Annotated in this window: 41 protein-coding genes and 2 tRNA genes (2 of these 43 cut by a window edge); 32 read left to right on the plus strand and 11 right to left on the minus strand. The window is 45.0% G+C overall.

Annotated elements, in window-relative coordinates; all coding sequences use genetic code 11:
• Positions 1–522, minus strand: partial view of a tetratricopeptide repeat protein gene (locus DWX33_RS15125; RefSeq protein ID WP_005861596.1) — the 5' portion only. The gene continues 162 nt to the left of window position 1, outside the view; 522 of the gene's 684 nt are visible here — the first part of the coding sequence; it begins with the start codon at positions 520–522; its stop codon lies off the left edge, out of view.
• Between the two features lie 148 nt (positions 523–670).
• Between DWX33_RS15125 and DWX33_RS15130 the strand changes: the two genes are divergently transcribed.
• Together DWX33_RS15130 and DWX33_RS15135 are read left to right on the plus strand one after the other, a co-directional pair.
• A complete protein-coding gene (locus DWX33_RS15130; protein ID WP_009276542.1) occupies positions 671–1768 on the plus strand; it encodes a DNA replication/repair protein RecF in 1098 nt (365 codons plus the stop codon).
• 2 nt (positions 1769–1770) lie between these two features.
• The gene (locus DWX33_RS15135; RefSeq protein WP_005865842.1) at positions 1771–2064 is read left to right on the plus strand and encodes a DUF721 domain-containing protein; all 294 of its coding nucleotides are present in this window, start codon (positions 1771–1773) and stop codon (positions 2062–2064) included.
• A 109-nt stretch (positions 2065–2173) separates the two neighbouring features.
• Here the strand turns inward: DWX33_RS15135 and DWX33_RS15140 are convergent, their stop codons facing one another.
• The 4 genes from DWX33_RS15140 to DWX33_RS15155 form a co-directional block, all read right to left on the minus strand.
• Entirely contained in the window at positions 2174–2689 is a 516-nt protein-coding gene (locus tag DWX33_RS15140) for a 5-formyltetrahydrofolate cyclo-ligase (RefSeq protein ID WP_034527812.1), read from the minus strand.
• Positions 2634–4367 (minus strand): S41 family peptidase, encoded by a 1734-nt coding sequence (locus tag DWX33_RS15145; protein WP_122380619.1) that lies wholly within the window; start codon positions 4365–4367, stop codon positions 2634–2636. The genes DWX33_RS15140 and DWX33_RS15145 overlap by 56 nt, the downstream gene beginning before the upstream one ends.
• Before the next feature lie 13 nt (positions 4368–4380).
• Complete coding sequence (locus DWX33_RS15150) at positions 4381–4815, minus strand: dCMP deaminase family protein (RefSeq protein ID WP_008778036.1); 435 nt, start codon at positions 4813–4815, stop codon at positions 4381–4383.
• Between the two features lie 80 nt (positions 4816–4895).
• A complete protein-coding gene (locus tag DWX33_RS15155) occupies positions 4896–6995 on the minus strand; it encodes a M3 family metallopeptidase (protein ID WP_199713307.1) in 2100 nt (699 codons plus the stop codon).
• Positions 6996–7401: 406 nt separating this feature from the next.
• Between DWX33_RS15155 and DWX33_RS15160 the strand changes: the two genes are divergently transcribed.
• From DWX33_RS15160 to DWX33_RS15170, 3 genes are read left to right on the plus strand one after another with little or no spacing between them, the layout of a single operon-like run.
• Positions 7402–9336, plus strand: a complete 1935-nt coding sequence (locus tag DWX33_RS15160) for a glycogen debranching enzyme N-terminal domain-containing protein (protein ID WP_005861612.1) — start codon at positions 7402–7404, stop codon at positions 9334–9336.
• Positions 9337–9350: 14 nt separating this feature from the next.
• On the plus strand, positions 9351–10619 hold the full coding sequence (locus DWX33_RS15165) for a glycosyltransferase (protein WP_122380620.1): 1269 nt from the start codon (positions 9351–9353) through the stop codon (positions 10617–10619).
• A gap of 35 nt (positions 10620–10654) precedes the next feature.
• Positions 10655–11947 carry a glycoside hydrolase family 57 protein gene (locus DWX33_RS15170; RefSeq protein ID WP_005861616.1) on the plus strand — a complete coding sequence of 431 codons (1293 nt, stop codon included), beginning with the start codon at positions 10655–10657 and terminating at the stop codon, positions 11945–11947.
• Between the two features lie 136 nt (positions 11948–12083).
• Here DWX33_RS15170 and DWX33_RS15175 read toward each other — a convergent pair whose 3' ends face one another.
• A complete protein-coding gene (locus DWX33_RS15175) occupies positions 12084–13460 on the minus strand; it encodes a DUF4270 domain-containing protein (protein WP_005865853.1) in 1377 nt (458 codons plus the stop codon).
• Between the two features lie 11 nt (positions 13461–13471).
• Positions 13472–14296 (minus strand): glycogen/starch synthase, encoded by an 825-nt coding sequence (locus DWX33_RS15180; protein WP_005865855.1) that lies wholly within the window; start codon positions 14294–14296, stop codon positions 13472–13474.
• 100 nt (positions 14297–14396) lie between these two features.
• Here DWX33_RS15180 and panC point away from each other — a divergent pair, with 100 nt between their 5' ends.
• The 9 genes from panC (at position 14397) to DWX33_RS15225 (ending at position 22289) form a co-directional block, all read left to right on the plus strand.
• A complete protein-coding gene (gene panC / locus DWX33_RS15185; RefSeq protein WP_005861622.1) occupies positions 14397–15236 on the plus strand; it encodes a pantoate--beta-alanine ligase in 840 nt (279 codons plus the stop codon).
• Between the two features lie 13 nt (positions 15237–15249).
• A complete protein-coding gene (gene panD / locus DWX33_RS15190) occupies positions 15250–15600 on the plus strand; it encodes an aspartate 1-decarboxylase (protein WP_005861624.1) in 351 nt (116 codons plus the stop codon).
• A gap of 98 nt (positions 15601–15698) precedes the next feature.
• Positions 15699–17021, plus strand: coding sequence for an MATE family efflux transporter (locus tag DWX33_RS15195; RefSeq protein ID WP_122380621.1), 1323 nt, complete (start codon positions 15699–15701; stop codon positions 17019–17021).
• 143 nt (positions 17022–17164) lie between these two features.
• Positions 17165–17602, plus strand: a complete 438-nt coding sequence (locus DWX33_RS15200) for a Fur family transcriptional regulator (protein WP_005865860.1) — start codon at positions 17165–17167, stop codon at positions 17600–17602.
• Between the two features lie 80 nt (positions 17603–17682).
• Entirely contained in the window at positions 17683–19593 is a 1911-nt protein-coding gene (locus DWX33_RS15205) for a heavy metal translocating P-type ATPase (protein WP_048928018.1), read from the plus strand.
• 101 nt (positions 19594–19694) lie between these two features.
• Positions 19695–21032 (plus strand): signal recognition particle protein, encoded by a 1338-nt coding sequence (ffh, locus tag DWX33_RS15210; RefSeq protein WP_005861632.1) that lies wholly within the window; start codon positions 19695–19697, stop codon positions 21030–21032.
• A gap of 22 nt (positions 21033–21054) precedes the next feature.
• Positions 21055–21951, plus strand: a complete 897-nt coding sequence (folD, locus tag DWX33_RS15215) for a bifunctional methylenetetrahydrofolate dehydrogenase/methenyltetrahydrofolate cyclohydrolase FolD (protein ID WP_122380622.1) — start codon at positions 21055–21057, stop codon at positions 21949–21951.
• Positions 21952–22049: 98 nt separating this feature from the next.
• Positions 22050–22123 (plus strand) — tRNA-His (locus DWX33_RS15220).
• A gap of 92 nt (positions 22124–22215) precedes the next feature.
• A tRNA-His gene (locus tag DWX33_RS15225) sits at positions 22216–22289 on the plus strand.
• A gap of 141 nt (positions 22290–22430) precedes the next feature.
• Here DWX33_RS15225 and DWX33_RS15230 read toward each other — a convergent pair.
• Complete coding sequence (locus tag DWX33_RS15230) at positions 22431–23978, minus strand: M28 family metallopeptidase (RefSeq protein WP_122380623.1); 1548 nt, start codon at positions 23976–23978, stop codon at positions 22431–22433.
• A 128-nt stretch (positions 23979–24106) separates the two neighbouring features.
• On the opposite strand from DWX33_RS15230, the gene DWX33_RS15235 reads away from it, so the two are divergent.
• The 4 genes from DWX33_RS15235 to DWX33_RS15250 are packed head-to-tail and all read left to right on the plus strand — an operon-like array spanning position 24107 to position 30047.
• Entirely contained in the window at positions 24107–24466 is a 360-nt protein-coding gene (locus DWX33_RS15235) for a hypothetical protein (RefSeq protein WP_005861714.1), read from the plus strand.
• Between the two features lie 48 nt (positions 24467–24514).
• Positions 24515–25624 carry an efflux RND transporter periplasmic adaptor subunit gene (locus DWX33_RS15240; protein ID WP_005865868.1) on the plus strand — a complete coding sequence of 370 codons (1110 nt, stop codon included), beginning with the start codon at positions 24515–24517 and terminating at the stop codon, positions 25622–25624.
• A gap of 6 nt (positions 25625–25630) precedes the next feature.
• On the plus strand, positions 25631–28744 hold the full coding sequence (locus DWX33_RS15245) for an efflux RND transporter permease subunit (RefSeq protein WP_122380624.1): 3114 nt from the start codon (positions 25631–25633) through the stop codon (positions 28742–28744).
• Positions 28745–28772: 28 nt separating this feature from the next.
• Positions 28773–30047 carry a TolC family protein gene (locus DWX33_RS15250; protein WP_122380625.1) on the plus strand — a complete coding sequence of 425 codons (1275 nt, stop codon included), beginning with the start codon at positions 28773–28775 and terminating at the stop codon, positions 30045–30047.
• A gap of 172 nt (positions 30048–30219) precedes the next feature.
• Here the strand turns inward: DWX33_RS15250 and DWX33_RS15255 are convergent, their stop codons facing one another.
• Entirely contained in the window at positions 30220–30483 is a 264-nt protein-coding gene (locus DWX33_RS15255) for a hypothetical protein (protein ID WP_122368708.1), read from the minus strand.
• Between the two features lie 87 nt (positions 30484–30570).
• Between DWX33_RS15255 and DWX33_RS15260 the strand changes: the two genes are divergently transcribed.
• Both DWX33_RS15260 and DWX33_RS15265 read left to right on the plus strand, forming a co-directional pair.
• Entirely contained in the window at positions 30571–31347 is a 777-nt protein-coding gene (locus DWX33_RS15260) for an EFR1 family ferrodoxin (protein WP_122380626.1), read from the plus strand.
• A gap of 20 nt (positions 31348–31367) precedes the next feature.
• Positions 31368–32351 carry a TlpA disulfide reductase family protein gene (locus DWX33_RS15265; protein WP_122380627.1) on the plus strand — a complete coding sequence of 328 codons (984 nt, stop codon included), beginning with the start codon at positions 31368–31370 and terminating at the stop codon, positions 32349–32351.
• A gap of 101 nt (positions 32352–32452) precedes the next feature.
• Here DWX33_RS15265 and DWX33_RS15270 read toward each other — a convergent pair whose 3' ends face one another.
• Complete coding sequence (locus DWX33_RS15270) at positions 32453–35791, minus strand: glycoside hydrolase family 2 TIM barrel-domain containing protein (RefSeq protein ID WP_369974667.1); 3339 nt, start codon at positions 35789–35791, stop codon at positions 32453–32455.
• 104 nt (positions 35792–35895) lie between these two features.
• The gene (locus DWX33_RS15275) at positions 35896–36450 is read right to left on the minus strand and encodes a DUF3332 domain-containing protein (RefSeq protein ID WP_005865883.1); all 555 of its coding nucleotides are present in this window, start codon (positions 36448–36450) and stop codon (positions 35896–35898) included.
• Between the two features lie 519 nt (positions 36451–36969).
• Here DWX33_RS15275 and DWX33_RS15280 point away from each other — a divergent pair.
• The 12 genes from DWX33_RS15280 to DWX33_RS15335 form a co-directional block, all read left to right on the plus strand.
• Positions 36970–40059, plus strand: a complete 3090-nt coding sequence (locus DWX33_RS15280) for a TonB-dependent receptor (RefSeq protein ID WP_122380628.1) — start codon at positions 36970–36972, stop codon at positions 40057–40059.
• A gap of 30 nt (positions 40060–40089) precedes the next feature.
• Positions 40090–41697 (plus strand): RagB/SusD family nutrient uptake outer membrane protein, encoded by a 1608-nt coding sequence (locus DWX33_RS15285; protein WP_036617318.1) that lies wholly within the window; start codon positions 40090–40092, stop codon positions 41695–41697.
• Positions 41698–41820: 123 nt separating this feature from the next.
• A complete protein-coding gene (locus DWX33_RS15290) occupies positions 41821–42786 on the plus strand; it encodes an alpha/beta hydrolase (protein WP_122380629.1) in 966 nt (321 codons plus the stop codon).
• Between the two features lie 38 nt (positions 42787–42824).
• Positions 42825–44774 carry an ABC-F family ATP-binding cassette domain-containing protein gene (locus DWX33_RS15295; RefSeq protein ID WP_057326374.1) on the plus strand — a complete coding sequence of 650 codons (1950 nt, stop codon included), beginning with the start codon at positions 42825–42827 and terminating at the stop codon, positions 44772–44774.
• Positions 44775–45358: 584 nt separating this feature from the next.
• Entirely contained in the window at positions 45359–46525 is a 1167-nt protein-coding gene (gene nagA / locus DWX33_RS15300; protein ID WP_036617327.1) for an N-acetylglucosamine-6-phosphate deacetylase, read from the plus strand.
• Between the two features lie 12 nt (positions 46526–46537).
• Entirely contained in the window at positions 46538–47704 is a 1167-nt protein-coding gene (gene nagA / locus DWX33_RS15305) for an N-acetylglucosamine-6-phosphate deacetylase (RefSeq protein WP_005865895.1), read from the plus strand.
• Between the two features lie 183 nt (positions 47705–47887).
• Positions 47888–49873: a glucosamine-6-phosphate deaminase gene (locus tag DWX33_RS15310; RefSeq protein ID WP_005861744.1), complete on the plus strand. Its 1986-nt coding sequence runs from the start codon at positions 47888–47890 to the stop codon at positions 49871–49873.
• 158 nt (positions 49874–50031) lie between these two features.
• Complete coding sequence (locus DWX33_RS15315; RefSeq protein ID WP_008778039.1) at positions 50032–50598, plus strand: RNA polymerase sigma-70 factor; 567 nt, start codon at positions 50032–50034, stop codon at positions 50596–50598.
• A gap of 65 nt (positions 50599–50663) precedes the next feature.
• On the plus strand, positions 50664–51704 hold the full coding sequence (locus tag DWX33_RS15320; RefSeq protein ID WP_199713310.1) for a FecR family protein: 1041 nt from the start codon (positions 50664–50666) through the stop codon (positions 51702–51704).
• 246 nt (positions 51705–51950) lie between these two features.
• Positions 51951–55211 carry a TonB-dependent receptor gene (locus DWX33_RS15325; protein ID WP_233570187.1) on the plus strand — a complete coding sequence of 1087 codons (3261 nt, stop codon included), beginning with the start codon at positions 51951–51953 and terminating at the stop codon, positions 55209–55211.
• 33 nt (positions 55212–55244) lie between these two features.
• A complete protein-coding gene (locus DWX33_RS15330; RefSeq protein WP_087344283.1) occupies positions 55245–56759 on the plus strand; it encodes a RagB/SusD family nutrient uptake outer membrane protein in 1515 nt (504 codons plus the stop codon).
• Between the two features lie 163 nt (positions 56760–56922).
• A protein-coding gene (locus tag DWX33_RS15335) for an SGNH/GDSL hydrolase family protein (protein ID WP_233570188.1) crosses the window boundary here: on the plus strand, positions 56923–57671 show its 5' portion. 637 nt of this gene lie beyond the right edge of the window; 749 of the gene's 1386 nt are visible here — the first part of the coding sequence; the start codon lies at positions 56923–56925; its stop codon lies off the right edge, out of view.

A 57671-nucleotide genomic window follows, 5' to 3' on the forward strand; every position in this document is an offset into this window, starting at 1 on the left:
TACCTCGTTGTCGGCCTCCTTAGCGGCTTTCTCGAAATAGCTGATTCCTTCTTTCGTATTACCCATGTTCACGTAGCAATCACCGATCAAGCCTGTAACCGCCGGAGATACCATTTGGTCCTTTCCGCTGAAAGATTTCAATAAATCGAGCGCCTTCTGTGTATCGCCCATCTTGTAGTAACAGATACCTGCGTAAGCCTTTGCCAAGTTTCCGGCGTCCGTGCTTCCATATTGGTCGATGATAGCCTCGAAACCTTCATAGTCAGCTCCATTGCCGTTTAAAGCCAAGGCGAAAGAATCTCTGGCGAAGTATTGCTCGCCCTTGAACATGGCGGCGGCGGCTTTTTTCTCCTGAGGAACTAAATAACCATGCTTGATTCCCAAAACAGCTCCAACAACGAGTGCGACAGCTATTATACCGTAAATAATCTTCTTTGAATTGTTTTCAATGAATTGCTCCGATTTGGAGACAATCTCTTCTACTTCTAACTCCTTGTTGGTGTCCTTTTCTTTAGTAGCCATAATGTGTTATAGTTATTTATTAATTTTATCGCTGATTTTAAGCCATACCATACGGTTGGCGATTCAAAGCGCAAAAGTAGTTTTTTTTGCTGATATAATCTATACTTAGAAGTATATTTTTTAATTTTGTACGATTAATACGGTTTAGATGATACTAAAGAAGCTTTCTGTTCTCAATTACAAAAATATACTTCAGTCCGAGGTTATTTTCTCGCCCAAGATGAATTGCTTTTTCGGCAATAACGGGATGGGGAAGACGAATCTATTGGATGCCATTCATTATCTCTCGTTTTGCAAGAGTCATGTCAATACGCCTGATAGCCAGATAATAAACAGTGATCAAGATCTTTGCGTGGTGCAGGGTAACTATGATTATGAAGGACGTGAGGAGGAGATTTTCTGTGCCATGCGGCGTAGGCAACGCAAACAGTTCAAACGGAATAAGAAGGAGTACGACAAGCTGTCCGAGCATATCGGCCTATTACCGTTGGTCATGGTCTCTCCGGCTGATGCCGACTTGATCCGGGGGGGGAGCGATGAGCGACGCCGTTTTTTGGACTTAATCATCTCGCAGCAGGACAAGCCTTATCTGCATGCGCTTATCCAATATAATAAAGCGTTGCTCCAACGGAATACGTTGCTGAAAGATCAGAGCATGGATGCCTCTCTTTATGAGGTATTGGAGATGCAGCTGGGTATGTACGGCCAAATCGTTTACGAGAAGCGGAAAAAACTGGTGGAGGATTTTACCCCGATCTTTAATGAGTACTACCAGACGATCTGCGGCTCTGCCGAGGAGGTAGGGCTACATTATATCTCGCAATTGGAGGAAACGGAGCTTGCCGGTAAATTGGCGATGAGCCGGGAACGGGATCGTATATTGGGCTATACCTCTTCCGGTATCCATAAGGATGAGCTGGAAATGACGTTGGGCGGGTACCTGATTCGCCGGGTTGGTTCGCAAGGACAGAATAAGACGTATCTGATCGCCTTGAAACTCGCTCAGTTCGCTTTCCTAAATAAACGGGGACGGACTACACCTATCTTGCTGTTGGATGATATTTTCGATAAGCTGGACGCTAGCCGTGTGGAGCAGATCATCAAACTGGTCAGCGAGAATGGCTTCGGGCAGATTTTTATTACGGATACGAACCGGAAGTATCTGGATGAGATCTTATTGGCTATGAATCATGACTATGCCCTCTTCCGTGTGGAACGTGGCGAGGTACAACCTATGGAGGAATAAGGATGCAGAGAAGAAATACACAGACATTGGGTGAGGTGCTTCGTGACTTTTTCGAGGATAATACCGAGTTGTACGAGAAAATGATGGAGATCCGGGTCCAACGTGCGTGGGGAGAAGTTTTAGGGCCTACGATCATGCAGTACACACGTAATATATATGTACGTGATAAGGTGCTTCATGTCTCATTGACTTCCTCCGTACTTCGTAGCGAGTTGACGCTTTGCCGGGAACGGTTGGTGAAAAGCTTGAATGATTACGCGGGTGCCTCGGTCATTACCAATATCGTTTTTCATTGAGTGTGGCTTTACCATTCGCAATATTACTTACTGGGTCAAGTAACATATACTGCCCAGCCCCGGTAAGTATATATGGCTTGACCCAGTAAGTATATATTCTGCGGAGAGATCAATAGATGGTGTCTTCTGTTATTACGTAATCCATTTTCTTGTCGAGTGGCTCTACCGGGACTTGCGGTATCATCTGGAACCCGAAGCATATGCCAACCTTGGGAGCGTTGAGCGTGGAAAGAAGGCGGTCGTAGAATCCCCTTCCTCGTCCCATGCGGTTCTTGTCTTTATCAAAGGCGACTCCGGGCACGATAATCAAGTCGATCTCATTCTTTGGAACTTCTATGCCGTCCACCTTAGGCTCTAATATCCCGAAAGGTCCGGGTTTTAAGGATTCCGGTCCTTCGTAAAGAAGCAATCTCAAATCATCACCAACGATCAAGGGCAACAGAAGCTTTTTCTTCTGGTACCATTTCTCGATAAAGCCGGCGGTCTGTACTTCTCCCGGTATGGCGTGATAAAGGGCGATGCAAGAAGCCGCTTGGAACAGTTCCGTCTGTTCCAAGCGGTCCATGATCTTATCCGATAGCTCGCACAAGGTAATCCTCGAATATTCTTTTTTTCGAGAGGCCATATCTTTTCGTAGGGCCTGCTTGGCTGTGTAAGTCTCCATTCGCTGATTGTTTTAATAGTTCCGCATTCGGCACAGATTTTCCCTCTTGCAAGATCTTGATCGCACGTAATAAGGTAACGTCATCTTTTAGGAAAATGGGGTAGAAGCCCGCCTCGTCGAAGAAATTCCTTACGATATACGCTTGCAATTGGTTCTCGATTAACTTGCCGGATATATTAATTAATGTAGGACGTCTCTTGATGCCCTTGGTAGCGGCGAAGTTCACGAAGTCGGAAAGGAGCGGTTGTTGCTGCAAGTAATTATATAATTCCTCCCAAGTCTTGAATGAGCCTAGTTTCTCCCGATGGCGGTCTGAGTACTCGAGCGCATACAGGTAAAGCACGCCGCTATTTACCACATTTGAGTAGTAAGAGGTAACGCCGCTCGTGTCACGAGGGATAAAGATATCCGGCATGATACCGCCCCCGCCGTATACGGTACGTCCGCCTACGGTCTGGTATTTTAAGGAATCATCCATCTTGATGCTATCGGCCGAGTCAAACTCGCCATGCATATATCGGTTATAGATATCTTGGTCGTAAGCGTCCGTATTACCCATCTCATATTTCTTCTGGATGCAGCGACCGGACGGCGTGTAGTAACGGGCGATGGTCAATCGCATCTCTGAACCGTCGCTCAATGACATTTGAGTTTGTACCAGACCCTTGCCATACGTTCTTCGTCCGATAATCGTACCACGGTCGTTATCTTGGATCGCTCCGGAGAATATCTCACTGGCGGAAGCCGAGATCTCATCGGTCAATACTACGATCGGGGCGTCTTTACAAGTTCCGGTTCCGTTCGCATATACGTCGGAACGAGGGAATGACTTACCTTCCGTGTAGACGATCAAGCGTCCTTCCGGCATAAACTCGTTAATCATATTGATAGCGGCATCCATATATCCGCCGGTATTACCCCGTAAGTCGATCACGAAAGAGGTACAGCCCGCTTGTTTCAGCTTGGCGATCGCCGTGATGAACTCATTATAAGTATTCCGGGCGAATTTGCTAACCTTGATGTAACCTATACCTTTAGCCGCTTCGAAAGAAACATCGACCGAATTAACAGGGACATCTCCACGGGTTATGTCAAAATAGAGCAACTCAGGAGAATTTCCTCGCTGTACGCCTAGTTTCACCGTACTGTTCTTTGCGCCCCGGAGTGTCTTCATGATCTCTCCTTGGTTCTTTTTCTTACCGGAGAAAATAGAATCATTGATCGAGATGATCCGGTCGAAGGGCAGTAAACCTGCTTTCTCTGCGGGACCACCGCTAATTACGCTGATCACTAGGATCGTATCGGTTTGCATATTAAATGATACGCCAATACCACTGAAAGAACCTTCCAGCTCCTCATTCACCACGGAAGCGTCTTCGGCGGGGATATATACGGAGTGAGGGTCTAATTCACTGAATATTTTCGGGATCGTACTCTCTACCAGCTTAGACATGCTAACCGTGTCAACATATTGCTCGTCGATAATGTCCAAGATGGCATTTATCTTGTTACCGCTGGAGTAGGACCGTTTTTTTCCTTGACTGATAGATAAATAATGGTTCCCAATAAAGATACCTAAAGCGATACTAGCCGCGATGATAACCGGGAGCCATACGGTCAGTCTTTTGTTTTTATCCATAAAAACGTTTTATTTATTCGTTCAAATCTATATAATCTACTATGATACCGGCACGCTTCAATAATTCACAGCCGTCTGCTATTCGATAATTCTCGGAATAGACCACTCGCTTGATCCCGGATTGTATGATTAATTTCGCGCATTCAATGCAAGGGGAGGAGGTAACATAAATGGTCGCTCCTTTACTGCTGTTCGATGAGGCTGCCACTTTTGTGATGGCGTTAGCCTCCGCATGTAGAACATAAGGCTTGGTGACATTATTCTCGTCTTCGCAAACATTTTCAAAACCGGCGGGTGTTCCATTGTATCCGTCGGATATGATCATTTTATCTTTTACTAATAATGCGCCCACTTGGCGTCGTTTACAGTACGAATTCTCGGCCCAGATAGCGGCCATTCGCAGGTAACGTTTATCTAATTCGTGCTGTTTTTCTGTTTTCTCGCACATTTGTTTACTCTTTTGTCTTTTAATCCAGACACAAAGGTAGTGATTATTTAGATTTACCGGGCTTATCGCCCGGTAAATTATTACTTCTTAATACCATTACGGATTAATAAGGCGGCTATCGTAGGCTCTTGTCCACGGAAACGCTTGTATAACACGGCAGGATCTTCTGTTCCACCTTTGGATAAGATATTGTCACGGAAAGATTTCGCGACCTCCTTGTTGAAGATTCCTTTCGATTTGAAAACGGAGAAAGCGTCGGCGTCTAATACCTCGGCCCATTTATATCCGTAATAGCCAGCCGCGTATCCTCCGGAGAAGATATGTCCGAAGCTTGTGCCCATCAAGGCTTCCGGTACTTCCGGCATGATTACGGTCGGAGCCCAAGCTTTTTTCTCGAATGCCGCTACGTCACCGTCGAAAGGTTGCTCCAACGTATGCCATGCCATATCCAGCAAGCCAAAGCTTAATTGGCGGCAGCAAAGGTAGCCAGCGTTGAAGTTTGAGGCGTTTACCAAGCTTTGTATCATCTCTTGCGGGATTTTCTCTCCGGTCTGGTAATGAACGGCGATCTGATCTAAGAACTCTTTTTCAGTCAACCAGTTCTCCATGATCTGGGAAGGTAATTCTACGAAATCACGATAAACGCTGGTTCCCGAAAGGCTGGAATATGTTCCTTGCGCTAGCATGCCGTGCAAGGAGTGCCCGAACTCATGCAAGAGTGTGTTCACCTCGTCGAAACTTAACAAAGAGGGCTTCGTGTCTGTCGGACGGGTAAAGTTCATCACGATAACGATCTGAGGACGGCTATCTTTTCCGTCTTTATCTTTGTATTGAGCCTTGATATTGTTCATCCAAGCGCCGGATTGTTTTCCGTCACGAGGGAAGAAGTCCGTATAAAGGATAGCAAGGAACTTACCATCGGCATCGTATACCTCGTAAGCGTCTACTTCCGGATGATAAACCGGGATTTTCTTGTTTTCCTTAAAGGTGATACCGTAGAGCTGGGTAGCTAATCCGAATACGCCTTTCTTTACGTTGCTTAACTCGAAATAAGGGCGAGTCATCTCGTCGTTTACCTTGAAGCGGATATCCCGTAACTTCTCGGAATAATAACTCCAGTCCCAAGGCATAACGGTGATATTCTCTTTCTCTGTACCTAACGCAAATCCTTCTACCGCATTGTATTCGTTGATCGCTATCGGTTTATAAGCTTCGAGTAACTGATTCAATAATTTGTATACGTTCGCTGAGTTTTTAGCCATTGTGTGTTCCAGCGCATATTCGGCGTAATTCTTGAATCCCATCAACTGGGCGATCTCTAGGCGGATATTAACGATCTTTTTGATAATGTCCTTATTGTCGAACTCATCCCCTTTATTTCCTACGCTCATGTATTCACGATACATTTTCTCTCGCAAATCACGCTTGTCGGAATAACGCATGAATGGAATGTAACTCGGAGCCGAGAGATTGAATAACCATCCGTCTTTATCTTTACTTTTGGCTAACATGGCCGCTGCGTCACGAGCACTTTCGGGTAAACCGGATAGTTCGTTCTCGTCCGTTATTAGTAATTCGAACCGGTTTTTATCTTTCAAGGCGTTTTGATCGAACTGCAAGGTTAACATGCTTAGGTCCATACTTAGCTTGCGGTATTTTTCCTTGTCATCTTTATTTAACGTAGCCCCATTCGCTTTAAACGACTCATAAAGGTCTTCCAGCAATTTAGCATCCTCGGTAGAAAGGTTCAATTGTTCTTTTTTATCATAGATTGATTTGACCCGAGCAAGTAGCTTCTCATTTAAGAAGATGTTATTGGAGGTTTGGGATAACTTCGGGGAGACACGTTGCGAGATTTCCATCATCTCGTCGTTAGCCTCTGCCCCTAATACATTAAAAAAAACAGAAGAGACTGTTTCCAATAATTTGCCGCTACGTTCCAGAGCTACTACCGTATTCTCGAAAGTAGCCGGTTGCGGGTTATTGGCGATCTCTTGCACCTCTTTTTCCATTTGCTTGATTCCTTCGTCGAAAGCGGGCTCATAATGCTCGATCTTGATCTTATCGAAAGGAGGGGTCTCGAACGGTGTTTTAAACTTCCCGAAGAAAGGGTTATTCGCTGCGTGTGTCATTTGAATTGCACTTAATAAAATTACTACATTATATAATAACTTCCTCATATTAAAAATTGTTTGTAAATTTCCGCAAAGGTAGGCATTTTAATCACAGGAACATTATAGGCATCTGTTTTTATATTCAGATTGATTTAAAATGAAAAATAGAACATTTCCTATGACTAAACCGAGGCTTGTTTTCGGGGGGCTGTACCTTGATTTTGAGCTTTGATGAATATGATAATAGGATTGATTTAACAAAAATTTATATGTTTGAAAACACTCCTTTAGAGCACCTTTCTTTTTAAAGTCTTGATCTATAAGTTTATCGTAGAAGAAGGATGCCTTTTTTTCTAAATAAATATAAAAGACAGTTTGTTTTTTTAGTTATTAAATAATACTTTTGATTCTCAGAAACGAAAATAATTTCATTTTGATATTAAAGAAAGTAACTTAAAACCCAAATACACATATGAGTTATCTTAAATTTGACAAAACAGTAATGATAAACCTGGAAGAGTCGCTGACTCGTGAGGTGCTTCGAACCAACCGTTTGGGAGCCTATCACTGCACTACTGTTGTTGATTGTAATACCAGGAAATACCACGGACTACTCGTTATGCCTGTGCCTGCGATTGATGATGACAACCATGTGTTACTGTCTTCTTTTGATGAGACGGTAATTCAACATGGTGCCGAATTTAATCTTGGGTTGCATAAATATGCAGGTGATAATTTCAGTCCCAAGGGACATAAGTACATCCGCGAGTATAGCTCAGAGACAGTACCTCGTACGCTTTACCGTGTAGGAGGTGTGATCTTCTCGAAAGAGAAAGTGTTTTCCATGTACGAGAATCGTATCATGATCAAGTACACGTTGGAAGATGCTCATTCCGCTACGACCTTACGTTTCCGTCCTTTCCTCGCTTTCCGTAGTGTGAAGAACTTAACGCAAGCCAATGGTAACGTGAACCAATCTTACGAGGAAGTCACAAACGGAATCAAGACATGTATGTATCCCGGTTATCCGGAACTGTATATGCAATTTAACAAGAAAGTTAAATTTGTGTATGAGCCGTATTGGTACAATGGCATCGAGTATCCGAAAGAACAAGAGAGGGGATATCCTTATCAGGAGGATTTGTATGTTCCCGGATATTTCGAGGTCCCTATCAAAAAAGGTGAGACTATTATTTTCAGCGCTGGCGATAGTGCAGTGGCAACTACCCGCTTGAAGGCACTGTATGAGAATGAGGTCGTAGCTCGTACGCCTCGTACTAGCTTCTTCAATTGCTTGAAGAATTCCGCTCAGCAATTTTATTTTCGTCCCAAGGAAGACGACGCTTATCTATTAGCGGGCTATCCATGGTTTAAAGTACGTGCGAGAGATTTGTTCGTAGCTCTTCCGGGTAGTACGTTGTCTATCGATGATCCGGTTCGTTTTGAGAAGATCATGCATACGGCGATGCCGGCGATGCGGGCGTATATGGAGAATGGGCGTTTCGATGCGGTGATTCGTGAGATCGAGCATCCGGATGTCTTTTTATGGGCGATCTGGGCGATCCAACAGTATGCTAAACATGAGGGCGTTGAAAAGGCACGTGAGCTATACGGCGATTTCGTGAAAGAGGTTATCGATTATATACGGGACCAGAAACATCCCGATATGAAATTGATGGAGAATGGTTTACTTTTCGCTAATGGAAAAGATAAGGCGATTACTTGGATGAATTCTACCGTAAACGGAAAACCTGTCGTAACTCGTTCCGGTTATATAGTGGAATTTAACGCTCTTTGGTATAATGCTCTTTGTTTCTATACGGAATTGATGGGGGGAGTACCTGTCGAGGGTATTGATCCGATTATCAAGTCGATGGATAAATCGTTCCCGGAAACCTTTGTGAACGGGTATAATTATTTGTTCGATTCCGTGAATGGTTCTACGGTAGATTGGAGCGTACGGCCTAATATGATTTTCGCTGTGGCATTGCCTTATTCCCCATTGACGAGGATGCAGAAACGTGCCGTGGTGGATATCGTGACGAAAGAGTTGCTTACCCCGAAGGGCTTGCGTTCCTTGAGTCCGAAGAGCGAAGGATATCGCCCGTATTATGTGGGGCCGCAATATGAACGAGATTTGGCTTATCACCAAGGTACTGCTTGGCCGTGGTTGTTAGGCGCCTATTTGGAAGCTTATTTGCGTGTATTCGGAAAGAGTGGCGTTGCTTTTGCTGAACGTATGTTGATAAGCTTGGAGGAGGAGATGTCATTACACTGTATCGGGACGATCCCGGAATTGTTTGATGGTAACCCACCGTTTACCGGACGTGGAGCTGTCTCTTTTGCGATGAATGTTGCGGCTATCCTCCGTGTTGTGGATTTGTTGAAGAAGTATAACGCCGAATAAAACTAAGTACCATTATGAAAGCATTAATGTTTGGATGGGAATTTCCTCCTCATATCTTGGGCGGTTTAGGAACGGCCAGTTTCGGTTTGACACGAGGCATGGCAATGCAGCCCGATATGGATATTACTTTTTGTATACCGAAGCCCTGGGGCGATGAAGACCAGAGCTTTCTAAAGATAGTGGGTGTCAACCAAGTTCCGATTGTTTGGAAGGATGTTGACCGTGAATATGTGCAGCAACGGGTTTCCAAAGCAGGAATGAACGCTGACCAGTATTATAAGTACAGGGATCATATTTATGCGGATTTCAGTTATCGTCATGTGACTGATTTAGGGTGCCTTGAGTTTTCCGGACGTTATCCGGATAATCTTCTGGAAGAGATCAATAACTATTCGATCGTTGCGGGAGTAATCGCTCGTACGGAAGAGTATGATATCATCCATGCGCACGACTGGTTGACTTATCCGGCGGGTATTCACGCTAAAAATGTGAGTGGTAAGCCTTTGGTCATCCATGTTCATGCTACGGATTACGATCGTAGTCGCGGTAATGTGAATCCGGATGTCTATGCGATTGAGAAGAATGGTATGGACAATGCAGACCATATCATAACGGTGAGTAATTTGACTCGTCAGACGGTGATTGAGAAATATCATCAAGATCCCTCTAAGGTAACGACCGTACATAACGCCGTAGAGCCTTTAAGTCTTGAGATTTTAGCGATCCCAGATAAAAAGGGTGTAAAGGATAAGGTTATTACATTCTTAGGTCGTATCACGATGCAGAAAGGGCCGGAATATTTCGTTGAGGCTGCCGCAAAGGTTTTGGCTAAGGCTCCTTATGCACGTTTCGTGATGGCTGGTAGTGGTGATATGATGGATCAAATGATTCGTTTGGCTGCGGCACGTAATATTTCAGATCGTTTCCACTTTACTGGATTTATGAAGGGTAAGCAGGTCTATGAGGTGTTGAAAGCCAGTGATGTATATGTGATGCCTTCGGTTTCCGAGCCTTTTGGTATCTCTCCGTTGGAAGCCATGCAATGTGGTGTACCCTCTATCATTTCTAAACAATCCGGTTGCGCCGAGATCTTGGATTATGCGATTAAGGTGGATTATTGGGATATTGAGGCGTTAGCGGATGCCATGTATTCTATTATTACTTATCCTGCCATGCATGAGTTCTTGAAAGTGGAAGGTAAGAAAGAGGTGGATAATATCAAATGGGAGTATGCCGGACAAAAGGTTCGTCGTATTTACGACAATGTGATAGGTAACAAATAAATTAACGACAAGACAAAAATAAAACAAACAATATTATGAAAACGATCTGCTTTTATTTTCAAATACATCAGCCGTTCCGTTTAAAAAGATATCGCTTCTTCGATATAGGTAACGACCATTACTATTACGATGATTTCCAGAATGAGGAGATTATCCATCGTATAGCTGAACAATGTTACTTGCCGGCAAACCGGACTATTTTGGAGATGATTAAGACCAGTGGTGGTAAGTTTAAGGTAGCGTTCTCTATTTCCGGCGTAGCGTTGGAGCAGATGGAGATTTATACTCCGGAAGTGATCGATAGCTTTAAGGAATTGGCGGCTACGGGGAATGTGGAATTCTTGTCTGAGACTTATGCTCATTCTCTTTCTTCCTTGGGAGATCCGGAGGAGTTCAAGCATCAAGTAAAGAAACAAGAAGATAAGATCAAGACTTTATTCGGGGTTAAACCGAAAGTGTTCCGTAATACGGAGTTGATTTACTCGGATGATATTTCCGCTATGGTTTCTGAGATGGGCTATAAGGGGATGTTGACGGAGGGTGCTAAGCATATCTTAGGTTGGAAGAGTCCGAACTATATGTATTCTTCTTGCGTAGCTCCGAAGTTGAGTTTATTATTGAAGAATGACCGTTTCAGCGAGGATTTATCGAACCGTTTCAGTGATTATAGTTGGAATGAGTATCCTTTGACAGCCGATAAGTATATGTCATGGATCGCTGCTACTCCGGATTCAGAGCAAATCATTAATTTGTTTATGAATTATGAGGTGCTGGGATCTTTGCATCCAGCTTCAACCGGTATTTTTGAGTTCTTCAAGGCTTTGCCTCGCTTTGCCGCAGATAAGGGTATTAGTTTCTCTACTCCATCGGAAGTATTTACATTGATCAAGCCGGTAGATTCTATCTCCGTTCCTTATCCGATCTCTTGGGTAGATGAGGAGAGAGATTGTAGTTCTTGGTTAGGAAATGTATTGCAGCAGGAAGCATTCCGTAAGATTAACGAGATCGGTGAGCGTGTTCGTTTGTCTCAGACTCGTCGTATCCGTCAGGACTGGTACTATCTGCAGAGCAGTGACCATTTCTATTATATGAGTACAAAGCATATGGGACAGGGAGGCTTTAGCCCTTACGATAATCCGTATGACGCATTTAATAACTATATGAATGTTCTTTCCGATTTCATTGTTCGTGTGAATGCGGAATTCCCGGAAAACATAGAGAATGAGGAATTGAATTCATTGCTTTCTACGATTAAGAATCAAGGAGAGGAGATCGAGAGTCTACAGAAAGAATTAGATAAATTAAAAAAGAAGGCGGCGAAGAAATAAGTCGTTAATTGATTTGACTAGACTATTTTTGGAGAGTGACGGGTCCTTTAGGGGGCCCGTTATTTTTTGCTTTGGAACAGTGCATAAAAAAAGCGAGATGTTCTTCTTCTCGCTTTTTTTGTATGAATACTTTTTATTATCTGGCATATTTACATGAAGTGATACCGATTTTCATTACTTCTTCATCTTTCCGTATTTTTACTCCTGAAGGGGCCAAATAGTTCGTGATTGCGGTTGTGATTGTTTGTACGCTACCATAATTGTTACTTTGGGTATAAGTCCAATCAACCGGTATGATAAGTAACGCCATATCTTTATCCGGATCTTTCTCTATCTGATATTTCAATAAATTGGCGAGATTCGGGAAAGAGTAAGTGCGAGTCGTCTCATTGTAAGCTTCCGATAAAAACGAGGTTACATTATTGTTTATCTGGTTGCCCTCAAAGAAACTTTTTACCGAATCCTCTGGCAATATTAATAGATAAGGAGGAGGAGCCAATGCATATTGCCAATCTTCTTGCGGCATCGCTTTTAACTCGAGTGGTAAATTATTCACGATACGCTCTTTCATGATCGGAGTGATTTCCTTTGTCGGAAGAACAATGCGTGTACAAACGCCGGCAGGAGTCTTAAAGAATGCATAGCTGTCGTTCGGTTGTAGCAATTGACTCATATCCGTATTTTTGAAACGACTTAGCTGAATAACCTCTTTAGTGACGGAGAAAGCTTCCCACGTGGTTATTAAAGAGTCTTTTCCTGCTGTGCTTTTAACCGCATAATTATAATATATCTTAAGGACAGAGCTAGCCACGGACAATATATTACCACTACCGAAGGTAGTTGTTACATAAAGCCCCGGGAAAAACTCATTGAAAGTTTCTTGATTCTTGAATGTACCCGGATTATTAATCGTTTCATCATAAAATTTTTGTCCGAACTCAGTAGGCATTTTAATGCTTACATGAGGGCTGTAACCATCAGAGTTTCTAAGGGAGTCGGATATACTTGTGTTATAAGCTGTATAAGCTTGAGCACCCATTGACTCTTGCATATTGCAATATTGCTTAGGGTCAATATTTGTATAAAAATTCTTTTGTAATGGACTTGTAATTTTAAAGATCTCCGCACGCATAGGCGCCAAGGAGTCTCCTACCCATACACCGTTTTTATTGGAACCATTATAATATATATTGAATTCCACCGAATCAATTTTTCCCTCATAAGGTGTATGCGCAAATTGAAAATCACTCGGACAATAGAATTGGCACATATAATCCGATACAAGGTTACCATACAGCGGATCGTAGAGTTCACCCAACTGGGCGCTAGTAGACCTTGCGTAAATAGAATCTAATTGCACCGTAGTGGCTTGTATCTGGAACGTGTCCATATATACTGCAATTGTATCGTCGCCTGGCTGAATACTTGTTCCTATCGAACTAAAATCATCATTACACCCGGCCAAAATGCTAGCACCAAGGCCAAGTCCAAGTATTAAAAGCTTGATTTTCATTACTACATTTATTATTTCGTGTTAGAATCCAATACCACGTCGTAGAACTTATTGAACTCGTCCATATAAGTTTCCGGTGACTGATAGGGAAGGAAAGGAGTATCTTTCTTGGCAGAGATATAATCAAGGACTTCTTGATTGATCGTCTCGCTACCTTGGATTACACCATCAGCGAAATCAATCGCTAATTTGGTTAAGGCCACAAAACTTGTATCTGCCTTGATTAACTTCAAGTCAGCTTCTTTGGCTCCGTCCGCCTTCAGTTTTGTCGCGAAATCTTTGTTTAGCGGGTTCTTGAAGTCATCGTTGTAGATCGAATAAACGATTTTCGCGTTACGCAGGCACGGGTCATCGGCATACATTCTCTTGATGTAAAGAGCCGTTAACGCTGACATCCAGCCATGGCAATGGATTACATCAGGAATCCAACGCAATTTTTTTACGGTTTCCAATACTCCGCGTACATAGAAGATCGAACGATCGTCATTATCTTCATACTCATTTCCATTCTCATCGCTGACCGTGGATTTCCGTTGGAAGAAATCCTCGTTGTCAATAAAGTAAACCTGCATCCGGGCCGATTGAATGGATGCTACCTTAATGATCAGAGGATGGTCCGTGTCGTCAATAATAAGATTCATACCAGACAGACGGATAACCTCGTGCAACTGATTGCGGCGCTCGTTGATATTTCCGAATTTTGGCATGAATGTCCTGATTTCGCGACCACGCTCCTGAATTCCTTGCGGCAAATTTCTACATATTGTCGCGATCTCGGATTCGGGAAGGTAGGGAGTGATTTCTTGGGCTATAAACAAGATTTTTTTTGCATCCATTCTGTAAACTAGTTTTATAAAGACGCTACAAAGATACGAAAAATCTTTTATTTACGGTAATTATTTAGTTGCTTTGCACCGTCAATTAAGCATCTATCTGATGAAAATAGTAAATAGTATTAAAGATTTGAAGGCTTATCTTGCTGAGGCAAAGCAGGATAATAAGAAAATTGGCTTTGTTCCTACCATGGGAGCACTGCATAATGGACATCTTAGCTTGGTACAACATTGCGTGAAAAACAATGATGTATGTGTAGTCAGTGTTTTTGTAAATCCAACCCAATTTAATGACAAACACGACTTGGAAACGTATCCCCGTACGTTGGAGGCTGATTGTGTGTTATTAGAATCTGCCGGCTGTGACTATGTATTCGCTCCCTCTGTAGAAGAGATGTATCCGGAGCCAGATACCCGTACGTTTGATTTGGGAACGGTATCTGAGGTAATGGAAGGCGCTAAGCGTCCGGGGCATTTTAACGGTGTAGCGCAGGTGGTAAGTAAATTGTTCTATATCGTGGAGCCGGATAACGCTTATTTCGGAGAAAAGGATTTCCAGCAGATCGCTGTGATCCGGGCGATGGTGAAACAATTGAATATCCCTGTAACGATCAATGCTTGTCCGATCGTTCGTGAGGGCGATGGCTTGGCCTTGAGTAGCCGGAATACCCGTTTGACACCGGAACAACGTCAAAAAGCTCCGTTAATTGCTCGTACGTTAAAAGAAAGTACTACCTTTGTGCCCGGAAAAAGCGTACAAGAAGTGATTGACTATGTTGTCAATACGATTAATAGCGATCCTGTCATGGAAGTTGAGTATTACGAGATCGTAGATGGCAATACGTTAGAGTCTATCAAGAACTGGTCGGATACCGATTATCCGGTAGGTTGCATCACGGTATATTGCGGAGAGGTACGTTTGATCGACAATATCAAATACTAATTATAAGTCATACATGTTTATAGAGGTAGTAAAGTCAAAAATTCACCGGGTAACGGTAACGGAAGCTAACTTAAACTATATCGGTAGCATCACTATCGACGAGGATTTGTTGGACGCCGCTAATTTGATCGCGAACGAGAAGGTCTCGATCGTGAATAATAATAACGGAGAACGTTTTGAGACGTATATTATCAAGGGCGAACGTGGCTCGGGAGTGGTTTGCTTGAACGGAGCGGCTGCCCGTAAGGCTCAACCCGGAGATATTATAATCGTTATGTCGTATGCCATGATGGATTTCGAGGAGGCGAAAACATTCAAGCCTTCCGTGGTATTTCCCGATACGGCGACAAATAAGTTGATATAGCAGACGCTAGGCTTTGTAGAGATCTCTAATCATAAGAAAAGCTCGTCGGGATGCGGCGGGCTTTTTTTATCTTCATAAATTTAAGTAATAAGCGAGTTATGTACACGAACAGGAATATATGGAATGTTAGCTACCCGATCTTTTTGAGCTTGTTGGCGCAAAACGTGATAAACGTGACTGATACGGCTTTTCTAGGTAGGGTTGGTGAAGTCGAGTTGGGGGCTTCCGCTATGGGAGGACTTTATTATATCTGCGCTTTTACGATCGCCTTTGGTTTTAGTACGGGATCTCAAATCATGATTGGCCGTAGAAACGGAGAGGGACGTTATGACCAGATAGGGCCTGTCATGATACAAGGCGTTTTCTTCCTATTGTCGCTGGCTGCTATATTGTTCTTGTTTTCTCGTTTTTTTGCGGGAGACGTGATGCGTGTATTGATTTCTTCGGACGCTATCTTGAATGCCACGGAGGAATTTTTGGATTGGCGTGTGTTTGGCTTCTTCTTCTCTTTCGTGAACGTGATGTTCCGGGCTCTTTTTATAGGTATTACCCGTACAAAGGTGTTGACATTGAACGCTGTCTTGATGGCAATGACGAATGTCTTACTGGATTATCTTTTGATTTTCGGACATGCCGGATTCCCAAAGATGGGTATTCAAGGGGCGGCTATCGCTTCCGTCATAGCCGAGGCGGTATCGATTCTCTTTTTCGTGGTTTACACGAGACTTACCGTAGATATACGTAAATATGCGCTTAACCAGATTCGTTCTTTCGATTTTGGCTTGTTGAAACGGGTGCTGGATATTTCTGTGTTCACGATGCTGCAATATTTCTTGTCTATCGCTACTTGGTTTATGTTCTTTATCGCTGTGGAGCATTTGGGGCAACGGGAGTTGGCGGTGGCGAATATCGTACGTAGTATTTACGTCGTGATGTTGATTCCCGTTAATTCCTTGGCGACCACGACAAACACGTTCGTGAGTAATAGTATCGGGGCGGGAGCGATCAATCAAGTTATACCGACTATCTGGAAGATCTGTAAGTTATCGTTGGGCATTATGGTCGTGTTTGCCGCTATTGTCAGTTTGATGCCGGGATGGGTCGTGTCTGTTTATACGAATGACGCTTCATTAGTGGCGGCCTCGGTTCCATCCGTCTACGTGATTGTCGGTTCTTTATTGATCGGATCGGTAGCTAATGTGGCGTTCAACGGGGTGTCGGGTACGGGAAATACACGTTCTGCGCTTTTTATGGAAGCGGCGGTATTGATTCTGTATGTGCTTTTTGTATATGTCGCGGGGATACGTTTGCGTTTGTCGGTAGCCGTATGCTTCTTGACAGAGGCTATTTACTATAGTGGATTGCTCGTCGCTAGCGTAATCTATTTAAAGAAAGCCTCTTGGCAAAATAAGAGAATATAAGTATATGAGGGGAAAAAAACACGTACGTCTTTTTTCGAAAACACGTACGTGAATTCTGAAAAACATGTACGTGTTTTTTTGAACTGTGAATATTGGGAAATTGTTCGTATTTTTGTATTGTAATCAAATAAGAAAGGTAACTCATGTCCACGAAGCAATGTGAAGATATGTTGGTAGGAAAAGGAGTACGGCCTACTGCCGCACGGATCCTTGTCTTGCAAAAATTATCAGAACGAACCAGCCCGGCTTCCCTGTTCGAATTGGAGGCGGAGTTGGAGACGTTGGATAAATCGACCATTTCCCGTTCATTGGCCTTGTTATTGGAACATCATGCGATCCATTCTTTCGAAGATGGTAGTGGCTCTATAAAATATGAGATATGCCAGAGCCGTTCGGAGACATGCCCAGTGGGTGATAGGCATATTCATTTTTTCTGCGAGGTATGCCGTAAAACCTCTTGTTTAAATAATATCAAGATCCCGGTCGCTCAATTGCCGGAAGGATATATAATGGATACCATTAATTATACGGTAAAGGGTGTTTGCCCATTGTGTAATAAGCGACGTTTTCAGAAACCCTGATAATTTGCAATCAAGTTGCAACTCCCTTCTCTTACCTTTGTACCGTAATCAAGAAGTAAATAATTAAAATAGATAAGATTATGAGTACAACATGTGGATGTGAACATTGCCATTCGCACGGAAGTTCCGGTTTATGGATGCCGACGGTTTCTTTCGTTTTGTTGGTGATAGGACTTATCGGGAAGTACTCGGGGATAAGTTGGTTTGCTGAGTCTTGGATAGAGGCTATTTGGTTTCTGGTCGCTTTTTTGCCGGTAGGACTTCCTGTTATGCGAGAAGCTTGGGAAGCGGCTTTGCGGAAAGACTTTTTTAGTGAGTTCTCGTTAATGGCGATCGCCTCGATCGGGGCGTTTTGTATTGGGGAGTATCCCGAGGCCGTAGCCGTGATGCTTTTCTATACGGTAGGAGAGAGGTTGCAACTTCTAGCCGTGAATAAAGCTTCGAAGAATATCAGTGACTTATTAGATGTCCGGCCGGAACGAACGGATGTATGGCGGACGGGTACATATATGAATGTATCTCCGAAGGATGTGAAAGTAGGCGAGCGGATCGAGGTGAAGCCCGGCGGACGTGTGCCTTTGGATGGCGTTTTATTGGAAGCCGAGGCACAGTTCGATACTTCGGCATTAACTGGGGAAAGTATGCCTCGTTCTATCTGTGAGGGTGAGGAGGTGCTTGCCGGAATGATTGCGCAGGGACAGGCGGTACGTATACAAGTGAATCGGCCGTACGAGCAAAGTGCCTTGGCCCGTATTTTGGCTTTGGTGAAAGATGCCTCGGAGCGGAAAGCGCCGGCGGAATTGTTTATTCGGCGTTTCGCACGGATTTATACCCCAATCGTGATTCTTCTGTCGTTTCTAATCGTGTCGGTTCCAGCCTTGGTAGGGATGGTGACGCCTTCTTTCCAGTATGTTTTCTTGGATTGGTTATATAGGGGATTGGTTTTCTTGGTTATTTCTTGTCCTTGTGCCTTGGTTATAAGTGTTCCGCTCGGGTATTTCGGTGGTATAGGCGCCGCTTCTCGTGCCGGGATATTATTTAAGGGCGGTAATTATTTAGATGCGATCACACGGGTAAATACGGTAGCGTTCGATAAGACCGGTACATTGACTACCGGGCGTTTTGAGGTCACAACGGTGGAAAGCACGGAGATCCCGGTTTCTGATCTTTTGAGTATTTTGTTATCAGTAGAGCGGAAAAGTACCCATCCGGTAGCGCAGGCTGTAGTTCGCTATGCGGAAAAACAAGATAGCGTGCCGATGGAAATCACTGACATGCGGGAATTGGCAGGGCATGGTGTCGAGGCTATCGTGAACGGTCGGCAGGTGCTTGTCGGTAACATTCGTTTATTGGCCGAACGTGATATTCCTGTCCCGAAGGAATTATCCGATAGTGTTTCTACCGTGGTGGTTTGTGCGATCGATGGGAAATATGCGGGGCATCTTCTCCTTTCGGATACCTTGAAGAAGGATGCCGTGGATGCGATTCGTCGGTTAAAGGATCTGGATGTTAAAGATATTTGCTTGTTGTCCGGGGATAAGCAAGAGATCGTGAATCAATTCGCTGAGCGTTTGGGTGTCGATAAAGCGTATGGTAATCTGCTGCCGGAGGATAAAGCCGCTTATATAGAGCGATTAACGGCGGAGCCGGATAAGTCGGTTGCCTTTGTGGGCGATGGGATGAACGATGCGCCGGTACTGGCTTTAAGTGATGTCGGTATTGCGATGGGTGGATTGGGATCGGATGCGGCCATCGAGAGCGCGGACGTGGTTATCCAAACGGACCAGCCCTCTAAAGTAGCGGAAGCTATTTCTATCGGACGTGCTACCCGGAATATCGTCCGTCAGAATATCGTGGGATCTATTGGCGTGAAGGTGATAGTCCTTGTGGCGGGAGCCTTCGGTTTTGCCACGCTTTGGGAAGCTGTTTTCGCGGATGTAGGCGTATCTTTGCTGGCGGTTCTTAATTCGATCCGTATACTAAAACGTTGAGAAGTGAAGAATTTCGAGATCGCTTTCATCGCATACTCATCTCTTTTTCGTACCTTTGCCCCTTAATCCAGTAGAAAATAATATAAATACACATACGAATTATGTTTGAGAACTTAAGCGAAAGGTTAGACAGATCGTTTAAACTGTTGAAGGGCGAAGGCAAGATTACCGAGATCAATGTGGCGGAAACATTGAAGGATGTGCGTAAAGCGTTGTTGGATGCCGACGTCAATTATAAGGTTGCCAAGAGTTTTACGGATACGGTAAAAGAGAAGGCTTTAGGACAGAACGTGCTTACATCGGTTAAGCCTAGTCAGTTGATGGTTAAGATTGTTCACGATGAGTTGGCCAGCTTGATGGGAGGTACGGCAGTCGACGTGAATTTGCAGGGAAATCCCGCCATTATATTGATGTCCGGTTTGCAAGGTTCGGGTAAGACTACTTTCACTGGTAAACTAGCGTCTTTATTAAAGACCAAGAAAAATAAGAAACCATTATTAGCCGCTTGCGACGTGTATCGTCCGGCAGCTATCGAGCAGTTGCGTGTAGTCGGAGAGCAGGTAGGTGTTCCGGTATACATGGAATTGGAGAATAAGAATCCGGTGGAGATCGCTATGAACGCTATCCGCGAGGCACGGGCTAAAGGCAATGACGTCGTGATCGTGGATACCGCCGGTCGTTTGGCTATCGATGAGCAGATGATGAACGAGATCGCCGCTATCAAGAGCGCTATCCAGCCGGATGAGACCTTGTTCGTGGTAGATGCCATGACGGGTCAGGATGCCGTGAATACCGCGAGGGAATTTAATGAGCGGCTGAACTTCGACGGCGTCGTACTTACGAAGTTGGATGGTGATACCCGTGGTGGTGCCGCTTTGTCGATCCGTACGGTTGTTGATAAGCCGATTAAGTTTGTCGGTACGGGCGAGAAGATGGATGCCTTGGATATTTTCCACCCTGAACGTATGGCGGATCGAATCTTAGGCATGGGTGATATCGTGTCTTTGGTGGAACGTGCGCAAGAGCAATATGACGAGGAAGAAGCGAAACGTTTGCAGAAGAAGATCGCTAAGAACCAGTTCGATTTTAACGACTTTATCTCCCAGATCCAACAGATCAAGAAGATGGGTAACTTGAAAGAGTTGGCATCCATGATCCCGGGTGTAGGAAAGGCATTGAAAGATGTGGATATCGATGATAACGCGTTCAAGAGTATCGAGGCTATCATTTATTCGATGACTCCGGATGAGCGCAGCAACCCGGCTATCTTGAATGGCTCACGCCGTCAGCGTATCGCTAAAGGTAGCGGTACGAGCATCCAAGAGGTGAACAAGCTGATCAAGCAATTTGATGAGACCCGTAAGATGATGCGTATGCTTACTTCCGCGAAGTCGGGTAAGATGAAGCTACCTTCGATGAAGCCTTCGTTCAGACGTTAATTAACAGGAGACAATCAATAATATGGAAGAACAACATTATCAATTGCTGGATGGTAAGGCCGTTTCCGCTCAGATGAAGAAGGAGATGGCTGAGGAGGTAGCCCAGATCAAGGCTGCCGGAGGTAAGATCCCTCACTTGGCTGCTATTTTGGTGGGCCATGACGGTGGTAGCGAGGCTTATGTGGCTAGTAAAGTCAAGACTTGTCAGGAGATTGGTTTTAAGTCTACCTTAATTCGCTTTGAGGAGGATGTTACGGAGGAAGAATTGCTTCGTAAGGTCGATGAGTTAAATAATGATCCGGATGTGGATGGCTTTATCGTACAGCTTCCGCTTCCGAAACATATATCCGAGCAGAAGGTGATTGAGGCGATCGATTATCGTAAAGACGTGGACGGTTTCCATCCGATTAACGTGGGACGTATGTCTATCGGTTTGCCTTGTTTCGTATCGGCTACGCCTGCCGGTATCTTGGAATTATTGAAGCGTTATCATATCGAGACGCAAGGAAAGCATTGCGTGGTTTTGGGACGCAGCAATATTGTCGGCAAGCCGATGGCTACCTTGATGATGCAGAAATCTTATCCGGGCGATTGTACGGTGACCGTATGCCATAGCCGTTCTAAGAACTTGAAGGAGATGTGCTTGTCTGCTGATATTATTATCGTGGCTTTAGGTGTTCCTGAATTCTTGAAAGGGGATATGGTGAAGGAAGGCGCCGTGATCGTTGACGTGGGAACAACCCGTATGCCAAGCAGCGTAACCAAGAGCGGATTTAAGTTAACGGGAGATGTCTTGTTTAACGAGGTCGCTCCTAAATGTTCCTATATCACTCCGGTTCCGGGTGGCGTAGGGCCTATGACAATCATTTCTTTGATGCGTAACACATTGTTAGCGGGAAAGAAAGCGATCTATAAGTAAGTGGATGGATAAAAAAGTTCGCAAAAGGTTTGTGTAATCAGAATTTATACCTATCTTTGCGCCGTCTTAAAGGGGGAATCCTTTGAAAGGCGGATATGGTGAGAGTAGCTCAGTTGGTTAGAGCATCGGATTGTGGTTCCGAGGGTCGTGGGTTCGAGCCCCATCTTTCACCCATTGTGGTTTTTTAGATAAAAATCTTGTTATGAATAAAACAAGGTTTTATGAACCAAGGCGTCTGTGAAGAATGAAAGGTTTTTTTATATGGTGAGAGTAGCTCAGTTGGTTAGAGCATCGGATTGTGGTTCCGAGGGTCGTGGGTTCGAGCCCCATCTTTCACCCTAGAATGAGAAAAGGATATGTCTATTAGGGCATATCCTTTTTCTATTTCTTATAATGGGCATTGTAAGTCTTTTATGATGCCCATCATAAGGAGCTTACAATAGGCATTGTAAACTCCTTATAATAGCGATCGTGCTGACCTACTCTTCGGTATATAAACCTTCTCTTGATAATTGCTTATCCAGATTCGCTACACCGAGGGCTATGATAGCGGTAACCGTAGCCGTATGTTCTTGGTATTCGGGGATGTTCTTTGTGTATAAATCCCGTTCCGTATGCCAGATTTCGCCGTAATCAAAATCATATCCTTTGAAATCCTCTGTGGTGAAACCTAATGTGGGGACACCTTCGATGGCGAAAACTGATGCGTCTGTTCCCCCCATGCGTGTCGGGCGTTTACGGGGTTCACGAACTTTTACCTCGAAAGGATAGTCCGGACGGATTTTTTGGATGGGTTCGCTGATCTTCACGAAATCATCATACATGGCTTGAGGGACGGAGATACCGACAGGAGGTTCCGGACCACCGTCACGATTGAACAAATTAGCGATTTTGGGTAATTTATCCTTATGCGTTTTCACCCAAGCTTGTGCTCCTAATAAGCCAAATTCCTCACCGGCGAATCCGATAAATAAGATCGTGCGCTTAGGCTTGGCTCCGGATTTGGCGATCATGCGAGCGGCTTCCATCATCGGTCCGATTCCAGTACCGCAATCGATGCCTCCGGTAGCCACGTCGAAAGCATCTAGGTGACCGCTGATAATAACATATTCGTCCGGGTATTTGCTGCCTTTGATAGACGCTACGACATTATGGTATTTAACCGGGCCTAATTTAAAATGATTACGAATATCGAACTCTAGTTCGAATGTACGTCTCTCTTTCACCATTTGTTCGATGATCGCGAATTGATGCTCGTCTAATTTGATATCCGGAAGTTCCGGCAGATTGTCGAAGTTCGTATTCGGGTCGTTCATCATTTTCCGGTCGTATAACGCACGGATAGGTACGGTGGAGGATTGGATAAAACCTAAAGCTCCGGCCTCGCACATTTCCTTATAATATAATCCGGGGAATTCTTTATAAGGCAACATCTCGTTTTTCTCCCCGTTTTCCCAGTTGCGGCGTCTTAGATCATTGTTTTTCTTCATGATCTCGTTGTTCTCTTTCTTGATCTCCGCACGGATGGAATCTCCCGAGGCGGAGCGGTCGATAGGCCAACCTACATTTTTCCCTGAGATAAGAACCCAAGCACCATTCAATCTTCCTTTGATTTGCTGGAACTCCTCGTCGTTACGAGGCTCCATCACCGCATGCCCACGTTGCACGCCTTTCGTTCCGGAAGTGTAGGAAGGGGTGGCGAAATGCAGGATCATTCCGTTGTCGCTCAACAAGCGTCCGAACCAAGGTCCTCGATTAAAGCCGACAGGGACGGTACCGGCCTCTTCTAATTGGACATCGAGTCCCCAACTCTTAAACTCACGCACCATCCACTCGGCGGCGTTCTCATAAGCGTCGGAACCTATTAAACGTCCGCCAAAGCGGTTTGTAAGGATATCCAGCTGATGCATCACTTGATTATCGTTCTGACCCATCTCGATGATTTTTTTTACGGCAGCGTCCTGAGCTGGTACAGGGGAGACTGTCATGCAGGCTAATGCCGCACAAACAAGTAAGATTTTTCTCATAAAGTAGTGTTTATTTCATTGATATGACTGTTTATTATTCAGTGTATGCAAATAAAGGAATAAATTTTGACTTATTGCAAATGAAATGGCAGTTTCTTTTATAACTTTGCGGAGTAAACAGATGGCGAATGAAAACAATGCGTAGCTTGAAGTGGTTAAGACCCCTCTTGGTAGTACTCTTTATGAGTTACTACGTGGGTGGCACGGCCTTTACCCATACGCATCATTTCCTAAACTATAGTATCACTCACTCTCATCCCTATCTGCCGGGAGCCGATGGCTTGCCTCATCATGAGCATAGTACGGTAGCGTTTAATACGATTGAAGAGCTGACCGAATTGTGTATGGAGTTAATTCCGTACTTACCTTTGGTTATGGCTTGGGCGCTTTTGATGGTAGTGCTCGTCTTTCTAAAGAAAGAGGTTGTCTTGCGTCTTGTGCGGCGTGGTGAATCCCGTGCGCCTCCCTCGTTTGGTATAGTAATTTGAATCAAGCATTAGAATCACTTTTTATACTAAACATTTTACGCATCTTATATGAAATCTATATTTTTACTATTGCTTCCAGCGATAGTACTATGCTCTTGCCATACCCAAAAGCAAGAGGATGAGTCTGCGCATGCCGTAACACTCAAAGGGGATATTATACATATCGGTTCCGAATCTCCTGTTTTATCCAAGTTGACAAAGGAAACGGTTAAACGGGAACCTTACCGTATGGAGTTTACCACCTCGGGGGTCGTACAGGCGATTCCTTCTAATTACGCGGAGGTGGCTTCACCGGTAAGCGGGCGAATTACGAAATCGTTCGTTCGCTTAGGGCAAAAAGTGGCCCCGGGTAGTCCGATCTTCGAAATTAGCGCTCCCGCTGTTTATGAGGCGGGGAAATCTTATTACCAAGCTCGCCAAGAGATGGAACTGGCTTTGAAAAGCTTGAATCGGGAGAAAGACTTGATGAAAAACAAGGTTGGTGTCCAAAAGGAATTGGAAGAGGCCGAGGTGAATTACGAGTTAAAGAAAAAAGACTATGAGAATATGGTAGCCGCATTGAAAGTCTTTCAGATTAATCCGGATGAAATGGCTTTGGGGCAACCATTGATCGTTCGCTCGCCTATAGCCGGTGAGGTCGTGAAAGATCGGATCGTAATCGGGCAATATATGAAAGAGGACGCCGAGCCTGTAGCTGTCATCGCCGATTTGAGAAAGGTATGGGTGGTCGCCCATGTAAAAGAGAAGGATTTGAGTTTAATACAGGCTTTGGATGAGGTGGAAATTCGGTTGGTAGCCATGCCGGATAAACCGATATCGGGAAAGATTTATCATATCAGCGAGATGCTGGACCCCGATACCCGTTCGGTGGAGGTCTTGATCGAGTGCGATAACAGTACCCGTTTGATGAAACCGGAGATGTACGGCACGGTCAAGTTGAGCGACCGTGAGGCGGAGGTGATTCGTATACCTACTTCCGCTATCTTGCAGGAAGAGGAGAATATGTACGTATTGGTGGAATTGGGGAATAACGATTACCGGAAACAAAAGATCGAGACCGGCCTTACTGAAGATGGCAAGACGGTGGTTTTATCCGGCTTGAACGTAGGTGACGAGATCGTAGCTACGGGAGCGTTTTATTTACTTGACGCACGCTAACGGATTATGAAAAGGATTATTTACTTGGCGATACATCGGCGAGGACTGATGTTCGTGTTATTTCTGTTCTTAGCGATCGTTGGTTATTATTCTTGGACGCGGTTGGCGATAGATGCTTATCCGGATATCGCCGATACCACCGTGCAAGTCGTGACGCAGGTTCCCGGATTGGCCGCCGAGGAGATCGAGCAACAAATCAGTATTCCGATCGAGCGGGCTATGAATGGTCTGCCGGGACTAAACGTAATGCGTAGCAAGAATACGTTTGGTTTATCTACGGTCGTATTGGTTTTTGATGATGGTATTGAGGATTATTGGGCCCGGCAACGTGTACAAGAGCGGTTGGTAGACGTGGAGCTTCCTTATAATGCGGTTCCCGGCTTAAATCCTTTGACTTCGCCGACGGGAGAGATCTTTCGTTATGTGGTGGAAAGTGACCGTTTGGATTTGAGGGAGTTGACCGATTTGCATAAATGGGTAATTATTCCGAGACTGAAACAGGTTACGGGTGTAGCGGATGTAAGTAATTACGGCGGTATCACTACCCAATATCAGATCGAGGTGAACCCTTATAAGATGGAGCAATATGACATTACCTTAGGGGATATTACGGAAAAGATAGAGAAGAATAACGTGAACGCCGGTGGTAGTATGTTAAGCCGGGGGGATTTGAGTTATGTGATCCGTGGAATCGGTCTGGTTAAGGACTTGGAAGACTTGGGACATATCGTGATCAAGACCGTGAATGGTGTCCCGGTCTACTTGAATGATATCGGTAAACTGAAATACGGAAACTTGGAGCGTAAGGGCGTTTTAGGTTTTACGGACGATACCCGTGATTACTCCGATGGCGTGGAAGGTATCGTGCAAATGCTCAGGGGGGAGAATCCGTCCCGGGTGTTGGATGATGTGCATAAGGCGGTAGACGAACTAAATAACGAGACACTTCCCGAGGGAACCCGTATCCATCCGTTTATGGATCGTACGGATTTGGTTAATACGACTTTGGATACCGTATCGCATACGTTGTTCGAGGGTATGGTACTGGTCGTCTTAGTACTGATCTTATTCTTGGGGAGTTGGCGTGGCGCTTTGTTGGTGGCTTTAACTATTCCCTTGTCTCTATTGATTGCCTTTATCTTGATGCATGTTACGAATATTCCTGCGAACCTACTTTCCCTAGGCGCTATAGACTTCGGTATTTTGGTAGACGGAGCGATCGTGATGATGGAGACGGTCTTGAAGAAAAGGGAACGGCATCCGGATGAGGTATTGACGGAAGATTCGATCTTGCGCCGTACGACTGAGGTGGCTCGCCCGATCTTTTTCTCTACATTAATTATTATAACGGCCTATCTTCCTTTGTTCGCTTTTGAGCATATTGAGAAGAAATTGTTTACGCCGATGGCTTATACCGTAGGGTATGCTTTGCTGGGCGCTTTGTGCGTGGCCTTGTTCTTGATTCCGGGATTGGCCTTTTATGCGTATCGTAAGCCGGGAAAGATTTACCATAATCGTTGGTTGGAGAAACTTTCCACGGCTTATCATTCACAAATTGCCCGATTGATGGAGAAGCCAAGACGGGTTATTGTACCGTTACTGGCGATATTGCTGGGAGCGGGGATTTTAAGTTATACCGTAGGAAAAGACTTCTTGCCTCCGTTGGATGAGGGGGCGATCTGGATACAGGTACAGCTTCCTCCGGGTATTTCCATTGAGAAATCTAAGGAGATGGGGGCGGAGCTTCGGAAGACTTTGAAAGAGTTTAAGGAAGTCTCATATGTAATGACCCAAGTAGGTCGCGATGATGAGGGGGCGGAAGCGTTCTCACTCTCCCATGTGGAGTGTGGCGTGGGATTGAAGCCCTATAGTACATGGGAGTTCGGTAAGACGAAAGCGGATTTGATCGAGGAGATGGCAGCTAAGTTGGAGACTATGCCCGGCTACTCGGTCGGTTTTTCACAGCCGATCATCGATATGGTGATGGATCAGATCGCCGGGGCTCATAGTGATTTGGCGTTGAAGATCTATAGCGATGATATTACGGAAAGTCGCCATATCGCAGATCAAGTCGCTAATGTGTTGAAGGAAATACCGGGTGCTGCCGACGTAGCGGTAGATCAAGAGCCTCCGTTGCCGCAATTGCAGATTATCGCGGATCGTGCCCGTATCGCCCAGTATGGCTTGAACGTGTCGGATGTGGCTGATTTGATTGAGTTAGCGATCGGTGGAGCCTCTATTTCCCAGATATTTGTCGGAAATAAAAGTTATGACGTGATTTGTCGTTTCGATGACGCTAGCCGCAATTCTCCCGAACGTATCGGTAATCTATTGCTGACTACCGGTTCCGGTACGAAGATTCCTCTTTCGCAAGTAGCGGAGATTAAGATGACAACCGGTGCCAGTACGATTACCCGTGAGATGAATAAGCGGCACTTGACGGTACGGGTTAATTTACGTGGCGTGGACTTGACAGCGTTCTTGAATAAGGCGAATGCGTTGATTGATAAAGAGGTGAAATACGATCATGATTCCGTGCATTTGAAATGGGCCGGACAGTTCGAGAACCAGCATCGTGCGTATGCCCGTTTGGGGGCTGTGGTTCCTTTGGCGTTGGGACTGATGCTGCTTCTGTTGTTTGCGGCTTGCGGTAAATTCCGGCAGGCGGCTTTGATGATGAGTGTCGTTCCCTTGGCTTTGTTTGGTGGTATGTTGGCGTTGAATGTGCGGGGAATGACATTGAATGTTTCCTCGGCGGTTGGTTTTATTGCCTTGGTCGGTGTCGCTATCCAAAATGGCGTGATCATGATTTCCCATATCAATAACTTACGTACAAGGGAACGAGATTTGAAAGATGCGGTGATAACGGGAACTAAGCACCGTTTCCGTCCGATCTTGATGACGGCTACGGTTGCGGTCTTGGGATTGCTTCCTGCCTCTGTTAGTACAGGTATCGGTTCGGACGTGCAGCGTCCCTTGGCTACGGTAATCGTTTACGGGCTTTTATTTGCTACGGTTATTACGCTTTATGTACTTCCCGCTTTATACTATATGATCGAGAAACATTATGAGGGGAAGGATTTGACGCCGGTATCGGAGGAAAAAGAGCTGCACGCTTAATCCGGAGGTGGAATTAAAAAGATATACTATGTTTAGATTAGAAGATATGAAGAAATATATAATCCTGTCGTTACTCTGCGGATGCTTATCCGCGAATGCCCAGACCATGGTTCCGCTTACGTATCGGCAATATATGGAGCGGGTTGCGGAAGGCAACCTTGAGTATGCGTCGGAGAAATTGAATGTGCCGGCCGCTAAGGCTGAGGTAACGGTGGCAAAGGTGTTTAACGATCCGAACCTTTCCGTGTCTTATTTCAATAATGAGAATAATTCCTTGCAAATGGGAGAAGGTGTTGAAGTAGAACTGAGCAAAACTTTCTCTTTTGGAAAACGGGGTGCGAATATCTCATTGGCACGTAGCGAGAGTGAGTTGACCGAGGCTTTGTTGGCCGATTATTTCCGGAATCTCCGGGCAGACGCTACGATTGCTTATATGGAAGCCTTGAAGCAACATGAGTTGTATAAGGTAAAGGAGAATGCCTATGAGAATATCCGGACATTGGCGGAGAGCGACAGTATCCGTTTCTCATTGGGGCAAATCCGTGAGGTGGATGCTACGCAGAGCCGGGTAGAGGCCGGGGTCTTACGAAACGAGTTGTTGCAAGCCGGAGCGGAATTAAAGAATGCTTTCTCGAACTTAAACTTCTTGACGGGGACTTTCAGTACGGATACTTTATTTCACCCAGAGGCTGAGTTACGTACGGAGCCTCGGGATTTTATCCTTGCCGACTTAATAACGGCGGCAAGCGAGGGGCGTACGGATTTGGTAGCCGCCTTAAAAAACAAGGAAGTGGCCGCTAGAGCCTTGAAAGTAGCTCGCCGGGAGCGGAATACGGATGTGGATTTGTCTATCGCCGTAAGCCGTAACGCCCGGGTTTATAATGAGGAAGCCCCGGCACCTCCTTTTACCGGAGTGACGGCAGGTATCACTGTTCCTTTGAAATTCTCTAATTTCAATAAGGGAACGGTTCGTGCCGCTCGTTATCGGGAGCAACAGGCGGAAGCGCAATATAAGCAGGCTCTTTTGCAAGTACAGACGGAGGTGATGCAGGCATATCGTAATTATCAATCTTTCGCCGAGCAAGTTAATCATTATGAGGATGGGCTTTTAAGGCAAGCTCGTGAGGTGATGGATGGCAAGATTTACAGCTATAATAGGGGGGAAGTCTCTTTGTTGGAAGTCTTGGACGCCCAGCGTACTTACGATGAAGTACAAGCTCAGTATATTGAGACGCTGTTTAATTACAGCTCAGCCTTGGTCGAATTAGAACGTTCGGCGGGTATTTGGGATATTGAGATTTGATTTGCGCTATAATTCAGAAAAGTAACAAGGGATAAATTGTAAGACGCTTACATTTCTATCCCTTGTTATTTTATCTGAATAAATCCATCAGTTTATCCGGTAATTGCCTAGTATCGAATATCTGATATTTCAGTAAATGATTCTTCTGCATGTTTAGACCATTGGATTTATTTTACCATGAAGCCAACTTTTTTTGTAGTTTTTTCTTCAGCGCTTTTTGCGTACAATAATCCCCATTGTTGAAATCTACTTCAGATTCAGCTATCTTACAAGTTAATTCAGCCTCGTCTGGTGCCCAAGGATAAAGGCCCTCCTTTTGCTTGGCAAGGCATAGACGTTTTATATAGGTCTCCACTTTCGATAATCTTTCCTCATCCATGCCTTTTATCAAGTCATAGAGATATTCTTTCCGTAAATTTAATTCCATCGTTGTCATAAGATTTGTTTTTTAGGTTTCTTAAACTAGACAAAGATAGCGTATGTATTTGGATATTATGTATTTTTGCATCTAAAAAATGAGCGCATGATATTCTACTTTACAGGGACAGGAAACTCCCGTTGGGTTGCGGAAGCGTTAGGAACGGCTTTCGATGAGCCGTTGGTTTCCATTGCCGATGCGTTGAATGAGGGTAAGGATGAGAATGTTTATCCATTGAGGGAGAGGGAGAAAGTGTTTTTTGTGTTTCCTGTCCATTCTTGGGGGCCGGCTGTATTGGTGTCCCGTTTTATTTCCCGATTGATCCTATCTGGCTATAAAGGGCAAGAGGTTTATTTCGTCTGTACTTGTGGTGATGATTGTGGATATACGGATCGGATCATGAGGAATACCTTGGCGAGACGGGGAATTACACTAACTGGAGGATTCTCTATACAAATGCCGAATAATTATATCTTAATGCCCGGCTTCGACGTGGATAGTAAGAAGGTAGAGACTGAAAAACTGGAAAAAGCACCGGAACGTGTAGACGAGATCGTAGAGGCGATCCGGCAGAAGAAAAATCCCTCTTTGTATTGTGCGGGAAGTGTCCCTCTTTTGAAGAGCTATATGGTCTATCCGTTATTTACTCACTTTGCGATAGGCAGCAACCGATTTTATGCTACGGATACCTGTATCTCTTGCGGTATCTGTGCGAAGGTTTGTCCGACCGGTACGATTTCCCTGTCGGGTGACGGAAAACCGGAATGGGCTGATACTTGCGTTCAGTGCGTTGCCTGTATTCATCGTTGTCCGGTGCGTGCGATAGAATATGGGATGATCTCGTTGAAAAAGGGACGTTATCATCACCCAGAGTTTAAGTAATCAATAAATAGAATAGAGAAATGAAGCAATTTTGTATGATGGCGCTTGCCGGCCTTTTGGTGGTTGGTTGCCAAGAAGTTCCAAAAGGATATGTTATCAATGGTGAGGTAGAGAATATGCCCGACGGTAAAATTTACTTGAAGTCATTCCGTAATAAAATGTTCTTTGATGTGGATACGGCAGAGGTAAAAGACGGGAAATTCACCTTTAAGGGTGCGGTAGATCAGCCTTTACTATTCGGTTTGGCAACCGAGAGCATGAACTATCCGGTTCAACTTTTCTTGGAGAATACGGATATGAATGTCAAGATCGGGAATGACGGGGAGACCATCACCGTACGGAACTCGCCGGTGAATGATGTCTTTCAAGAAAATGCGGAGAAGGTATTTGAGGAAGGGTATGATATTGACAGTTTGATTTCGAAATATCCGAATTCTCCGGCGGCGGCGTTCTATCTATATCGTTATTTTACCTACCAATTATCTTTGGATGATTTGAAGGCGACTCGTGCGAAGATTTCCCCGGCATTGGCGAATAGTCCTTATGTGAAGGACTTGGACGGTATTATCAAGCAATTAGAACACGTACAGATCGGACAAGTCGCTCCGGAGTTCTCCTTGCCGGATACTGCAGGAGTTTCTGTGTCTTTGTCGGACTTTAGGGGAAAATATGTGTTATTGGATTTTTGGGCCTCTTGGTGTCCCCCGTGTCGCAAGGAAAACCCTAACGTGGTAAATGCCTTCCAGCAATATAAGGATAAGAACTTTACGATCGTAGGTATATCCTTGGACAAGGATAAGGCTAAATGGCAGAAAGCGATCGCAGACGATCATCTGACTTGGACTCACGTTTCCGACTTGAAATATTGGGATTCTGAGATCCCTGCTCTTTATGGGGTACGGGGTATTCCGGCAAATGTGTTATTGGATCCGAATGGGGTGATCATCGCCAAGAATATCACTGGAGAAGACTTACAGAATACCTTGAAGGAAGTGATTAAATAAGGATACGTTACTGCAAAGCCGTTGCAGTAGTATAAACAAAGGGAGTGTATTGGATTAAGCCTAATACACTCCCTTTTTTATGGATAAGTTATGACTTTTCTTTATTTAAGCGGAATAAGGGTAAAGCCCCAGTTGTATTCCCGGTTTGCGGGTAATGTATAAGCTGGTTCCGGACGTGAACCCCAGCTATCATAACCTGCTACACCTTGTTGTTTCAAGTCGACGCAAACCTCAACGAAGTCGCGAGGCGTGATATCGTTGATATGATGCTGGCGACGTAATACGTTCTTTGCTGCGGCTTCATCATGATTCGCTACTTGCTCTGGTGTGAAATTACTCCATTGACGGGATAGGCCAGTCGCTTCCTCGTCATCGAAATCCTCTATGGAATTACGCAAAGCGTTAAATCCAATCGTATTATCCGCTTGGATCAACAAGCCTTTCTTGCCGGTACTAAGTGATACCCAACGAGTGTCGGTATGATGACCGTTTTCCTGCGGGCGTACATATGGGAAATATAATTCCTCGGCTGTAGATTTATATAAGCCGACCATACTACCGGCGTTTCTATCCAAGTAGTTCTCAGCAGGTCCTCGTCCGAAATATTCCACTTGATTCATGCTTGCCGGTAAGCGGAAGCGAACACCGATACGGGGAACATTCAATTTGGAAGCCTCTTTACGGGCGGCGTCACGTCCCGGAGTGAAAGTTGCCGTGCGAGTAGATTCCGATACCTCGGTTTGGGCGGCATCCATATCCGTGGATGTGAAACGGGCGGCCACATTTACAGCTCCGCTTGGATAGATCGTATAATTAACAATGTATAGATTTCCTGCCGGCAATAAATAGTTCACGTTAACCACGGCGTTATTGCCATCCATAGTGACGGTAGCGTCTGTTACGTTGAAGTTCTTGCTGCTTTCCTTCCATACTTGTAAGCGTTTTGGCATACCATTTCCGTAATCGTTATCGGTCGGCGCACGCCAGAAGTTCGGTTGGATACCAAAACCCTCGCTGAAATATTCCGTACCATCCACTTTATAAGAAGTAACGATTCCTGTCTTCTTGTTAAACATGAAGTTTACCTTTGAGGAGGATGCCGATAAGTTATCTCCATTTGTCGAAACCGTTAATTTAGGGCCGCTGATCTTAAACGCCTTCTTGGGGCTTTCGATCGGTAAGCGGAATTGATCGCAAGCGATTTCGTGTCCGATAGGGATTAACGGCTCTTTTTCTACGGTCGTTACGTTGAAGTTTACGAAATATTCCGTACCGGCTTGTGGCTTTAAGTTGCCTACGGGAACCGTAAATTCCTTAGAAGCTTGGGGTTCTATGTCCAAAGAGACTTTACCGGAGCGTACAACTTTATTATTGGCTGTTACGCTATAGTGGACCATATATTTCTTTAGGTTCGTGAAATAAAAACGGTTCGTGACGCGGAATAAACCGTTCGCTAAATCGATCGCCTCAAACCCGATATTTTGATGGGCGTATTTAACCTCTGCCATAGCGGGATGCGGGGTACGATCCGGGTTTACTATACCGTTGCAAAGGAAGTTTCCGTCACTAGGGGCGTTTACTCCATAGTCACCACCATAGGTATAATATTCACGTCCATTCTTATCTTTTTCCAAGATACCTTGGTCCACCCAGTCCCAGATGAATCCGCCTTGCAGGTTCGGGTATTTATAGATAGCTTTCCATTGATCCCATAAGTTACCGGAAGAGTTTCCCATCGCATGTGAATACTCCGAAGGAGCTACCGGACGATCACTACCCTTACGCCCGATTTCCTCTAGCCATTCAGCGCTCGGGTATTGAGGTACGTACATATCCGTATTCCATTCCCAAAGGGCACGTTCGTAGTTCACCGGACGATTCATGCTATTTATTTCCTTGTCTTTCAGATATAAATAAGTTTGATAGAAGTTGTATCCGTTTCCAGCTTCGTTTCCGAGTGACCAGAAAGTAACGCTCGGATAATTCTTGTTTCGTTCGTACATATTCATCGTACGGTCCATATGCGGGATCAGCCATTCCGGATTATTACCCAAAGTGCCGCCTTTTTTCAGGCTGTAATACATACCGTGAGACTCGATATTCGCCTCATCGTAAACATACAATCCGTATTCGTCGCAGAGTTCATAGAATTTACGGTCTTGCGGATAGTGGCATAGGCGGACAGCGTTGATATTGTTTTGCTTCATCAGCTCGAAATCCTTACGCATGAGTTCCTCGGTTACGTAATGTCCGGTTTCCGGGTTATGCTCATGGATATTGACACCCTTGAACTTAACCGGTTGCCCATTGAACAATAAGACCGTATAAGGTTTTCCGTCTTCCGCTACTTGGTCAATTTGCTTCATCTCGAACCGGCGGAAACCAACGTTGAATGGAACTACCTCGATTACCTTACCCTCTTCTTTTATCGTCATCAATAATTTGTATAGATTCGGATGCTCGGCGCTCCAAGGGGCTACGTTCTTTAAATCATACTCGAAAGATGCTGTTTGAGGACTTGCGGGACTTACCCATATATCATTAGCCTCAGAGGTCACAAGATTACCTTTTGCGTCCAAAAGCTCATATCCGACATTTAAGTTTTTTGTTTCTTGGGTATGATTCTTTAAGTCTACCGCCAGTTTGAAGATTCCGTTCGTATACGTATCGTCCAAGGTTGAGACGACACGGAAATCTTGAATACTGGCCTTGGGTTGAGACCAAAGGAATACGTCACGTTCGATACCGCTCATTCTCCAGAAATCCTGACATTCCAAATAAGAACCGGTGCTCCAACGGAATATCTTTAATGTAAGCACATTCTTTCCGGGTTGCAGGTATTTATTGATCAGGAACTCGGCGGGATTTTTGGAATCCTCGCTATAACCCACTTCTTTCCCGTTTAAATATACGTAAAGGCCGGATTTAGCTCCGCCGATGTGTAAATAAATATCCCGGTTATCCCAACTTGCGGGTATCTCGATGTCTCTGCGGTATACGCCAACCGGATTCGCTTCCGGTAATAAAGGGGGTTGGGGATTTTTGGGTTTAAACTCGTAACCATGATTCGTATAAATGGCTACGCCATGTCCTTGTACTTCCCAGTTTCCGGGAACGGTTATATCATCCCATGAAGAGGTATTAACGGAAGGATCTGTGATATTTTGAGGAAGATCTTTGTAAGAGTCGACAAAGAAAAATTTCCAAGTACCGTTTAATAGGGAATAGTACGGGCTTTTCTCAAATCGAGAGGTGAGGGCGGTTTCCCGGTCCGCATAACTCATGAAGGAGCTTCTGGGTTTTTCCTTGTTTACGGCTACGACTTGAATGTCTTGCCAATAAGGTTTTACGGGTTGGGGTGAAGAACCGTCCGCATAAGCCATTCCGGAAATAAGGCAACCTAATGCTCCGGAAAGCATCATTTTTTTGATAGAGTTCATATTCATCGTATTTTATTTAGATTAGCACTGGGGAATTGAAAATTGAGAATTGAGAATTGAAAATTAGAAGTGACTCTACGTAATTCTCAATTCTCAATTTTCAATTATTTAGCTGCATAGTAAGAATATCCGTTAGCTACTTGCTGGAATGCTAAAACCCCAGATTGGCTTAACTCGACATTCATTTCTTTTCCGTCCGGTAGGTACATGACAACTTCGTCATTGCCATTGAATTTTAACAATTTTGTGCTTTCACCGTCAGCCTCTACATTCCAGCTTTGATCTGCTTCGTTGAAAACTAAGTCAAGCGCTTTCTCGTCGCCTTCCTTTTGGATATGGTATCCGTCAACTTTTGTTTCTACGGTATAAACACCGTCTTTACCATCGATTGTTTTAACGTTACCTACATCTGCTACAGGATTACTTCCGCTCCAAAATTCGATAGAGTTGATCACAAGGACATCAGCCAAAGCGGAAATCTCGTAAACCGGGACAATCCAGAAAGCAATGAACACTAGCTCATTAACAAACTTACTGTCGATGCTTCTATTCCACGTTAAAAGTTTGTTTGTTAAACCAAAAGATCCTATACAGGACGAAAATAGGATACTACTTGCCACCGTAGTCGCTAGTAATAAAGTTAAGCTTTTCTTTTTCATAATTTAATAATTAGTTATTACAAGGGACGAAGATAACAACTTTTTCATGATAAATAGTGGTTATAAAGGAATAAATGGAATAAGTGCCTTAATATTAATCAAGCTTCTATTAAGTACGTAGTTCTGGCGGAACTCCGTTTATTACTAATATACACTAACTTCATGTTTGAATTTCAAACCATATACCTCTTTGATGCCCATAGCTCCATACTAAAAAAGATTATGGTTGGAAAGATTGTTTGTTAAATATTTTAATAACTAGGTGGTGTTGTTTTAGATTCGTATGCGAAAAATTAGTCTTTTTTGTTTTATAATTAAAAATAGTGCTATATTTGCTGCGTCTAATGATTATAAGTTCCGCCAGAACGATGAAGAAGTGCTTTCATGGTAGTTAACCGAGGATTTATAATTATACATTAATGATTTAGAAGAGTGAATATTATAAGAAACGAGATCTAAAATAGTATGCCTTAAGTCTTATAATAGTAACAGCTATTTAATAAACAAAAAACGATTCTTATGTTGAAAATTGTAAGACCTGTCAGTTTTGTTCTATTGTCTGCAGCGTTTTGTTCCGGGGGTGTGGTTCATGCTTCTGATCGTGCGGCGATAACTCCGAGGGTAGGTATTTCCCAGCAAGAAGGTAGTTTGAAGGGAACGGTTAGTGACAGTTTTGGCCCTGTGGCCGGAGCGTCAATAGTTGTAAAAGGTACTACGAATGGTACTGTAACCGACATGAATGGTAATTTCGTGTTGGATGTGAAGAAAGGGGATGTGATCCAAGTATCCTTTATCGGTTATCTAACTCAAGAATTCAAATATAATGGAGAGCCTTCCATCAATGTGTCCTTGCAGGAAGATACCCAGAAATTAGATGAGGTGATCGTTGTCGGTTATGGTACGCAACAGAAGGCGAACTTGTCGGGAGCGGTAGCCCAATTGGATAGCAAGGAGTTGACAAGCCGTCCTATCTCTAACGTGTCTTCCGGTCTTCAAGGTATGATGCCGGGTGTAACCGTTACCTCGGGTCAAGGCCGTCCGGGACAGGATGGTAGTACGATCCGTATCCGTGGTGTCGGTACTTTGAACTCTGCCAGCCCATATATCTTGATCGATGGTATCGAGAGTGGCTCCATGAATGATATCGATCCGAATGATATTGAGAGTATTTCTGTATTGAAAGACGCTTCTTCCGCCGCTATTTACGGTTCGAAGGCTTCTAATGGTGTTATCTTGATCACGACAAAACGTGGTAAGACGGGTGCTCCTCGTATTTCTTATAACGGATATGTGGGTGCCTCGAAAGCTACTTCCATGATTGATCGTGTCAGCTCAGCCGATTACGCACGTTTGTGGAATCGTTTCGAGCCGGGACGTTATAGTGACGAGGACATCCGGATGTTTGAGGATGGCTCTGATCCTTACGGACATCCTAATACGGACTGGAATGATGAGGCTTATCGGACAGGTTTGTTGCATAAGCACAATGTTAGTATTACAGGAGGTGCGGAGAACGTGAAGTATATGGCTTCGGCCGGATATTTAGGGCAGACGGGTATCCTTCCTAACTCAGATCGTAAACAGTTTAACGGACGTACGAATCTGGATATGCAGTTGACGAAGAAACTGGCTGTTCGGATGAACATGTCTTTTATCAAGAATGACTTCTCGGATCCGAATGCTAGCTATTATGGTGGTTCTTCCGACCAGATTATCCGTCAATTGAATATTATTAGCCCGATGATCCCTGTCAAGGATAAGGATGGCAAATACGGACAAACTAACGATGGTAACCCTATCGCATGGTTGGATTCCGGGCAGACGGTGGATAATTGTAACCAGAATTTTACGGGGGCACTTTCTGTTGATTATGATATTATTGATGGGCTGAAGGCTACTGTGACGGGTGCCTACGTGAACGAGGACCAACGTCATACGGAGCGAGTCCTGAGCATACCGGATGATCCGGCATCTGCGTCTCGTACCACTTCCTTGGTTGAACGTTTCGTGAATTGGAAACGTTATAATTTCGATGCTTTGCTGAATTACAGCAAGAACTTTGGTCAGCATGGCTTGAAAGTGATGGTAGGTTATCATGCGGAGAAGTATGAGGTTAGCAAGAATCAGATGCAGAGGAATAATTTCCCGAGTAATAGCCTGAATGATATGGATGCCGGTGGGGCTTCTACACAAACAAATGATGGTTTGAGCCGAGAGCTTGCCATGCTTTCCTATTTTGGGCGTATTAATTATGATTTTGCGGGAAAATATTTATTAGAGGCAAACTTCCGTGCGGATGCTTCCTCTCGTTTTGCTCCGGGACATCGTTGGGGATATTTCCCTTCTTTCTCCGGTGCTTGGCGTATCAGCGAGGAGGAGTTTATGGAAAGTACGCATGATTGGTTGAGCAGTTTGAAGATTCGTGCTTCTTGGGGTATGTTAGGTAATCAAGACGCCTTGAATAAATCGAACCCTTGGGAGAACCAATATTATCCTTGGATGCAGACTTATAATTTGGATGGTAATTATCCTATAGGAGGCAACTTGACGACGGGATATTATCAGAAAGCCTATCGTATCGAGGATTTGTCATGGGAGAAATCTACGACTTGGGGTATTGGCTTGGATGCGGTTATTAATCATGTGACTTTCACGTTTGATTACTATGATCGCAAGACTACGGATATCATCATGGAGGTACCGGTCCCGACAGAGTTTGGCTTGGATCCTTATTTCGACAACGTGGGTTCTATGCGTAACCGAGGTGTCGAGGTACAGCTAGGTTATAACAATAAGTGGAATGACTGGTCATTGAATGTGATGGGAAATATGGCCTATAATAAGAACAAGATCGAGGATTTAGGAGGTGTAGACCGTATGACAAATCCTGATGACGGTGATTTGTGGCGTTTTGTTGGAAAGCCAATCGATTCTTACTATGTATATAAGGCTGATGGCTTTTTCCAATCTGACGCAGAGGCACAGCAATGGATGGATACCTATAAAGGAAAAGACGGCTACCCGTTCGGACAGGATTTCCAAGCCGGTGATTTACGTTATGTAGATACGAATGGAGATGGAAAGCTGGATGCGGATGACCGTGTATTGTCTAAGACTATCAATCCAGTTGTTACATTTGGTTTGAACTTGAATGTAGGCTATAAAGCATTTGACTTGACTTTGAACTTCACCGGTGCGGCTAATGTAGGCCGTGCGTTTACGAAAGAAGCGTTTGGTGAGTTCTCGGGTAGTGCCGGACATCCTTCTACTGCATGGCTGGATAGCTGGACACCGGAAAATACCAATGCAAGTATGCCGCGTGTAGCGGAGTCTAGAAAATCTCCGAGTGAGGCTTCTAACGTGATGTCTGATTTCTGGGTAATTAATACCAGTTACCTGCGTCTGAAGACATTGCAATTAGGATATACGCTTCCAAAGAGTGTGCTGAACGCTATCGGTTTGTCGAATGTACGTGTTTATTATTCTGCGGAGAATTTGTTTACGATAGATTCTATGCCATTGAACGTAGACCCGGAGACTATTAGTTCCCGTTTGTCTAGCTACCCATTAGTGATGACAAATTCTTTTGGCGTAAATGTGACATTCTAATTAGTTAAGACCATTTAAATAGAAGATTTTATGAAACGATTATCAATATATATGTTGGCGGCTGGTATGGCTGCGTTATCTACTTCGTGTTCGGATTTTCTGGATACGGTGCCTAAGGATCAGTTGGCTCCCTCTACCACATGGCAGACAGAGGCGGATGCGAAGGGCTTCATAGTAGGCTGTTATAAGGATTTGCTAGATGGAAATACGTTGCTTTATCTGGATTGTGGCTCAGATATAGGCTATAATAATTTCCCTTGGGAAGGATTCCGCCCGTGGGGGGATGGGTCATTGTCTAGTTCTAATCCTGGGCAGATCCTTTATGATTACAAGTCGATTCGTAAGGCGAATACATTCTTGGAGAATGTAGACAAGGTGACGTTTTCTAGTGACGCTGTAAAAGCTAATTATGTGGCTCAAGCTAAAGCGATCCGTGCTTATAAGTATTTCTTGATGAATTGGTGGTATGGTGGTGTGCCTATTATTAGTTCTTATTCAAGTGCAGACGAGGCTAAAGTGGAACGCAATACGGAACAAGAGGTACGCGATTATATAGCTAAGGATTTAGACGAGGCCTTAGCTGGGATCGCGGAGGCTCCGGAGGCTCGTGGCTATATCGCTAAAGGTGCTGTTTTAGCTATCAAGATGCGTGAGGCTTTGTATTATGGTGATTGGCAAAAGGCAAAAGACGCAGCTAAGGCAATCATTGATTTGAAGCAGTATGAGTTGGATCCGGATTATACGAATCTTTTTAAGGTATCGGGAGTGGATTCTAAAGAGATAATCCTAGCGGATCAGAATATTGAGACGTTGGACGGATTGGGAACCATCGGGCAAATGTACAATAATGTAGACCAAGGTTGGTCTTCTATCGTCCCGACCCAGAATTTGGTGGATATGTATGAAATGTCTGATGGATTGACGAAAGAAGAGTCGAAGACTTATGACGCAAAGCATCCGTTTGCGAATCGCGACCCTCGTATGGCCATGACCATTTTATATCCGGGACGTGACTGGAGAGGTGATATCTTGAATACTTTAGATGAGAAACTTCAAGATGGTACTGTCAACAAGAACTTCCCGACTTATACAGATAATGCTTCCAAGAGTGCTTTGACTTGGGCGAAATACTTGGATCCGATGGATCAATATGGAGATGTTTGGAGTTCGGGAGCTTGTCCGATCGTATTCCGTTATGCGGAGGTTCTATTGACGTATGCGGAGGCTGCGAATGAGCTGAGCGGTCCTTCTGATGAGATCTATGGTTATTTGAACCAGATCCGCCAGCGTGTAGGAATGGGGGAAGTGGATAAGGCTAAATATGGGACGAAGGATAAACTTCGTGAATTGATCCGTCGTGAGCGTACGGTAGAGTTGGCCGGCGAAGGCTTGCGCCGTGCGGACATCGTCCGTTGGCAGGAAGATGGAAAGATGCTTGCCGAGAAAGTCATGAATGGTGATTTGTTACGTGTTACAGGAACGATTAATTATGGGGAGTCTGAGCCTACTAAACGTGCGGAAATCACGGGTACGGCTGTTATTGAGACTCGCCAGTTCTCTTCTCGTAACCGTTACTTGCCGATTCCTCAAACAAGCATGGATAAGAATCCGAACTTGAAACAGAATCCGGGTTATTAATTTCCTATAAAGATGTTAGATAAAAAGGGGGGGAGGCCGAGAGGTTCTCCCCTTTTTTAGTTACATTTGGCGAATATTGAGATTGTATGTCTCATGTGCTTAAGTATATAAATTGATTCCGTTATGAAAAAGAAACTGATAGTTTTTGCCTGCTTTCTTCTCGTATCCTTGTCTTGTTTGCCGCAGTTGCCTGTACGGTTGAACGAGCGTTCGGTGGTGTTAAATACGTCTACCGGGGCATTAAAAGGGAAGATGGTAACTCCCAATCAGGAGTCCGGTTATCCTGTGGTATTGATTATACCCGGTTCCGGCCCTACGGATATGGACGGGAACTCCGCCGCCTTGCCGGGTAAGAATAACTCCCTTAAATACTTGGCGGAAGGGCTAGCGGGAAAAGGTATCGCTTCCTTGCGGTATGACAAACGGGGTATCGCCTCCAGCGCCTCAGCGGGAAAGGATGAGTATTCCATGCGTTTCGAAGACGGGATCAAGGACGCACGAGGCTGGATCGATTATTTGAGCCGGGATAAACGTATTTCCGGAATCTATGTGTTGGGGCATAGCGAGGGAGCGTTGGTCGGTATGGCGGCTTCGGTGGATAACCCGAAAGTGAAAGGATACATTTCGGTGGCGGGTGCGGGGCGTCCGGCCTATGAGATCGTGGAGGAGCAAATGGAGGGTCAGCCGGAAGTGATCCGGGACATGGTAAAGTCGATAAATGCGTCCTTGAAGGAAGGGAAGCTCGTACCGGACGTGCCGATCGGCTTACAATCCTTGTTCCGTTCGTCGGTACAGCCTTATATGATCTCATGGTATACGTATAATCCGCAGGAAATCATCAAGAAACTAAAAGCCCCGGTGTTGATCTTGCAAGGGGATAAGGATATGCAAGTATCCGTAAAAGACGCCGAGCTGTTGAAGCAAGCCCAGCCTTCGGCGGATTATCATTTGATTGGAAATATGAACCATCTGATGAAGACCTGCGATACGATGGACCAGCAAAAACAGATGGCTACCTATATCGATCCGGCCCTTCCGTTGCATAAGGATGTGCTGATATTAATTGAAAAGTTTGTGAGTAAACCTTGAACTGTTGTATCTTTGCGGTCATAAATTAAAGAGACAGTATGATTTCGGTTGAAGGACTAACAGTTGAGTTTGGCGGTTTTACGCTTTTTGATGACATTTCATTTGTAGTAAACAAGAAGGATCGTATAGCCTTGGTAGGTAAGAACGGTGCGGGTAAATCGACGATGTTGAAGATATTCGCCGGTTTGCAATCACCCACTTCCGGAACTGTTAGCGTACCGAAAGATGTTACTATCGGGTATTTGCCCCAGCACATGCAATTAGTTGATACCCGTACGGTGCGGGAGGAGGCGGAATGCGCTTTCGAGCATATCCATGAGATGGAGGAGGAGATCAACCGCTTGAATACCCAATTGGCGGAGCGTACGGATTATGACTCCGAGAGCTATCAAAAGCTGATCGATCGTGTCACGTACCTATCCGAGCATTTCCAGATGATGGGAGGAAACAACTACCATGCGGAGTTGGAGCGTACATTGGTCGGATTAGGCTTTAGCCGTAGCGATTTCGACCGCCCGACGTCTGAGTTCAGCGGAGGCTGGCGTATGCGTATCGAGCTGGCAAAGCTCTTACTCCGGCAACCGGACGTGTTGTTGCTGGACGAGCCGACGAATCATCTGGATATAGAATCCATCCAATGGCTGGAGAACTTTATCGCTACCCGTGCCAACGCCGTGATCTTAGTCTCGCACGACCGTGCCTTTATTGATAATACGACTTTCCGCACCTTGGAGATCGAATTAGGCAAGGTCTACGATTATAAAGTGAAATATTCGGAGTACGTCGTACTTCGCCAAGAACGCCGTGAGCAGCAGCAGCGCGCTTATGAGAACCAACAAAAGAAATTGGCCGATACCGAGGCGTTTATCGAGCGTTTTCGTTATAAAGCCACGAAGTCCGTACAGGTACAATCCCGCATCAAGCAATTGGAGAAGGTGGAACGTATCGAGGTAGACGATGTGGATACAGCCATGCTGCGGCTGAAATTCCCGCCCGCTCCCCGTTCCGGCTCCTATCCGGTGATTTGTGAGGAGGTGGCGAAGCGTTATGGCGATCATCTGATCTTCGACCATGTGACGCTTACGATCAACCGGGGCGATAAAGTAGCTTTCGTCGGAAAGAACGGCGAGGGTAAATCTACCTTGGTGAAATGTATCATGGGAGAGATTGCCGATTTCACCGGAAAGCTCCAATTAGGTCATAACGTGAAGATCGGTTACTTCGCCCAGAACCAAGCGCAACTATTGAACGAGAATCTTACCGTTTTTGATACGATCGATTACGTAGCGCAAGGAGATATCCGCTTGAAGATACGGGATATCCTAGGCGCTTTCATGTTTGGTGGCGAGGCTTCCGATAAGAAGGTGAAAGTCCTGTCGGGTGGCGAGCGTACCCGTTTGGCGATGATCCGCTTGTTATTGGAACCAGTCAACCTGCTGATTCTCGATGAACCAACGAACCACTTGGATATGCGTTCGAAAGACGTGCTGAAAGATGCCTTGAAAGAATTCGACGGCACGGTGATCGTGGTTTCTCACGACCGTGAGTTCTTGGATGGCCTAGTCGATAAGGTCTATGAGTTCGGTAACCAGAAAGTCGTCGAGCACTTAGGCGGCATCTATAATTTCTTGGAGCATAAGAAAATGGATAGCTTGCGTGAATTGGAACGTTCTACCGGGACGAGCACTTCCACATCCGGTACCGGTGAGGCTCAGGTATCTCAAAACAAGCTCTCCTATGAGGCAAGGAAGGAACTGAGTAAAGCGATTAAGAAAGCGGAGAAAGCAGTTGCCGAGGCCGAGGCCCGTATCTCGGAGCTTGAGAATGGCATTGCCGTTATCGAGGCGAAGCTGGCTACGCCGGAAGGTGCCTCCGACGCTTCTCTCTACGGTGAATATTCTGCCCTAAAAAAAGAACTTTCCGATGCGATGGATCTATGGACCGAACGGACAATGGAGTTGGAAGAGCTGAATACGCAGGATTCATGAAAAGGCTGCTAGTCAGTGAAAGGCTGCTTATCTGATCTTTTTGATCCAAATACTCCTGTTTTCGTGACAAGCGCTTGCCGTTGATGACGCAAAATAGCGGAAGGGAGAGTACGAGAGCTGGCTTTTAAAGGGGAGAATATCCCTTTTCTCATGCGTGATAGGCTGCGTTGGGCTACGCCAGTACTGCCATCGGCCGATGCGTATGCCGCCGTTGGGCATCGTGACTACTCAAGAATAGGGTTATGACTACTCGTGAATAGGCATTCTTACCCTGCTAGAACCCTATTGTAACCCTATAAATGATACCAATCTTTCCCTTTGATATGAATTAGGATGAATTGATTTCGCTAGAATAAAAGGCTATTTTCGGGTATAGAGTTGGCTATTAGTTGTTTGCTGAAATTTTCTTTCGGATTTGGAGGCGAGCAGTACTTAGGCCCGGAATATTCGGTTCTCCGGAGGTTCGGATTACAAAGTGTCATTTTGATTATTCCTTGAAAATAACCTTTAATAGCTTACTCGTTTTAAAAAGAAAGTCCTTAACTTTGCTATCCAAAGAAACGCGAAAGCTTAAAACTCATATCATGTTAACTCAGATCATTAATGGAAAGATTCTTACCCCGCAAGGCTGGCTGAAAGACGGGTCGGTATTGATCAGCGACAGTAAGATTTTAGAAGTAACAAACTGCGACTTAGCGGTAGTAGGGGCAACCTTGATAGACGCCAAAGGTATGTATATCGTCCCCGGGGGGGTGGAAATTCACGTGCATGGAGGTGGAGGCCGTGATTTTATGGAAGGCACCGAGGACGCTTTCCGTGCGGCAGTAGCCACGCACATGAAACACGGTACGACGAGTATCTTCCCCACCTTATCCTCTTCTACCATCCCGATGATCCGTGCCGCCGCCGAGACCACCGAGAAACTGATGGCCGAGAAAGATAGCCCGGTTCTGGGGCTTCACTTAGAAGGACATTATTTCAATATGAAAATGGCTGGTGGACAAATCCCTGAGAATATCAAGAATCCCGATCCCGAGGAATATATCCCTCTGTTGGAGGAAACGCATTGCATCAAGCGCTGGGACGCCGCTCCGGAACTTCCGGGAGCGATGCAGTTCGGTAAATATATCACCTCGAAAGGCGTACTCGCCTCGGTAGGGCATACCCAAGCCGAGTTTGAGGATATCTTGACCGCTTATGAGGTAGGTTATACCCACGCCACCCATTTCTATAACGCCATGCCGGGCTTCCATAAACGCCGCGAGTATAAGTATGAGGGAACGGTGGAAAGCATCTATCTGCTCGATGATATGACCGTCGAGGTCGTTGCGGATGGTATCCATGTGCCGCCTACGATCCTTCGTCTGGTCTATAAGATAAAAGGTGTGGAACGCACTTGTCTGATCACGGATGCCTTGGCTTGCGCCGCCAGTGATAGCCAAGTCGCTTTCGATCCCCGTGTCATCATCGAGGATGGCGTGTGTAAGTTGGCCGACCGCTCGGCCTTGGCGGGTAGTGTCGCCACGATGGACCGCTTGATCCGTACGATGGTGCAAAAGGCCGAGATTCCCTTGGAGGATGCCGTGCGTATGGCCTCGGAGACTCCCGCCCGTATCATGGGCGTATCCGATCGCAAGGGAACCTTGCAGCGGGGCAAAGACGCCGATATCGTCTTGTTGGACCGTGACTTGAATGTCCGTGCGGTCTGGGCGATGGGTAAGTTGGTTGAAGGTACGAATAAACTATTCTAAACAAGAACGATTATGTTGACACAAATTATAAATGGCCATATCCTTACTCCGCAAGGTTGGATGAAGGATGGTTCCGTATTGATTAGCGATGGGAAGATCTTAGAGGTAACAAATAGCGACTTGGCTGTGATTGGCGCCAAGGTGGTGGATGCGAAAGGCATGTCTATCGTCCCGGGCTTTGTCGCCATGAATATCCATGGCGGTGGGGGCTTCGACTTCTCCGAATGTACGGAAGAGGCTTTCCATGGTGCGGTAGCTGCTCATCAGAAACATGGGGCCACGACGATATTCCCTACCGTGTTGGCTCCAGAAATCGGGGTGATCGATAAGGCGGTAACTGTATGCGAGGAGATGATGAGGAAAAAAGACGGTCCTATCTTAGGATTGCACATTGAGGGACCGTATTTGAATCCGAAGATGGCGGCGAGTTTATTTATCGATAAGGAGAATCCCGCCGACCCGAAAGAGTATAAAGAGATATTGGAACGTACGGATTGCATCAAGCGTTGGGATTCCAGCCCGGAGATACCGGGTGCGCTTGAGTTCGCCCAATACTTGAAGTCGAGGGGAATCCTATCCGCTATCTCGCATACGGAAGCGGAGTTTGATGATATTAAGACCGCTTACAATGCCGGTTTCACGCATGCGGCTCATTTCTATAACGCTATGCCCGGTTTCCATAAGCGTCGTGAATATAAGTACGAGGGAACGGTGGAAAGTGTTTTCTTGATGGACGATATGACGGTAGAGGTGATCGCTGACGGGCGTCATTTACCCTCTACGATTCTCCGATTGGTCTATAAGCTGAAAGGAGTGGAACGTACTTGCTTGGTTACGGATGCTCTTTCTTGCGCAGCCAACGAGGGTAAGCCGTTATCCGATCCCCGCATTATCATTGAGGATGGCGTATGCAAGTTGGCGGATCATTCCTCATTGGTGGGAAGTATCGCCACGATGGACGTACTGGTACGTACGATGGTGCAGAAGGCCGATATTCCTTTGGCCGACGCTGTCCGTATGGCTTCCGAGACTCCGGCCCGCCTGATGGGGGTAAGCGATCGCACCGGAACCTTGCAAAGAGGGAAGGACGCGGATATCGTGATCTTGGATCGTAAGTTGAATGTGCGTGCGGTATGGAGCATGGGAAACTTAGTTCCGGAGACAAATACATTGGTCTAAGCTCGTTAATAATATAAGGAAGGGACTGTCTTGGCTGGCCGGGACGGTTCTTTTTTATTTTTAGGCGATATAGATCAAACCTTTCGGCTAATAAATTTGTTCTATCAACGTATGGCGAAATCAGTACTTATTTCATATATTTGTGATTCAAGTAAGATTGTAATACTAAATCAATAATTAAACATGAAAACGAACCTTAGTTCTCAAATTACTCTGACGCGTATACCGTTGCGGTATTATCGCCCGGAAAATGCTTTCGAGCATTCAGTTTTAACTCGTTTGGAAAAGATTCCGACAAACATTTACGAATCGGCCGAGGAAGGTTCTTTCGCTATCGCTAAAGAGATAGCAACACAAATCCGTAAAAAACAAGATATTGGTAAGCCCTTCGTGATCGCTTTACCCGGCGGACGTTCTCCGCTAAGCGTTTACAAGGAGTTGATCCGTATGCATAAAGAGGAGAAATTAAGTTTCCGCAACGTGATTGCTTTCGTGGAATATGAGTTCTATCCATTGGCTAATCCCAGCGCCGGAAATCTGGCTCGCCTAAAAGAGGAGTTATTCGATCAGGTCGATATCGATCCTGCGAATATCTATTGCCCGGACGGAAGCATGCCGAAAGACGCTATCCTAGATTTCTGTCGCCAGTATGAGGAGACGATCCAATCCGTGGGAGGTATCGATTGCATGTTGCTAGGTATCGGTAACTCCAGCAATATCATGTTCAACGTGGGTGGAACGACGATCAGCTCGCGTACCCGTATGGTCTTGTTGGAAGGCGCTTCCCGCAAGGAGGCTGCCCGTACGTTCCCTTCGCAGGAGAATGTCCCGGCAGGTATCATCACGATGGGTATCTCTACGATGATGAACGCCCGCAGCGTGATCTTGATGGCTTGGGGCGAGGATAAGGCTAGCATTGTCGCTAAGACCGTTGAAGGCAAGGTTAGCGATGCCGTTCCTTCCAGCTATTTGCAGAATCATCCGAACGCCAAGGTCGTGATCGATCTTTCAGCCGCTTACGACTTGACTCGTATCAGCCATCCTTGGTTGGTGACTAGCTGCGAGTGGGATAATAAGTTGATCCGCCGTGCGATCGTTTGGTTGTGTCAGTTGACGGACAAACCGATCTTGAAATTGACAAACAAGGATTATAGCGAGCACGGATTGGGTGAGTTGTTAGCCCTGTATGGTTCGGCGTATAATGTAAATATCAAGATATTCAATGATATCCAGCATACGATTACCGGATGGCCGGGTGGTAAACCGAACGCCGACGATTCCAATCGTCCGGAGCGTGCTAACCCGTATCCGAAGAAAGTGATCGTATTCAGTCCGCACCCGGATGATGACGTGATCTCCATGGGCGGTACCTTGCGCCGTTTGTGCGACCAACATCATGATGTGCATGTGGCTTACGAGACTTCCGGTAATATTGCCGTAGGCGACGAGGAGGTAATCCGTTATTGCGAGTATTTGCGTGATGTATGTGAGAAATACTCTCCCGACTCGGCCGTGAAGGATAAAGCGAACGAGATCATCAACTACCTGCGTTACGAGAAGGTGGAGAACGGCGAGCCGGAGCGGAAGGATGTCCTCTTTATGAAAGGAACGATCCGTCGGGAGGAGGCCCGTCACGGTTGCCGCTACTCGGGCGTGAAGGACGATCATGTTCATTTCTTGGATCTTCCGTTCTACGAGACCGGATTAGTGAAAAAGAATGATTTGAGTGAGGTCGACAAGGATATCGTAAAGGCCCTGTTGCTCGAGATCAAGCCGGATCAAATGTTTGTCGCCGGTGACTTGGCTGACCCGCACGGAACCCACAAGGTTTGTCTGGATGCCGTACTGGCCGCTATCGACGAGGTGAAAGACGAGGAATGGATGAAGAACTGCCGTGTATGGATGTATCGCGGCGCATGGGCAGAATGGGAAATGGACCATATCGAGATGGCCGTACCTATCAGTCCGGAGGAGTTGCGCTTCAAACGTAACGCTATTTTGAAGCATCAATCGCAGGCCGAGAGCGCTCCGTATCTGGGTGACGACGAGCGTTTGTTCTGGCAGCGTGCCGAAGATCGCAACCGTGCTACCGCGGAGTTGTATCGCCAATTAGGTTTGGCTTCTTATGAGGCGATCGAGGCGTTTGTACAATATATCCCGTTGAGATAATATCTAGCGATAGAATAATCTGAAAGCCCTATCTGATTAAGTTCGGATAGGGCTTTTTGTTTTTGTGTTATTTTTTTCGTGTGGGCGTAAGTAGATCTGTTTCTATGATCGTATATAGATAAAGGAGAAGCCTTGAATTGTCTAATATAATACAAGAAATGTCCACATTGAGCATGAAAGACTATATTATTAAGAACCATGAGTTAGATAAATTTAAGTTATTATATCTGGAGAATGCCCCCAGACTGATCTTTTATGCCTCGAAATATGTGGATAGCGATACGGCGGAAGATTTAGTGCATGATATATTCATCAAGATCTGGCAAAAGAAAGAGATTTATTCCGTGGAAGAAGGCTTGAAGACATACCTATTCCGTTCCGTTCAAAATGCTTGCCTCGATTACCTAAAGCATAAATCAATAGAAATGACTTATGCGGATGAGGTTGCTCGTAGACTAAAGATAGAGGAGATAGGTTATTATAATCAGTCGGATGCGGCGGAGCTGGAGAAAGAGCGTCTGGACTCCGTTTACCGGGAAATAGCCAAGTTACCGGACAGATGCCGAGAGGTTTTTACGTTGGCTTATGTGGACGGGAAGAAATCAGTGGAGATCGCGGGAATGCTAAATATCTCTCAACGTACGGTAGAGGCGCAACTCTATAAAGGATTGAAGATCATACGGAATGTGTTGGCACTTCTGGCACTGGTTTTATTTTTTAGATGAAAATACGGTAGAATACGTAAGTAAAAAGAGGAAACCGGTCGTATATATTATAAATGAAACAGAAAATGGAATCTAATAATTCGATAGAAGAACTGATCATACGCTATTTCCAGAACGAGATTCAAGAGGATGAACTTCGGGTGTTGGATGCTTGGATTCACGAGAGTGACGCTAATAAAGCCCACTTCTTTGAGCTTAAGGGGCTTTTTGACACTCGGAAAGAAGTGGCGTTCTTGAACCATTATTCCGTGGAGCGTAGTTGGGAGCGAATGGCTGGAAAGCTGGATGCGATCTCTGGCGTATCTGTGAAATCCAAGGTCCTTGGCAAACAGTTCTGGCTTTCATTCTTGAGATATGCGGCGATTATCGTAATCGCTATGGGAGTAGGTGTGGGTATGAATCAATGGATAAGCAATCGTTTATATGCCGGCGATATGGAATATAACGAGATCGTAGTGGAAAAAGGCGGACGTGCGAACACGCTATTGCTATCCGACGGCAGTAAGATCATACTCAATGCCTCCACCCGTTTTAAATACCCCACCTCTTTTAATGGAGATGAGCGTGTGGTTCATCTGGAGGGTGAGGCCTATTTCGAGGTTGCGAAGAATCATTCGAAACCTTTCATCGTAAAACTAAAGAACCAACAAATCACGGTACTCGGAACCTCATTCAATATACAGGCTTTCAACGATGATCGCTTTAGCGTCACCACCTTATTAAGTGGTAGTATCCTGTTGGAATCTTTTGACGCTCAAGGACGGAAAATGAGTAGCATGAAGCTAAAGCCGAATCAACAAGCCCGGTCGGATAACCGGACCGGCTCTATTTTCTTGTCAGAGACAGATGCCTCGATCTCGAACGCTTGGGTAGGAGGGAAATATCGTTTCAAGGATGAGACCTTAGTCTCTATCGTAAAACGTCTGGAGAATTACTATGGGGTAAATATCCGCTTGGCGCATGACAGTCTGCGGAACATCCGCTACACGGGAACCTTCTCTTTGGATCAAGGTATACAAGAGGTGTTGGATATTATTAACTCGGAGAAACAATTCACTTTCATGAAAGACGGAAAAGATATTCTGATATCGGCGAGAAGCAAATAACAAAATAATAGATGTATAACCTTAAACATTGGAATTGCCTATGACAAATACTTGATCACAAAAAAAGAATCGGGACTGACACCACTCACCCCCGATCCTTATTCGTTCTTAATTTATGAATCACCTTTCTCGCCAGTCCGCTGAAACCGTGCGATCGAGGTAAGTCCTTAATAAAAAAACATTTACAAATTTATGGAAAAAGTTTGGAATAGTGATGATCTATTACCTAAAAAATTTAAATCAATCATGAAGATCACATTGCTTTTTTTAATACTGGGTATATTGCATGTCTCGGCGGATACCTATGCGCAAAAAGCTCAAGTTACGGTAGAAGTAAAGAACGGGACGTTCTATGATGTCGTCTCGGAGATTGAGAAACAGACCGAGTTCATGTTTTTCTATAAGAGCGAGGATATCGATAATAGTAAGCAGGTGGATATACAGGTGAAGAATCGCCAAGTCACCGACGTGTTGAATGAGTTGTTGAAAAACACGAACTTGACCTACCGCATATCAGGTAAGCACATCACGATCTTGAAGAAAGACGCCGTACAGCAACAAAAGAAAAAGATCTCCGGTACCGTTACGGATCCGGATGGCATACCGGTTATTGGGGCCAATGTTGTGATTAAGGGTACGACGGTCGGTACCGTTACGGATCTGGATGGAAAGTTTAGCTTGGATGCGGCTAATAACGATATCCTGTCATTTTCCTATATCGGCTATGCGGAGCAAGAGATCGAGGTAGGGAATCGTACACTGTTTAACGTGAAGTTGGCCGAGGATTATAAAGCGCTTGAAGAGGTCGTCGTCGTTGGATATGGTACGATGTTGAAACGAAACTTATCAACTTCAGTGGGTTCCGTAGACTCGGAGAAGTTATTGGAGCGCCCGAATGCCACGAACGTATTCCAAGGATTGGCCGGAAAGGTAGCGGGTGTTAATATCGCCTTAAATTCTGGTGCGCCGGGTGGTAGCCCTGCGATAAAAATCCGTGGTATCGGTTCTTTGAATTCTTCCAATACACCGCTATATGTGGTCGATGGTGTGGTTGGCGTGGATCCGGACCAGATTGATCCGAATATAGTTCAGTCTATCGATATCTTGAAAGACGCTACTTCCTCTTCTATTTATGGTGCGAGAGGTGCGAATGGTGTTGTGGTGATAACAACGAAGGAAGGTAAGAAAAATACAACGAATATCTCGTATAATACCGTTTTGTCTGCCGGAACGTTAGCTCGTAAAGTCGATGTCTTAAATGCGGAAGAGGCTTTGGATGTATTCAAGCGTGCTTATGAGGCTCAACCGGGACGTATCGCTCCCCATCTGGATCCGAGCAATATGTTTACGCATAAGAATGACCTGTTCAATCCGGACGGGACTCCGAAATATGATACGGACTGGCAGGATGCCGTAACCCGTACGGCTTTTTCTCATCAGCATTCACTTAGTTTCTCCGGAGGAAGCGATAAGCTGACCGCTGTGGCGAATGTAAGTTATAAAGATAATCAGGGTATTATGTTGGAGACTTATAAACGTCAGTTGAACGCGTTTATCAATGTAGGATGGGATTTGAAAGAATGGTTCCATTTACAGGCCATGTTGAATGTAGGATCTAGTAATGCCCGAAACTCGGAGAATGCGATCTCTCGGTATACATTGGAAGCATTGCCGTTCCTTCCTATCCAATATGAGGATGGTACCTATTCCCGTAAGGGGGATTATCCCGGTGCGGAAGATACGGAGAACCCCGTGAGGATTTTAAAGGAGCGTAAGAATATCGATAAGAATCAGTACACGTTGGCTAATGTGATCGGTACGTTTAAAATTACCTCTTGGCTAAAGTTAACGACTAGCTTCAGCCGTCAAGATGGTTCTTATATCAATTCATCTTATAACCCGAGTACCTTATTCGGCTATGGAGATACTCAAAAGGGTAAAGCGGAGAAAGCACATCGAAATACGATGTCGTGGACAAATGAGGACTACTTGACTTTTGATAAAAGCTGGAATAAGCATAACTTGAATGTCGTAGCGGGAGCTAGTTGGTATTACTCAAAAACAGAGAAAAGCGAGCTAGGGGCCGAGAATTTCTTCGATGATTATTTTGAGTATAATAATATGGGAGTCGGCACCGTACGTTCTAAGGTTGGCTCAGACTATACGGATAATAAGATGAATTCTTACTATGCCCGTATCAACTATAATTTTGACAATCGTTACTTATTGGGCGCTTCTTTCCGTGAGGATGGTTCTTCTCGTTTTGGCTTGAATAACCAATATGGTTTCTTTCCTTCATTCTCGGCCGCTTGGCGTGTATCCAATGAGAATTTCTTCGAGAACGCAAAAAAGGTGATTGATGATATGAAAGTCCGTTTGAGCTACGGTACGGTGGGTAACGCAGAAATCGGTGATTATGCGTCTATGGCACGTTATGAGAATAAACGCCTTCCTTTTGGCAAGGATATGACGACGATCGTTACGTTGAAAAGTATGGCAAATCCGGATTTACGCTGGGAGAAATCCAGACAACTTGACGCGGGTATCGATTTGAGTTTCTTTAATGGGCGTATCGAGTTTATGGCGGATTATTATCATAAGATTACGACTGATTTATTGTATGAGCTACAATTGCCTTCTAACTCAGGATATGAGAAGACTATGACAAATTTGGGTAAGATCCGTAATCAAGGTCTTGAGATGAGCTTGAATACACGCAATATCCAAAGCCGTGATTTCTTATGGACTACCTCTTGGAATTATACGATGAACCGCTCGATGGTACTGGATATAAATGATAATATTATCGGTAAGTGGGGAGGACGCATTGAAGAGGGACATCCTTTAAATGCTCTTTACGGCTATGTTCGCCTAGGTACATGGGGTACTGATGAGGCGGAAGAAGCCGCTAAGTATAATAAGAAACCCGGCGATATCAAGTATTGGGACAAGAATGGTAATGGAATGAAGGATGGCGAAGACCAAGACTATATCGGAAATGGCGCTCCTAAATTCGAGATGAATATGACAAATACATTCTCGTGGAAAGGCTTCACGTTTATGTTTGATTTGCAATGGGTATATGGTAATAAGTTGATTAACTTCACTCGCCAGTTGATGGGTAACCGTGTGACATTCTCCAATGCTTATGCGGACATTCCGGTGAACGCTTGGACGCCGGAAAACCAAAACACGATGGTGCCTAGCTTGCGCCTTCCGGGAGATGGATATGAGAATGACGTAGATTCTTGGAGTTGTGAGCCGGGTTCGTTCTTGCGTTTACGTAATATCGGCTTGAAATATGACTTTAGTTCTCGTATGCTTTCTGCCGCTCACATCAAGAGTTTATCCTTGGGATTCAATGTGGAGAATGCGTTCTTGATTACGAACTATTCTGGTAGTGACCCGGAGGTAACGAGTTATGATGCTGTATTTGAGCAGGGAGTGGATTTTTATACCTATCCCAAACCTCGTACGTACTCATTTACTTTAGGTGTTAATTTCTAATTATTTAATCTTTACTTCGTAAAAAACTAAGATATGAAAAATAAAGCGCATGTATGGATGTGTGGCTTGCTTTCTGCGACAATGGCTTTTACATCCTGTACGAATTTTTTAGAGGAAGACCCGAAAACCTTCTTGAGTCCTTCTGAATATTATACGACAGAGAACCAGATAAAGGCGGCTGTGGATGGCACTTATGACGGGCTTGATGATCTGTTGAGTTCCGACCTCGAGATTGCTACAGTTCACCTTTTTAACTTGGAATATCTTGTAGGTACTAGTTATCGTCCTCGTGCGGCCGGTAATGAGCAGAACCAGTTCTTATTGCTTTCCGGTTTGGAAGAGAGTAACGGCATTATTCGTAACTTCTGGAAGGCTACTTTCTTTCCTTTGGAAAACTGTAATAGCGTGATTCAAAATGTTTCCGCTACGGATATTATTAGCGAGAGCCAGAAAGCGAAGTATCTGGGAGAGGCTTATTTCTTGCGGGCATATTACTATTTCCAAGGGGTACAATTATTCGGGGATATCCCGTTGAAGACGGAACCTACGGTAGACCTGAATACGGTGAAGATCCCAAGGTCTCCTAAGGAAGATATTTATAACCAGATCGTGGAAGACTTGAAAAAGGCGGAGCAGTCCGGGCTGGATTGGAGTGATAAAACAGGCCATGTCTCTATGGGAGCGATCAAGACCCTTTTAGCTAAGGTTTATTTGACAATGGCAGGTTATCCGCTTCAAAAAGGAAATGAGTATTATCAATTGGCTTACGAGAAAGCCAAGGAGGTTATTGATAGTGGAGCCTTTAGCTTGTTCGCTGATTATAAGGATTTGCGTGCGTCAGAGAACGAAAATAGTGGTGAGCATATTTTTATGATCCAGCGTGAGGCGCAAGATGCCGGGGCTCCTTTCCATTTTGGCCTTTTGCCTTATCCGGAACAACCGATTTCCATTACTCCGGCTTATGGGGGTGGTTTGGCTCCTCGTAAAGAGTTTTATGAAAGTTATGATGACCAAGATATTCGTAAACGGAATGAGGTGTTTTTCTATACTTCTAAACCCAAATATGGTGATCCGGAAACAACGATTACTTTGGACGTTCCTTATTTATGCAAATATTGGGATGAGAATGCCGAATCTACAGGAAAGAGTGGGGCGAATATTCCGGTTTACCGTTATGCGGACGTTCTATTAATGTGTGCGGAGGCAAAAGCTACCTTGGATGGTGGATCTACTTCCGACGCTATAGCTGTGGATGCTTATTTCCAAGTTCGTCACCGTGCGTTGCCCAATGAGGCGAGACCGACTTCAATCACGGTTGATCAAGTATTGAAAGAGCGTGCGTGGGAACTCTGTTATGAGTTTACAGGATGGTATGATATGTTGCGTACTCACCGTGCGTTTGATCCGGTATCGAAGCAAATGGTTGATTTATTCGGCTATCAGGCGGTTAATCATACGTATCCGTTTAAAGAATCGGATTTGGTTTTCCCGGTACCTTTGCGTGAGAAAGAACTGAACCCTCTGCTTGGTGAGGATGTCGTTCGCTAAAAGTAAGCGGGCGATTCTCTAGACTAGAGGTGTGTGGAAGGATATTACTATCCGTAGTAATCCGGATTATTATCCATGATAAATACGATTACTATTGATAGTAATATTTTTTAACACGGTATATATTATTCATCACAAAAAATTAGAGAAGAGAGAAATAGAGATGAAAAGATATGTTTTGTTTGTCTGTTTGTTTTTATCAGGCCTTGCAGGAGTATATGCTCAGTCGATAGCTCCGTTTCAGAAAGGAGATCGGATCGCCTTCGTGGGAAACAGCATTACTTGCGGTGGTCATTATCATTCATATATCTGGCTATACTATATGACCCGTTTTCCGGATCAACGCATCGATATCTTTAACGAGGGAGTAGGTGGGGATGTAGCCGAGATGATTTACCAGCGGTTGGATAAGGTTTTCGAACATGAGCCTACGGTGGTGACGCTATCTTTTGGCATGAACGATGTCGGCTATATGGATTTTCGGAAGCCGGGGGCGGATACGATCGCCCGGAACCGGGTAGAGAAAGCTTGCCGGGATTATGCCCTTATCGAGGAGGTCTATAAGAAGTATCCGGAGGTGAGGAAAATCTTGATCGGAAGCTCTCCTTATGACGAGACTTCTCGTTTCAATAAGGTCGCTTTCCCGGGGAAGAATACGCCGATCTTGGAGATCGTGGATTTCCTGAATGCCCGTGCCCGGGAGAATCAATGGGGATTCGTGGATTTTAACCGCCCGATGGTAGCGATCAACCAATGGGAGCAAGCGGAGGATTCCATGTATACCTTATGCGGGAAGGATCGTATACATCCCTCTACGGACGGGCATCTGGTCATGGCTTATCTCTTCTTGAAGGCGCAAGGTCTGGCCGGTAAGCCGGTAGCCGATATCCGGATAGACGGAGCGGGGAAAAA

The organism is Parabacteroides sp. AF19-14, from assembly GCF_003635485.1.
GTDB classification, from domain to species: domain Bacteria; phylum Bacteroidota; class Bacteroidia; order Bacteroidales; family Tannerellaceae; genus Parabacteroides; species Parabacteroides distasonis.

What these genes read in the sequence shown, in the direction of transcription:
- DWX33_RS15165 (WP_122380620.1), top strand. Translation starts at nt 9,351, where the DNA reads ATGAAAGCATTAATGTTTGGATGGGAATTTCCTCCTCATATCTTGGGC.
- DWX33_RS15145 (WP_122380619.1), bottom strand. Translation starts at nt 4,367, where the DNA reads ATGGATAAAAACAAAAGACTGACCGTATGGCTCCCGGTTATCATCGCG.
- DWX33_RS15135 (WP_005865842.1), top strand. Translation starts at nt 1,771, where the DNA reads ATGCAGAGAAGAAATACACAGACATTGGGTGAGGTGCTTCGTGACTTT.
- DWX33_RS15320 (WP_199713310.1), top strand. Translation starts at nt 50,664, where the DNA reads ATGGAATCTAATAATTCGATAGAAGAACTGATCATACGCTATTTCCAG.
- DWX33_RS15260 (WP_122380626.1), top strand. Translation starts at nt 30,571, where the DNA reads ATGATATTCTACTTTACAGGGACAGGAAACTCCCGTTGGGTTGCGGAA.
- DWX33_RS15315 (WP_008778039.1), top strand. Translation starts at nt 50,032, where the DNA reads ATGTCCACATTGAGCATGAAAGACTATATTATTAAGAACCATGAGTTA.
- DWX33_RS15180 (WP_005865855.1), bottom strand. Translation starts at nt 14,296, where the DNA reads ATGGATGCAAAAAAAATCTTGTTTATAGCCCAAGAAATCACTCCCTAC.
- ffh (WP_005861632.1), top strand. Translation starts at nt 19,695, where the DNA reads ATGTTTGAGAACTTAAGCGAAAGGTTAGACAGATCGTTTAAACTGTTG.
- DWX33_RS15170 (WP_005861616.1), top strand. Translation starts at nt 10,655, where the DNA reads ATGAAAACGATCTGCTTTTATTTTCAAATACATCAGCCGTTCCGTTTA.
- DWX33_RS15205 (WP_048928018.1), top strand. Translation starts at nt 17,683, where the DNA reads ATGAGTACAACATGTGGATGTGAACATTGCCATTCGCACGGAAGTTCC.
- panC (WP_005861622.1), top strand. Translation starts at nt 14,397, where the DNA reads ATGAAAATAGTAAATAGTATTAAAGATTTGAAGGCTTATCTTGCTGAG.
- DWX33_RS15250 (WP_122380625.1), top strand. Translation starts at nt 28,773, where the DNA reads ATGTTTAGATTAGAAGATATGAAGAAATATATAATCCTGTCGTTACTC.
- DWX33_RS15160 (WP_005861612.1), top strand. Translation starts at nt 7,402, where the DNA reads ATGAGTTATCTTAAATTTGACAAAACAGTAATGATAAACCTGGAAGAG.
- DWX33_RS15175 (WP_005865853.1), bottom strand. Translation starts at nt 13,460, where the DNA reads ATGAAAATCAAGCTTTTAATACTTGGACTTGGCCTTGGTGCTAGCATT.
- folD (WP_122380622.1), top strand. Translation starts at nt 21,055, where the DNA reads ATGGAAGAACAACATTATCAATTGCTGGATGGTAAGGCCGTTTCCGCT.
- DWX33_RS15280 (WP_122380628.1), top strand. Translation starts at nt 36,970, where the DNA reads ATGTTGAAAATTGTAAGACCTGTCAGTTTTGTTCTATTGTCTGCAGCG.
- DWX33_RS15290 (WP_122380629.1), top strand. Translation starts at nt 41,821, where the DNA reads ATGAAAAAGAAACTGATAGTTTTTGCCTGCTTTCTTCTCGTATCCTTG.
- DWX33_RS15295 (WP_057326374.1), top strand. Translation starts at nt 42,825, where the DNA reads ATGATTTCGGTTGAAGGACTAACAGTTGAGTTTGGCGGTTTTACGCTT.
- DWX33_RS15275 (WP_005865883.1), bottom strand. Translation starts at nt 36,450, where the DNA reads ATGAAAAAGAAAAGCTTAACTTTATTACTAGCGACTACGGTGGCAAGT.
- DWX33_RS15310 (WP_005861744.1), top strand. Translation starts at nt 47,888, where the DNA reads ATGAAAACGAACCTTAGTTCTCAAATTACTCTGACGCGTATACCGTTG.
- DWX33_RS15230 (WP_122380623.1), bottom strand. Translation starts at nt 23,978, where the DNA reads ATGAGAAAAATCTTACTTGTTTGTGCGGCATTAGCCTGCATGACAGTC.
- DWX33_RS15255 (WP_122368708.1), bottom strand. Translation starts at nt 30,483, where the DNA reads ATGACAACGATGGAATTAAATTTACGGAAAGAATATCTCTATGACTTG.
- DWX33_RS15325 (WP_233570187.1), top strand. Translation starts at nt 51,951, where the DNA reads ATGAAGATCACATTGCTTTTTTTAATACTGGGTATATTGCATGTCTCG.
- nagA (WP_005865895.1), top strand. Translation starts at nt 46,538, where the DNA reads ATGTTGACACAAATTATAAATGGCCATATCCTTACTCCGCAAGGTTGG.
- panD (WP_005861624.1), top strand. Translation starts at nt 15,250, where the DNA reads ATGTTTATAGAGGTAGTAAAGTCAAAAATTCACCGGGTAACGGTAACG.
- DWX33_RS15265 (WP_122380627.1), top strand. Translation starts at nt 31,368, where the DNA reads ATGAAGCAATTTTGTATGATGGCGCTTGCCGGCCTTTTGGTGGTTGGT.
- DWX33_RS15240 (WP_005865868.1), top strand. Translation starts at nt 24,515, where the DNA reads ATGAAATCTATATTTTTACTATTGCTTCCAGCGATAGTACTATGCTCT.
- DWX33_RS15195 (WP_122380621.1), top strand. Translation starts at nt 15,699, where the DNA reads ATGTACACGAACAGGAATATATGGAATGTTAGCTACCCGATCTTTTTG.
- DWX33_RS15330 (WP_087344283.1), top strand. Translation starts at nt 55,245, where the DNA reads ATGAAAAATAAAGCGCATGTATGGATGTGTGGCTTGCTTTCTGCGACA.
- DWX33_RS15270 (WP_369974667.1), bottom strand. Translation starts at nt 35,791, where the DNA reads ATGAACTCTATCAAAAAAATGATGCTTTCCGGAGCATTAGGTTGCCTT.
- DWX33_RS15140 (WP_034527812.1), bottom strand. Translation starts at nt 2,689, where the DNA reads ATGGCCTCTCGAAAAAAAGAATATTCGAGGATTACCTTGTGCGAGCTA.
- DWX33_RS15285 (WP_036617318.1), top strand. Translation starts at nt 40,090, where the DNA reads ATGAAACGATTATCAATATATATGTTGGCGGCTGGTATGGCTGCGTTA.
- DWX33_RS15235 (WP_005861714.1), top strand. Translation starts at nt 24,107, where the DNA reads ATGAAAACAATGCGTAGCTTGAAGTGGTTAAGACCCCTCTTGGTAGTA.
- DWX33_RS15155 (WP_199713307.1), bottom strand. Translation starts at nt 6,995, where the DNA reads ATGAGGAAGTTATTATATAATGTAGTAATTTTATTAAGTGCAATTCAA.
- DWX33_RS15245 (WP_122380624.1), top strand. Translation starts at nt 25,631, where the DNA reads ATGAAAAGGATTATTTACTTGGCGATACATCGGCGAGGACTGATGTTC.
- nagA (WP_036617327.1), top strand. Translation starts at nt 45,359, where the DNA reads ATGTTAACTCAGATCATTAATGGAAAGATTCTTACCCCGCAAGGCTGG.
- DWX33_RS15130 (WP_009276542.1), top strand. Translation starts at nt 671, where the DNA reads ATGATACTAAAGAAGCTTTCTGTTCTCAATTACAAAAATATACTTCAG.
- DWX33_RS15200 (WP_005865860.1), top strand. Translation starts at nt 17,165, where the DNA reads ATGTCCACGAAGCAATGTGAAGATATGTTGGTAGGAAAAGGAGTACGG.
- DWX33_RS15150 (WP_008778036.1), bottom strand. Translation starts at nt 4,815, where the DNA reads ATGTGCGAGAAAACAGAAAAACAGCACGAATTAGATAAACGTTACCTG.